This is a genomic window from Leucobacter sp. USHLN154, from assembly GCF_037145595.1.
Taxonomy (GTDB): Bacteria; Actinomycetota; Actinomycetes; order Actinomycetales; family Microbacteriaceae; genus Leucobacter; species Leucobacter alluvii.
This window is the reverse complement of sequence record NZ_JBBCXF010000001.1, coordinates 684501-742171: the sequence shown is the minus strand read 5'-3', so window position 1 is coordinate 742171 and position 57671 is coordinate 684501. Positions and strand designations below refer to the sequence as shown.

Here is a 57671-nt window from a genome sequence, read left to right as displayed (position 1 = left end):
GTAGTTCGCCGTGCGCTGCGCGAGGGCGTCGTCGACGAACCGCTCGTCGAGCGCGGCCGCGTCGAGGTCGTCGTCGCCCTCGTTCGCCGCCGCGGAGACCTGCTCGACGATGCGATGCAGTTGCGCTTCCGTGACGGGCACCGGCGCGATGGACGACGGCTGCGCCGTCGGCGTTTCTTCCACCGGCTTCGGGCCCATCTGCGGCCAGTACTCGGCGGAGCAACCCGACAGCCCGAGCACCGCGGCGATTCCCAGCACGGGGAGCAGGCGGCGCCCGTATCGTCGGTTCTGCCTCGATCGGGCGATCATGCCGTCCCGACCCGCTCGGTTCCGAATGTTCAGCGTCATGCGCTCTCCTCTCGGCGGAGCGTCTGCACGGGCATCGGCTCGCGGCGCAGCACTCCGACCGCGGCGCTCCGGTCGTGCGAACGCATTCCTCAGCCCTTGCAGCGGTCCTCGGCGTCCACGGCGAGGACCGAGGCCCCGACGATCATGGTCGACGGCGAGCAGGTACAGCACCGCGCCGACGATCGCGAGCACGCCTCCCGCTGCCAGCAACGGCCCGGCCCACGGCGTGCTGCGATCCTGCGCCCACACGAGGGACACCTCGCTCGGAATCGGGTCCGTCCCGTTGGTCGCGATCAGCACCGACTGGTCGACGGCGATGGACACTGGAACGCGGAGCGTCTCGGTCTCGGTCGATCCTCCGTTGCCGTCGATGAATCGGGAGTCGAGCCACAGGTCGCTCCCCCGAGGGTCGAGCCCGTCGCCCGCTGCGTCGGCCTCCGTCGTCACGGCTCCGGAACCGGTCTCCGACGCTTCCGCAGGGGCCCCGGGGATCAACGCCGTAAGGAGTCGCTGCTTCCGCTGGTCCACGGTGAGTTCGGCGTGCGGGAACGGGGCCAGCCAGGCATCGACGTCGCGTGTCATCGCGGTGGCGACGAACGCGTCGGCGCCCTGCACCACGACGTTCGCCTGGCCGGGGAGCTTCGCGAACTCGGTGCCGTCGACCACGGCGAAGGCCGCTTCCGACTGGGTGTCGACGGGCAAACTGATCTCTGCCGGACCGGCGAGGAATGTGCGCTGCCCGAGCCCGAGCAGCAGAAGCACTCCAGACAGCACGAGCACTGCGATCGCAAGCGCATGTCGCACGGGATCTCCTCTACTTTCGCGTCGGTCCGGGAGCGAGCGATGGAAGCCGCGGGGCCCGAACACGGATCTTCAGCCTCCAACGCTACCGGAGCTTCCCGGGTGTGACATGAGGACTTCGTTTCTGAGGTCTTCGCCGCGACCGTTCGGAGGGGCTCTGCTCCCCTGCCGTCCGCTGTCGGTTACGCTATCGTTGGGTGGCAATTGTGTTCTCGTCGCGACCCGGTCGGGCACGCGACGACATTCAGATTCCGGAGGGCCCGTGTCCGAACCAGCCCAGCAGTTCTCCCCCGCGTTCCGCGGTTACAACCGTGATGAGGTCGACGAACGCGTCGGCGCGCTGACCGGTCACATCGCGACCCTGCAATCGCACCTCGAATCCCTGCAGCAGGCGCACCGGCAGGCATCGCATGCCGGGGACGAGCAGCGGCAGCTGATCGCCGATCTGCAGGAGCAGGTAGCCGAACTCGGCGCCTCCGGGTACTCCGGGCTCGGGCTTCGCGTGGAGAAGAGCCTGCAGGTTGCCGAGGATCACGCCCAGCGACTGATGGCGCAGGCGGACCTCGACGCTGAGAAGCTGCGTCGCTCCTCCGAGGAGGAGAGCCGCCGGGTGCTCACCCAGGCGCAGCGACGCGCCGACGAACTGCTGACGTCGGCTTCGGAGCAGGCGGAGATCATTCTGACGGGTGCGCGCAACGACGTTGCGACGCAGAGCGCCGCTGCGAATTCCGAGCGCGAGCGGCTCCTCGATGAAGCGCGCAGGGAAGCCGAGCTGACCCGGAGCAGCGCCGAGCGAGAGGCGCTCTCGGAGCGCGAGACCGCGCATCGAGAGGCCCAAGCCGCGATCGCCGCGGCCGAAGCGCAGGCCGAGCGGATCACGACGGAATCCCGTGCCGCGGCCAACGAGCTCCGCGCCCGGACCGAGATCCAAGCCGAGGCGTTCGAGCGCCAGAAGGCGGAGAACGAGCGCGAGGCGGAACTCGAGCGTGCGCGCCTCGTGCAGGAGGGCGAGCGGGCCCGCGCGGAGTTCGAAGCGAGACGACAGCGCGAAGAAGCTGAGCTGGAGGAGCGCTACACCGAGCAGCAGCGCACCCTCGAGGCGGACATCGAAGCTCAGCGACGCGCGCTCACCACCGAGGTCGAAACGCTCCGCGGACGCATCGCGCAAGAGCGGGCCGAGCACGATGCAGCACTCAGCCAGGAGCGCGAGGTGCACGACCGTCGCCTGCGCGCCGAGGCTCAGACGCACGTCGACCGCATCGCTCAGGAGCGAGCGGAGCACGAGGCCGGCATCGTCCGAGAGCGCGAAGCGCTCGAGCAGGAGTTGACGAGCCGGGCCGCGCAGTCAGAACGAGAACGAGAGCGAGCCGACGCCTCGGCGGCCGAGGATCGCGCCGCGGCCGCTGCGAGCCTGGAGACGCGACTCGCAGCGCAGCGCGAGGATCACGACCGGCTCCTCGAGCGTGAAGCTGCAGCGCATCGAGCGGAGCTGTCGAACGAGCGCGATGCTCACGACGCAGCACTGGCGGCCGAACTGGCCGAGCATCGCGAACTGATCTCGCGCGAGCGAAACGAGCACGAGACCAGCATCAGCGCCGAGCGCTCGGAGCACGAGGCCGCCATTCGCGAGGAGCGCGCCGCGCACGATGCCGCCCTCAGCGACGAACGAGCGGCGCACGAGGCGCGCATCGCCGATGAGCAGCAGCGGCAGGAAGTGCGACTCTCGGATGAACTCGCCGCTCACGTATCGCGGCTCGCGCAGGAGCGGGACGCCCACGAGGCCGCCATCACTGAGGAGCGGACCGCTCACGACCGTGCCATCACGGAGGAGCGCTCCCAGCACGACGCGGATCTTCGATCCGAACGGGAGTCGCACGATACGGCGATCGCTTCGGAGCGAGCTGCCCACGAGCGGCGCATCGCTGAGGAATGGGATGCGCATCGCGCGACGATCGCGCATGAGCGCGAGGACCACGACGCATCTCTCGCGGCAGAACTGAGTGAGCACGAGACGCGGATCCAGGCGGAGCGCGCAGAGCACGAGGCTGCGCTGGCTGCCGGTCGTGCCGAGCTCGCGAGCGAGCAGGAGGCTGCGCGGACAGCGCTCGAACGGGAACTCACCGCGAAGCAGGAAGAACACGATGCCCGCCTGACAGCCGAGGTCGCGGCGCACGAAGACCGACTCGGCGCCGAGCTGGCAGCCCATCAGGATCGCGTGATCTCCGAATGGGACGAGCATCGCCAGCGCATTGCCGCGGAGCTCACCGCTCACGAGCGCGAAATGCTGGAGACGCGAGAAACCATCGCACGTCAGCAGGAGCGGGATCAGCAGGAGCACGCAGCGAGGATCGCCGACGAGACGACCATTCACGAAGAGCGCCTGGCATCGCAGTCCCGAGAGCACGAGCAGCGACTTGCCGATGAGCGCGCCGCCGAGGCGGAGCGGCTCCGGATCCAGCGTGACGAGGCGGCCGAGGCGCTCGGCCTCGAGCGGGAGAGCCTCGAACTCCAGATCGAGCGCGAGCGAGCACGCCTCGCCGATGATGTGTCGCGGGAGCGCGAGGAGCACGATCGCACGATCGCGGCGGCGGTCGCGCAGCACGAGGCGGACCTCGCGCGCGAGCGCGAGGAGCAGGCAGCCGCTATCGAACGCGAGGTCGCCGCGAAACGCGCAGCGGTGATCGAAGAGACCGATCTGCTGCGCGCAGACACTGTGGCAGAACTGGCCGAGCATCGCGCCGAAGAAGAAGCGCGCCTGGCGCGTGCGCGCGAAGAGACCGAGGACGCGGTGCGCCAGATGACGGAACGCATCGAGCGGGAGAGCGCGACCTTCAGCACCGGCATCGCGCAGCAGCGAGAGGACTTCGAGCGCGATCTCGCGGAGCGTCAGCGTCTCGCATCTGAGACGTCGCAACGGGAACTCGAAGCCACGCGATCCGAACTCTCCGAGCTCAAGTCCCAGTTGGAAGCCGCGCGCGAGGAATACGAGCGCCTGAGCACGGAAGCGACTCAGGATGCACGAAACGTGCGTGCAGCAGCGGAGCGCCATGCCGCCGAGATCGTCATGGAGGCGGAGCAGCGCACCCAGACGACGTTCGCCGCTGCTGAAGAGCGCGCGACCAAGGTGCTCGCGGCCGCTGAGGATCGGATGACGCAGTTGAAGGTCGAACGCGGTGCCGTAGCGCGCTACTTCGAGAGTCTCGGCGAGGTCATCACCAATGCGCAGAAGATGAGCACGGTCGCGGGCCGACTTGTGGCGCAGCCCATCGCTGAGGCGCTGCCAGCCGACGAGGTCGAGTCGACCGCAGCGGCTCGCTCCACCTCGGAAGACGCCCGTGCCGCCTCGGCAGACTCGTCGGAGCCGGGCGCCTCTGAAGCGCCAGGGACCGACACGTCTTCGACGACGCAGTGACGCGTTAGCGCTGCAGCCGCACTTCTTCGACGACGGTCGGAAGCGGAGCGGCTGCAGTGCCGACTGCTGAGACCACCTCGTCGAGCACCCGGCGCGTCTGCTTCTCCCCCACCCACAGGTGCCGACCGCCCTCGACCGGTATGAGCGTCATCCGCGGCACGCTCGCGAAGCGCTGCTCGGCCTCCGCCGGGCGCAGGTAGTCGTCGAACTCCGGGATCAGCGCAACGAGTTCTGGTGCGGCCTGCTGCCATGACGCGACGTCATCCGCTGTCGCACGGTGGAGCGGCGGAGACAGGAGGATCGCCCCCGCTATCGGATGCGCAAGGCCGTACTTCAAGGCGAGCTCCGTTCCGAACGACCACCCGAGCAGCCAGGGATTCGGCAGCCCTCGTTCCGCGACGAAGGCCATCGCCGCCGCTACGTCGTGCTCCTCGGACACCCCGTCGCCGAATTCTCCCTCGCTGGTGCCGCGGGGGGATGAGGTGCCGCGCGTATTGAATCGCAGCACCGCGAGGTCGGCCAGCTCGGGAAGCCGATTCGCGGCCTTCCGAATGATGTGGGATTCCATGAACCCGCCGGCCGTCGGGAGTGGGTGCAGGGTGACGAGTGTGGCTCGAGGCTCGCGGTCCGCAGGAAGCGCGAGCTCTCCGTAGAGTGTGAGCCCGTCGGCAGTATGCAGCTCCACATCCTCGCGACGCGCTCGCAAGACGGTATTGCTCGTAATCTCCACCATGCCGTTCACCCTTCACTCCAAGCTGATGCCACCAGCCTATCCAGGTCGGCGCCTGCGCTCTGGCAGGATAGAAGCCATGGCACTTACGGCAGCGGCAGACGGCTCGGCACTCGGAAACCCAGGCCCCGCCGGTTGGGCCTGGTACGTCGATGACGAGCAGTGGCGGGCAGGCGGCTGGCCGCGCGCCACGAACAACCAGGGCGAACTGATGGCGGTGCTCGACCTCCTCACTGCGACATCGGACCGCGCAGAAGAGCCCCTGCGCATCCTGTGCGACAGCCAGTACGCGATCAATTCCGTGACGCAGTGGATGGCCGGATGGAAGCGACGGGGCTGGCGGAAGGCAGACGGAAAACCCGTTCTCAATCGCGAGTTGCTGGAACGCCTCGACGCTGCGATGTCAGGACGTGACGTTTCGTTCGAGTGGGTCAAGGGTCATGCCGGGCACCCGCTCAACGAGGCCGCGGATCTCCGCGCCCGTGCCGCCGCGACGGCGTTCCAGGCGGGCCGCCAGCCGGATCATGGCCCGGGCCTTGCCTCACGGACTCCCGCGTCGCCCGTGGTCGATGCGCCGCAGACCGTCGCACCCCCGACCTTGTTCTAGTTCACTGAGATTGGCGAGGGCCGATGCTCGGTGTGCTCGGTCTCAAGTCAGTCGCCAGCAGTGCGCGTGATAATGGCGGCGATCCCGGACCGCGGCCTCGTCGCCGAAGAAATCGTCGGCCCGCCAGGCTACGACGTGGGATTGCCCCGGAGGGATCTCGATGCGGCATGACGGGCACACGTAAGGCTTCTCAGCGCGCTGGGACGGGATGTCGCGAACGAACCACTCGGTTCCGGCTCGGGATTCGGTCCTGGCACCTCCGTGAGCGAGACGCGTCACGTCAACCTGCGGGGCGAGCGCCGCGCGCTGGTACTTGTTCGGGCCCCGTCGCTTCGCCATGACGCCCGGTCACCACCAGTGGTTGGCGGTCCAGAACGCGTACGCCTGAGCCCATCCCCCGTAGCGATCAGCAGCGTAGCCCGAAGCCCACCGGAGATTGTCGACTGGATCGTATCCGTTGCCGGGAACCTTGCTGCACGGAAGGGCCTGAATCAGCCCGCATGCTCCGGAGCTCGCGTTCGTGGCATTCGGATTCCACGTGCTCTCACGTGAGGCGATGTAATCGACGTAGCCCCAGTCCGACTCCGGGATTCCCGCAGCCGCCATCCACTCCGCCGGTGAGCCGCCGCCCGTGTACTTCGGCGGAGCTCCGGGGGCATCCGAAGCTGGGGCGCCCCCTGCCTCGGCTTCGTCTTTCGCGGCTTCCTCCGCTTCCTTCGCGGCCTTCGCCGCGTCGGCAGCCCGCTTAGCCTCTTGCTTCTTCCGAACCTCCTCGGGATCCGGCAGCTCTACGACGCCGACCTCGGTGTAGACGAGATCCGCTTCAGCCGTGGTCGCCGGGATGAACTCCTGATGGATGCGCTCCTGGAACGCCAGCGTCTCCGCGTCGGCCGGCTCGCTCGGCATCGCGAACGGAGCGACGATCGCTGCACCCAGGAACCCGGATACCGCGAGCACCGCGACCGGAGCTCGAAGCTTCGACCAACGGGAGACGGGAGCAAACTTCACGATAGCCACAATGTAACGATTCTATCTCGGCAGCCTCGAATCGACAACCGGGAGGAGCGGATCGTCCCGAAACCTGTTGCCCGAGCGCTAGCGGGTGGCAAGGATCAACTCGACGACGGCGTCGAGCAGCGCGTCCACCTGTTCTTCGTCGTACCCGCGCCACTGCGAATGGAATACGACGTCGCGCACCTCTGGGGGCTGCAGGGCGAGCTCACGGCGCTCGAACATCTCCGACACGCGATCGAGGAAGGCATCGACCTGAGACCGGCGGTACCCCGTCGCGAACATCCCACGACGCCGAAACCGCTTGCCTCGCGGACGATTGATGCGTCCGCGCACTTCCGAAAGCAGTTGGCGGGTCTCATCCCACCAGGCGTCCTCGCCCGCCGCGCGTACCCGCGCACGCCGCTCCCGCTCGTAGAACACCTCTTCCAGGCGATCCATCGCCGCATCAACGTATCGCGCCGAATACCCGCCGCGCTTCACCGCGAACGCGCGGCTCCGCACCGCGGCGGAGGTCATCGCCTCGCCTTCCGTCGCACCTTCGTACGCGGAGCGGGCATCGTTCAGGAAGCGGTCGACCTGCTCCGGCTGATAGCCGAGCTGCGAGCCCGTCGCGAGCGGGAATGAGGTGTGCACCCGACCATTCTCCACGGGAGCCGTGTCCGCCGGCTGAGAGCGCCGCGCCATCACACGACACCCAGCGCGAGCGCGACGCCGTAGACGCCCACCGCGGACGGCAGCAGAGAATCGAGGCGATCGAGAAAACCGCCGTGACCAGGAATCCAGGAACTCATGTCTTTCACACCCAAATTGCGTTTGATGAGGGACTCGGTGAGGTCGCCGCCCGTCGCGGTGAAGAGCACCACGACGCCGATGATGATGCCGACCCACCAGGGCTGGCCGAGGGCGAGCACCGATACCAGGACGCCCGCTCCTGCCGCGACGATCGCAGCTCCTGCGAAGCCCTCCCAGGTCTTGTTCGGACTGATCCGGGGGGTCATCTTGTGCCTGCCGAACGTCACGCCCGCTGCATAAGCGCCCACGTCGACCGAGACGACGACCAGAACGAGCGCGAACACCCACCACTCGCCGTGCTCCGCGAGCACCAGCAGCACGGTGAACGATGCCAGGAATGCGACGTACACGAGCGTGAACCAGCCGGAGAAGACGTCACGCACGAGTGTCCGCGCCGGCGCCTCCCAACGCGGCACGAGGCCTTCGACCAGCCTCCAGAGAATGAGCAGAAGCGATCCGGCGAAGAGTCCCATGAGCATGCCCTCGGCGCCCCAGAATGCCGCACCGGCGACCACGACGAGGCCTGCGAGGACGACGCCCACCCGGGGCACGCGCCGGCCGGCCACCCGGAAAGCCGAAGCGAGTTCCACGAGCGCGATCCCGACCAGGATCGCCACGAGCACGATGAAGATCTGCTTCACCAGCAGCAGGCTCGCGAGGAACACCCCGCCGAGAATGACTCCCGAGGCGATGGCGAATGCGAGATTGCGGCCGGCTCGAGCCTCGATGCGAGCATTCGTCGCTTCGAGCTGCGCGCGAGTCGATTCGAGCGCGCTTCGAATCTCGTCGCGTTTCTCCGAGCCGGCCATCCGGATCAGACCTCCAGCAGCTCGGCTTCTTTGCGCTTGGACGCCTCATCGATCTGCTCGATGAACTGCTTGGTGACCGCCTCGAGCTCCTTCTCAGCGCGAGCGATCTCGTCCTCGCCGACCTCGCCCTTGAGGGCGTCCAGATCGTCCTTGCCGGAGCGACGCACGTTGCGCACCGCCACGCGAGCATCCTCGGCCTTGCCCTTGACGATCTTGACGAACTCCTTGCGGCGCTCAGTCGTCAGCTCGGGAAGCGACAAGCGGATGACCGTGCCGTCGTTGGACGGGTTCGCACCGAGGTTCGGCATATCGCGAATCGCCTGCTCGATGCCCTTCATCGCGCCCTTGTCGTAGGGGGTCACGAGCAGACTCCGAGCATCCTGGTTCTGCACCGAAGCGAGCTGCGACAGGGGCGTCGGGGTTCCGTAATAGTCGACCTGCACGTTCTGCAGCAGCGACGGGTTCGCACGCCCCGTGCGAACCGTGGCGAAGCTCTCCTTCGCGGATTCGACCACACGGCTCATGCGGTCCTTGACGTCGGCGAAGACTTCTTCGATCACGGTGTACTCCTTAGTGAAAACGCTCGGATTTCCAGCTTAGCGGGCACCGCCCGCAAGGCGGTGTCAGGCGTGGACGAGTGTGCCGAGTTCTGCGCCTCGCAGCGCAGCTGTCACGTTTCCGGCCGGCTCCATGCCGAAGACGCGCATCGGCATGCCGTTGTCCATGCAGAGGCTGAAGGATGTGGAGTCGACGACCTTGAGGCCGCGCACGAGAGCGTCGTTGTAGGTGATCTTCTCGATGAGGGTCGCATTCGGGTCCTGCCGCGGGTCGGCCGTGTAGACGCCGTCGACGCCGTTCTTCGCGACCAGCACCTCATCGGCCTGGATCTCGAGCGCGCGCTGCGCGGCAACGGTGTCGGTCGAGAAGTACGGAAGGCCGGCTCCCGCCCCGAAGATCACCACGCGCCCCTTCTCGAGATGTCGGATTGCGCGCAGCGGGATGTACGTCTCAGCGACCTGCGTCATCGTGATCGCCGACTGCACGCGCGTCTCGATCCCTGCTTGTTCGAGGAAGTCCTGCAGGGCGAGCGCGTTCATGACGGTTCCCAGCATGCCCATGTAATCGGCGCGCGCGCGATCCATGCCGCGCTGCGAGAGCTCAGCGCCGCGGAAAAAGTTCCCTCCCCCGACGACGACGGCGACCTCGGCCTCTTCCATCGCCGCGGCGATCTCGCGCGCGATCTGGCTCACCACGTCTGGGTTCACTCCCAGCGTTCCCCCTCCGAAGGCCTCCCCCGAGAGCTTCAGCAGTACGCGACGCTTACGATCGGCGGTCTTCGTCATGTGGGGTGTCTCCTTGTTTCGAACGTGGACGCTGGAAGCGTCGTCGGGCCCGGATCGCATCCGGAGCCCATATTAGTGCGGACACAGCACGGGACCCGAGCCGTCTGGCCCGGGTCCCGGTGTGTGTGGTTAGGCGCCGACCTTGCAGCGCGCGAAGCCGGTGACGGTGATGCCTGCGGCTTCAGCGACCTTCTTCACCTCGCGCTTGTCTGCGTCGAGCGCGTGAACCTGCTCGTTGAGTGCGACCTGCTTGAAGAACGCGGTCAGACGACCTTCCACGATCTTCGGCAGTGCAGCCTCGGGCTTGCCCTCGTTCTTGGAGATCTCCGTGACGAGTGCGCGCTCCTTCTCCACATCGGCCTCGGGCACATCCTCGCGGCTCAGGTAGAGCGGATCCGCGAATGAGATGTGACGCGCGATGCTGAGCGCAGCCTCGGCGTCGTCGCCCTCGTACCCCACGACCACGCCGATCTGCGGCGGCAGATCCTTCGAGGTCTGGTGCAGGTACACCGAGGTAGCTGGTGCTTCGACGCGCGACAGCTTGCGCACCTCGATGCGCTCGCCGATGATGGCGGCTTCCTCGGTGATGACGTCGGCGACGGTCTTGCCCTCGGCGGGGGCCGCGAGGGCCTCCTCGACGGTCGAGGCCTGCGCCGCGACGATCGCGTCGAGCACGCGCTCCGCCAGAGCGATGAACTTCTCGTTCTTCGCGACGAAGTCGGTCTCGCAGACGAGCTCGATCATCGTTGCGGCGCCCTCGGTCTGCCGAACGGCGACGAGGCCTTCGCTCGCCTCGCGGTCGCCGCGCTTGGCGACGCCCTTGAGGCCCTTGAGACGCAGGATCTCGATGGCCTTCTCGACGTCTCCGTCAGCCTCGATGAGCGCGTTCTTGCTGTCGAGCATGCCGGCGCCGAGGCGATCGCGCAGCTCTTTCACAGCGGCCATGCTTACTGCAGCCATGTGTGACTCCTTCAGTGGTCGTTCGGTGAACGGTCAGAGATTATTCTGCGGCCGGGGTCTCGGCAGCGGCCTCGGCCGGTGCCTCTTCCGCTGCGGGTGCCTCTGCAGCGGCAGGTGCCTCCTCGGCAGCAGGTGCCTCCTCGGCAGCGGCAGCGTCAGCGGCCGGCGCCTCTGCGGCGGGAGCGTCGGTGCCGAGCAGCTCGACCTCCCACTCGGCGAGCGGCTCAGCGGCCTGCTCGGAACCCTCCGACGGCTTCTGGTGGCGCTCCATGAGGCCCTCAGCAGCAGCATCGGCGATGACGCGGGTGAGCAGCGCGACCGAGCGGATCGCGTCGTCGTTGCCCGGAATCGGGTAGGTGACCTCGTCGGGATCGCAGTTGGTGTCGAGGATCGCGATCACGGGGATCCCGAGCTTCTTCGCCTCGTCGATCGCGAGGTGCTCCTTCTTGGTGTCGACCACCCAGAGAGCCGAGGGGGTCTTGCCCATGTGGCGGATTCCGCCGAGCGACTTCTGCAGCTTCTCGAGTTCGCGCTTCTTGAGGAGGAGCTCCTTCTTCGTGAAGCCGCTCGTCGTGCCCTCGAAGTCGAGCTGCTCGAGCTCCTTCATGCGCTCCAGTCGACCGGTGACCGTCTGGAAGTTGGTGAGGAGTCCGCCCAGCCAACGCTGGTTCACGTAGGGCTGGTTGACACGGGTCGCCTGCTCGGCGATGGCCTCCTGCGCCTGCTTCTTGGTGCCGACGAAGAGGATGTTGCCGCCACGGGCAACGGTCTGCTTCACGAACTCGTACGCAGCATCGATGTATCCGAGCGACTGCTGCAGATCGATGATGTAGATGCCCGAGCGCTCGGTGAAGATGAAGCGCTTCATCTTCGGGTTCCAACGGCGGGTCTGGTGTCCGAAGTGAACGCCGCTGTCGAGCAGCTGGCGCATGGTAACGACGGCCATTGCCGTCCTCCTGTTCTGCGCGCCCTCGCGGGCGCGCCTATTACGGTTGACATCGGTCGCGATTGCGACCAGATCCTGGTGCCCTCGGGATCAGCCGCCGCGCTCGATACGAGCACGGACCGTTGGCGTCACTCCGATGCATGGGCACGCGAAGTCACCTCTTGCAAGGTGCTGGTCCAGTGTACACCAGCGCAGTCACCGTTTGATTCGCTCACACCACTCAATTCTCGGACGACCCGCGCGACTTCCTCACAGCCGCGCTGGTACCGACCATCCGAAGCACGTGTTGGTCCACGATGTCTGCATGAACGCACGAATCGCACTGATGCCGCGGGGGCGCTGGCTCATGGTCGGTGCATCTCTCTGGCTCGCTCTGACCCACTCCACGGCAATGACGGGTGCTTCTGGCGAAGCGCGCTGGCTGCCACCACTGGAACTGCCCGGCTTCGTGATCCTCGAGACATTCCGCGCGCCGCCGCACGAGTACGGGCCTGGCCACCGGGGCATCGACATCGCTGCACCGACGGGCGCGGTGGTGCGGGCGCCCGCGGGCGGGACGGTCAGCTTCGCTGGCTCCGTCGTGGACCGACCCGTGATCTCTGTGCGCGTCGACGACCAGACGGTGTACTCGATGGAACCCGTGTCCAGCGACGTGCGGCAGGGAGACACCGTGGGCATCGGCTCCCCCATTGGCACCGTCGGCGAGGGCGGGCATTGCGGAGCGCGGTGCGTGCATCTCGGAGTGCGCATCGACGGATCGTATGTGCATCCGATGCGGTACTTCGTCAGCCGACCCGTGCTGCTGCCGTGGTGAGCGCTGGCGGTGCGGTTCTCACGCGCGGGGGTGCGCCTGCCGATAGCTCTGCGCCAGCCTCTCCGTCGAAACGTGCGTGTACACCTGCGTGCTCGCCAGACTCGAATGCCCCAGCATCTCCTGCACCACCCGCAAGTCAGCCCCACCGTTCAGCAGATGGGTCGCCGCCGTGTGGCGGAAGGTGTGCGGCCCCCTCGGGCCTCCTCCCGTCTCCTCCCCGAGCTCCCGTGCCACCATGCGGTACACCGCGTTCGGAGTCAATCGCCCCCCTCGGCTCCCCACGAACAGGGCTCCGTGATCGCTCGGGGGCGGAGCAGCGCGCTGCGACTGCGCAGCGCGGGCGAGCAGCGCGGGGCGAGCGAGCGTCGCGTACGAATCCACAGCGCGTGCGGCGGGGCCGCCGTACGGCACGACTCGCTCCTTCCCTCCTTTTCCCAGCACTCGGACGGTGCGGGCTTCCGTGTCGACGCCGCTCAGCGGCAGCGTGCACAGCTCGGAAACGCGCAGCGCGGCGGCGTACAGCAGCTCGAACACGGCATGGTCGCGGAGCGATTCGGGATGCTCGACGGTCGCACGTGCCTCGATGCGCGCGAGCAGTCGGCGCATCTGCTCATCGGCGAGGACTCGAGGAAGATCCCGCCCTGCTTTCGGCGCGCGCAGTCGGGATGCGGGGTTCCCAGGCACGAGTCGGGAACGCTCGAGCCAGACTCCGAACGACTTCAGTGTGGCGACGTTACGGGCGATGGTCGTCGCCGCGAGCCCTTGCTGCTGCCGCTGCCACAGCCACTCGCGCATGAGCTCGATGTCGCAGGAGGCGAGATCGTCGCGATCGGAAGCCGCAGCGAATGAGACGAACCAGGCGAGGTCCCGCTGGTAGGCGCGCACGGTGTGCTCCGAGTAGCCGTACTCCAGTTGCACCGCCGCGAGGAACCGCTCGACGGCTGTAGACAATCGCATGGTCTCATTCTCGTCGTTCGCGTACTCCGGGCCCCCCGCATCGGCGGAGTGTCCCCTCGCCTGCGGCGTCATGGGCGCGGGAGCAGGATCTGTCCCGTTTCGAGTCCCGTGTCACGACCGGCTCCCTGAGCACCGGGCGCATCCGCGTCTTCGCTCTGCGAGGGGTCCGACGGCCCGGCACCTGGTCGGCCGGTGAGGAATCCCTGGATCTCGTCGAAGCCTTCGAGCTTGAGGATCTCGCGCTGCTGTTCGGTTTCCACGCCTTCCACCAGCACTGTGGCCGTCAGGGCGTGGCCGAGGGCAAGAATCGCCCGAAGCACATCGCGGGTGCGAGACGGCTGCAGACTCTCGTACAGCACGGAGCGGTCGATCTTCACCCGGTCGAAACCGAACGAGAGCAGCGTGTCCAACGATGAGAAACCGGTCCCGAAGTCGTCGAGCGCGATGAGCACGCCGAGCCTCTGCAATTCCTCGAAGGTCGAGACGACCTCTTTCCGGTGCGAGATCAGCGTTGATTCGGTGATCTCCAGTTCGAGCCTGCCGGGTTCGAGCCCGCTCTCCTCGAGGGCGCGCGTCACCGACCCCAGAAACTGGTCGTCCGTGAGTTGCGCCGCTGAAACGTTGACCGCCACGCGGGAGCTGTTGCCCCAGCCCGCTGCATCTCGGCACGCGCGTCGCAGCACCCACTCTCCCAGCTGCACGATGGTGCCGTTGGCCTCGGCGATGGAGATGAACTCCCCCGGATGCAGCAGACCGAGAATGGGGTGCCTCCACCGGACGAGGGCCTCCCATCCCACGACGGCTGCATCCTTCAGCGACGACTGCGGCTGATAGAGCACGGTGAACTCATCGCGTGCGATGGCGCCCACAATCTGCCGTCCGAGGAATCGACGTGAGGCTGAATGCTCGAGCAGGCCCTCGCGGTAACGCATCGCGTCGTCGGCTCCGCGCTCCTTCGCGTCGTACATGGCGGCGTCAGCGCGCACGAGCAGCTCGGAGATGTCGCTCGCATCGGCCGGGAACCGAGCGATCCCGATACTGGCCGGCACTGTTCTCGTCTTCTCGTGGAAGCGCACCGGTGCGCGCATGGCATCGGTGACGCCGTCGACGAAGTCTTCGACCGATTGCGGGTCGGGCGTCAACGCGGCTGCGGCGAATTCGTCCCCGCCCAGTCTGGCGGTCACGATGCCGAGTTCTTCCCTGCGATGCAGGTTCTCGGCGGTGGCGCGCAGCAGCTCGTCGCCCGCCGCATGCCCGAGCGTGTCGTTGATTCGTTTGAAATCGTTGAGGTCGATGATCGCGACCGCGAACGGAGCCGCATCGGCGGACCACTGGGCGAGTTCCGAGAGGAACGCAGATCGATTCCACATCCCGGTGAGCGGGTCCGTGGAGGCTGCGCGGCGCAGCGCATTCGAAGCCTCGCGGGCAACGGTGACGTCTCGCGTGATCTTCGCGAAACCGATCACGACGTCGCGATCGTTCCGCACTGCATTCACCGTGACGTGGGCCCAGAACTGCGACCCGTCCTTGCGCACCCGCCAGCCCTCCGTCTCCATCCGGCCGTCACGGTTCGCAGATGCGAGGATGCGGGCGGGTAAGCCATCGGCCCGGTCTTCCCCGGTGAAGAACGTCTCGAAGGATTTTCCAACGATCTCGTCTCTCCGGTACCCCTTGATGCGCTCTGCGCCGGAATTCCAGGTCGTCACGAGCCCGCCAGGCGAGAGGAGATAGATCGAGTAGTCCTGCACCGCGTCCACGAGGTAGCGGAACATCTCGGCTTCGCCATCCATTGCGGCCTCTCCATCGATCATGCGGTCGCTCTCACGACCGTTCAACTTCATTTCGACCACGCGCGACGGCGACCGATGAATCTCCAGCGATTGTATGGCCTCTCCATATGCGGATCCTCGCCGATGATGATTCGCGGTCAGAACCGGGTTGCGGCCCCAGTTCCCGACGGGCTGTACGCGCCCAACCTCACCCATTCTCAATCGCTCAAATAGTTACTTTCTCAGTTGCTTAAATTATGTCATACTTCTTGTATGGGATACATACTGCACGGTGGCCGGGAATACGAGTTCGAAGACCGCACGCTCGCTCACCTGAAAACGGTGATCGGGATGAAGCTCGCGAAACGGGAGGGATTCTTCCTCAGCTGGGCGGTTGATGCGAGCCGGGGAAGCGGGCGACACGAGGTGTGGATCTCGGAGCACTCCCCGATCGCCTTCCGCTTCAGCGGGGGCAAGACGCCTCAGCTGAATCCCGCTTGGATCAAGGCACTCATGGCGATCTCGTACACCCCGCGCGGCCTCGTCGCCCTTCAGGAGAACGATGCCACCAAGTGGGCGCAACGCAACCCGCTCCTCGCCGCCTGAGCCCGCTGCGAACGCACGGCGCGGGCTCCACTACCGTCGCGGGTGGCCAGGTGAGGTCCCCTCGACGTCATTCACGACGCAGCAGGCGCCAGCGCTGCCCGCCTGGAGCATCCTCAGCGCGAGCAACGCATTCGAGCATCTCGAGCTCGGCGATGACTCCGCGGACTTCCTCGACGGTCAGCCCGGCGGCGAGCGCCACGTCTTCCGCGCTCCGGCTTCCGCGTAGCGGCAGCGCGTCGAGCACTCGGCGATGCACTGCCGATTGACGACCGGCGAGGGCGCTGAGAAGTTCACTCGCCGCGTCACCGAGACCGAGGAACTCTCGGAGCTCATGCGCGTTCGACACGAGTGTCGCGCCGTATTCGCGAATGAGCCGGTGACAGCCGGCTGACGTCGCACTGGTGACCGGCCCGGGCACCGCCCCGAGGCTCCGACCGAGTTCGGCCGCGTGCCCGGCCGTGTTGAGCGACCCTGAGCGCGTGCCCGCTTCCGTCACAAGCGTGGCCCCGGCGAGTGCGGCGATCGATCGGTTGCGCTGGAGAAAGCGCCATCGCGTGGGGGCGGCGCCCGGCACCATCTCAGAGCACACCGCTCCGCCATCCGCGATGCGGTCGAGCAGCGACGCGTGCGCCGCGGGGTAGGCTCGATCGGCACCGCCCGCGAGGATCGCGATGGTGGCAGAGCCCGTTGCGAGCGCGGCGCGATGAGCGACGGCATCGATCCCGTACGCCGCACCGGACACGATCGCCAGGCCGGCCGTTCCTGCCGCATCAGCGAGCTCGGCGGTCACGCTCGTCCCGTACCCGGTGCATGCGCGAGCTCCGACGACGGCGAGCGAGGGGTGGGCGAGCACTGTCGCGTCGCCGCGCATCCAGAGCAGCTGCGGGGCGTGCGCTCCCAGATCGTTCAGAGCGGAGGGCCACAGCGGCGACTCGGGGGCGACGAGGCGCAATCCCGCGGCCAGCGCCCGGTCGAGGTCGGTGAGCGTCGCGCCGCGGTCGAGTCGCGGACGCCAGCGCGCGACAGCCGCCGAGAGCGTTCGGGGAGGCAGGACGATCCCTGACTCGCGCATCGCCCGTCCGAGCTGTTGCTGCGCATCCGTCGCAGCGAGCATGTCCAGGGCCGACGGCGCTCCCAGCGCCCCGATGAGTGCGCCGGCTACCGCGTCACCGGGTTCGATGAGCCTGGACCACACGACCCGTGCGAACAGCACATCGGAGATCGCGACCGTTCCTCCGTCGGTCTCGGACGGTCGGTCACCGTTCAGGTCCTGATCCGGAGCGAGCCCGGCGAGCGCCGAGCGCTCCTCCACCCCGGCACGTACGGACGACTTCGACGCGTTCACGCGAGGTCACCTCCGCGCAGCACGAGCGCCTGAGCGACTTCCGTTCGACGCGGCCGATCAGCACCGGCAAGATCACTCACGGTCCATGCGACGCGCAGCACTCGGTCGTAGCCTCGCAGCGTCAACGCTCCGCGCGCCAGCGCGTGATCCAGCACCGCGGTGTCAGCCCGAGGGAGTCGCAGCCGCTGGCTCCGCAGCCAGCTTCCCGGCACCTCGGCGTTCACCGTCCACCCGGTACCCGACCAGCGCTCCGCGGCGATCGCCCGAGCTCTGACGACGCGCTCCCGCAGCTGCGAACTCGTCACCCGCTGCTCATGCGGGTCGTCGAGGAGCACCTTCGACACGCGGTGCAGCGTCAGGCGCAGGTCGATCCGATCTGCCAACGGCCCTGAAATGCGCTGCCGGTAGCTCATACGAGTCCGTGGCGTGCATGCACAGCTCACCGCGGTGTCCGGCGATCCGGCATTGCCGCAGGGACACGGGTTCGCGGCCAGTACGAGTTGCACGCGCGCGGGGAGCACCGTCCGGATGCGGGTGCGGTGGATCTCGATCCGCCCGGTCTCGAGGGGCTGCCGCAATGCGTCGAGCACCGTGCGCGGAAACTCGGGAGCCTCGTCGAGGAACAGGACGCCATGGCATGCGCGAGTGATCGCCCCGGGGCGTATCTCAATGCCCTGCCCGCCTCCGATGATCGACGCAGCCGACGCCGTATGGTGCGGGCTCTCGAACGGCGGTCGGCGCACGAGTTGGAGCAACGGCGAGCCTCCGAGTGACGCGATGCTGCTGGCTTCGAGCGCCGCATCATCGCCGAGTTCGGGGAGCAGCGTCGGCAGACGGGTGGCGAGCAGCGTCTTCCCCGCTCCCGGCGGCCCGAGCAGTGACACGTGATGCCGTCCGGCCGCCGCGATCACCATCGCTTCGACCGCTTCCGGCTGCCCAACGACGTCGGCGATATCCGCGCGGGCGTCATGAGTCTCGGCCTCCGCTGATGCCGTCGTCGGCGTTTCCGGGCTCACTGCGCGCCCGCGGCCTCGCTCCCCGCGATACCACGCGACGGCACTGGCGAGGTCGGGCACCGCAATGACTTCGATGCCGGGAACGAGCGCGGCCTCAGCGGCGCACGACTCGGGCACCATGGCTCGGAGGAATCCGAGATTCCGAGCAGCGGCCACCGAGGAGAGCAGCCCGGCCGGCCTGCGGAGTGCACCGTCGAGCGCCAGTTCGCCCAGATGGGCGACGTCGGCGAGACCGGTCGCCGGGAGGTGGCGTGATGCGGCGAGCGCGGCGAGCGCGATTGCGAGGTCGAATCCGGAGCCGTGCTTGGGGAGCGATGCCGGGGCGAGATTCACCGTGATGAACCGATCGGAAAGCGGCATACCCGCCTGCGAGGTCGCGGTGCGCACGCGCAGTTTCGCTTCCGCCAGCGATGCGTCGGGGAGCCCGATGATGGCGATCCCAGGGAGCTGCTGCGAGATGGCGGATTCGACCATCACGGTGGTGCCCTGGAGCCCAGTGAGTGCGATGGACGCTGCTCGGCACACGATCCCGCTCATGAGATCCCGCGCAGATGGTCGATGTGGGGTGCGGTGCCGGCGCGCAGAATGATGCCGACCGCGTCGATGCGAAGTCCGGAGGCGGGTTGCTGATGCACCCGAACCCAATCCAGGAGCAACCGGCGCAACCGCGCCGCCTTGCGCGCGGTGATGGCCTCCAGCGGGGTGCCGTAGCCGTCGCCGCTGCGGGTCTTCACCTCCACCGCGACGACGACGCCGTGATCAGTGACGACGAGGTCGAGCTCCCCGTGGCGGTTTCGCCAGTTGCGGTCGACGATCCGGCAGCCGAGCCCTTCGAGGTACTCGCCGGCGATCGCCTCGCCGCGAGCACCGAGCGTGCGGTTTCGGTGAGGCGTCTCCCCTCCGGGAACACCTCTCTGCGTGCCGTGCGTGCGTGCTGTTGTGCGCTCCATGATGCACCTCCTGGCATCTCAGCATGGGCGCGATGAGGAGGGCGTGGAGCGAGTGCGCCACGGCTTGTGGAGAAGTGAGAGGTTCGCACGCAATCAGTGCGATGTGAGCGGAGACCGCCGGCAGACGAGGCTATTCGTCGAGCGCGAGCTCCTGCGGCAAGGAGAACTCGCGAGCAGACAGCTCTTCGACATTGACGTCTTTGAACGTGAGCACGCGCACCGACTTCACGAAACGATCGGCGCGGTACACATCCCACACCCAGACATCGGTCATGGAGAGCTCGAAGTAGAAGTCGCTTCCCGCATCCTGTCGCTTCAGGTCGACATCGTTCGCAAGATAGAACCGCCGTTCGGTCTCGACGACGTAGCGAAACTGGCTCGCGATGTCGCGGTACTCGCGAAACAGCGACAGTTCGGCTTCGCGCTCGTAATCGTCTAGCTCGTCCTCGTTCATCCCGTCCATCCTACGCCGTCTGCAACGCAGGATTCGAGCCGTCGTTTCAGCGCGACGCGCCAGCGGTCACGAGATTGACTTATTCGAACATATGTTCGAATATACCTCCATGAACTCCCCCGCGACCGTCCGCTCGTTGCAGCAGCGCATCTCCGAGATGCAGCCGGTGCGACTCGACGCGCGCGTACTCCCCACACTGGAGGGCTTGCGTCCGCTGCTTCCAGGTGGATCATTGCGGATGGGGGCGAGCTACGCCGTGCGGGGGTCACGGCAACTGGCGCTCGCGATGCTCGCAGAGGCGTCGGCTTCTGGGGCATGGTGCGGCGTGATCGGCGACGCATCGTTCGGAGCGGAAGCCGCCGCTGCACTCGGCATCGCACTCGATCGGTGCGTCGTCATCCCGCATCCCGGCGAGGATGCGCTGGGACTCACCGGCGCGCTCGCCGAAGTGCTCACCGTCTTGCTCCTGACCCCGCCCTCCCGGCCGAGTCCCGGCGAAGCCGAACGCATCTCAGCACGGTTGCGCGAGCACGATGCGGCACTGGTGGTCTCGGGCGAGTGGCCGCGCCCGGAATCCACGCTGCACGTCACCGCTTCGCGGTGGAACGGACTGGGTCACGGTCACGGGATGCTCGCGAATCGCGAGCTGGTGGTGCAATCGCAGGATCGCCTCGGTGCGCGGCGGCACACCGTCCGATTCCAGCACGGGGCCGTCGTTGCTCCCGGCACCGCTCCCGTCAGGCGTCTGGGCGCACCATGATCGCGGATCGCACCCTCGTCTTCTGGGTTCCCGACTGGCCCGTGCACGCTCTCCTCCGCGACGACGGGGCCGATGGGCTGTCCCTGGATGCTCCGCTCGCACTCATCGCCAACCGCCTCGTGGTCGCCTGCTCCGCAGCCGCCCGCAGGGACGGCGTCCGCACCGGTCTCCGAGAACGCGAAGCGCAGACGCGCTGCCCCGAACTCGCCGTGTATCCGCATGACCCCGAGACCGATGAGCGACGGTTCGCCCCCATCGCAGCGGCGCTCGAACAGCTCGTACCGGGCGTCGAGGTGGTGCGGCCCGGTCTCTGCGCCATGCGGTCACGAGGGCCGTCTCGCTATTACGGCGGGGAGACCCCCGCCGGAGTCGCAGTGCTGCGGCTCGCCGAACAGCTGGGGCTTCCCGATGCTCGCGTCGGGATCGCGGACGGTCGATTCACCGCCGAGCAGGTCGCGCGCTCGGCGTCGACCGACCCGGGCATCTCTGCCCCGGCCGCGGGACTCCGCATCGTCGCGCCGGGCGCCTCACCCGCATTCCTCTCCCCGCTCCCGGTCTCCAGAGCTGCGGAGGCCGGTCTTGCCGAGACGCTGCAGGGGCTTGGCATCCGCACGCTCGGCGCGTTGGCCGCACTCCCCGAGGATGCGGTACGCCAGCGCTTCGGGCCGCAGGGTCTGGCTGCGCACCGGCGCGCGTCGGCCTCCGGCGCCGGCCACGGCGCCGAGGTGCGCCCGCGGCAACCGGTTCGCGAGCTCTCGGTGGAGCTGTCGTTCGACACTCCGATCGACGCTGCCGATCAACTGGCATTCGCGTGCAGCGCTCTGGCAGAACGGTTCATCGGCGGGCTGACGGAGGATCGTCTGGTGTGCACTGCGCTGCGCGTCGAGCTCACCGATGATGTCGGGGCGCAGCACGAGCGCGAATGGGCTCACCCCAGGCATTTCACGCCGGCCGATACCATCGGCCGCATCCGTTGGCAGGCTGCGTCAGCGGCCAAGCAGACTGAGCGCGGTGGTGCCGGAGTGACCAGGGTGCGCATCACACCGGTGCACACCGATCACGTCGCCGCCCACGAACCCGGTCTGTGGAGCACGGAGCCCGACGAGCGGGTGCATCACCATCTCAGTCGCGCACAGAGCCGTCTCGGGCACACCGGCGTCGGAACGATCGCGCTCGCGGGCGGGCGCCTCCTGGCGGATCGGCAGCGCTTCGTCCCCTGGAGCACCACGCGCGTCGAACGCCCTCATGCACGAGCCTCGGCATCCGGGCCCTGGCCCGGAGCACTCACCGGCCCCGCGCCCAGCCGCGTGTTTCCCGAATTGGTGCCGGCAGCACTCCTCGATTCGTCAGGCACGGCGGTCGGGATCGATGCGGACGATCTTCTGACGGCGGACCCCGTCCACCTGCGGGTTGCCGCAACCGAGTTCGACGCTCCCGTAGCGGCCTGGTCGCCGCCCTGGGCTGTACGGGAGCGGTGGTGGGAGGGGGCTCCCGCGCGCTTCCGCGTGCAAGTGCAGCTCGCCGATGGCGACGCCTGGTTGCTGGTCTTCAGCACTGGAACGTGGGCGGCCGAGGGCCGCTACGACTGATCCGCCGATGAGTGCGGCATCCCGAAACACTGTCCGATCCATCCGCGTCCGGAGGTCTCATGCGCTGGAGCAATTCCTCGCTCTCATGGAACGAGTTCGAGCGGCGGCTCTCGGGCCGCGCCCCTGACTCGGTCGGAGGCGACGAGGATGCGGGAGCGGACTCCGCCGAACCGACTGCCCCTGCTGCGCCGAGCACTGATTCGGTCGTGCCCTACGCCGAACTCCACGCTCACTCCCATTTCAGCTTTCTCGATGGAGCGTCCTCCCCCGAGCAGCTCATCGCCGAGGCAGCGCGCCTGCGGTTATCGGGCATCGCGCTCACCGACCATGACGGCTTCTACGGTGCCGCGTCGTTCGCCGACGCCGCCGACGCCGCCGACGCTCGTGCTCGGCAGTCCGGGGAGACGGCCCCGCTCACGGTCTACGGCGCCGAGCTCTCGCTCGGCCTCGACACCCCCCAGCTCGGGGTCGCCGATCCCATGGGCTCTCATCTGCTCGTGCTCGCCCGCGGCGCGAGCGGCTATCACCGGCTCGCCGCCGCCATCACCGAGGCTCAGCTCGGCGGCGGCGAGAAGGGGCGACCGGTCTACGATCTCGAGGCCCTCGCTGCTGCGGGCGGGAACGAATGGGTGATCCTGACGGGGTGCCGCAAGGGATCGGTGCGCCGCGCGCTCGACGGCGCAGCCACCCGCGCCGCTGGCGATGCCCAAGCGCTCATCGAGCTCGACCGGCTGACCGCGCTCTTCGGGCACGACAATGTGCACGTTGAACTCAGCCACCACGGGCATCCGGATGACGATTCACGAAACGACCGTCTCGCCGAACTCGCAGCCGCTCGCGGCCTTCCCACTCTCGTGACCGGAAACGTGCACTACGCCACCGCTGCCGATGCGCCGCTCGCCGAGTCGATGGCTGCGGTGCGCGCACGGCGGAGCCTCGCAGAACTCGACCCGCACCTCCCCGCCTCCGGTGCCGCCCATCTGCGCAGCGGCGCCGCGATGCTGCGACGCTTCGCCAGGCACCCCGATGCCATCGCGCGCACGGTCCCGCTCGCCGAGGAACTCGCCTTTCCGCTGCGCGCGGCTCGACCGCGCCTCCCGAAGCTCGACGTGCCGGACGGTCACACGCAGATGAGCTGGTTGCGATCCCTCGTCTGGGCCGGCGCCGAACGACGCTACGGCATCGCACTGCCCGAGAGCCATCGGTCTCGCATCGAGCGGGAGCTCGAAGTCATCGAGCAGAAGGACTTTCCCGGCTATTTCCTGATCGTGCACGATCTCGTTCGCGAAGCACGCAGCAGGGAGATTCTGTGCCAGGGGCGCGGATCGGCGGCGAACTCCGCAGTCTGCTTCGTGCTCGGCATCACGTCGGTCGATTCGATCTTCTACGGACTCCCGTTCGAGCGCTTCCTCTCGAGTCTGCGCGACGAGGAACCCGATATCGATGTGGACTTCGATTCAGAACGACGCGAGGAGATCATCCAGTACGTCTACGAGCGCTACGGGCGGCGCAATGCTGCGCAGGTCGCGAACGTGATCACCTATCAGCCGAAGGCGGCGATCCGCGACGCCGCGAAAGCCCTCGGATACAGCGCTGGCCAGCAACGCGCGTGGACGCGCGGTCTCGACCGCCATCGCACCATCGAGGAGGATCCGGAGAGCCCGATCCCGCTCTCCGTGCAACGACTCGCCCAGGCGTTCCAGAAGGCGCCGCGGCATCTCGGCATTCACTCCGGAGGCATGGTCCTCACGGAACGGCCGGTCGGTGAGGTGTGCCCCATCGAGCACGCACGCATGGAGCACCGCACCGTGCTGCAGTGGGACAAAGAGGGGTGCGAAACCATGGGTCTCGTGAAGTTCGACATGCTCGGACTCGGCATCCTCAGCGCACTGCGGCACACCTTCGACATCATCGCGCAGTCGACCGGCGAGCAGTGGACCTTCGACACCGTGCCGAAAGAGGAGGCCGGGGTGTACGACATGCTCTGCCGGGCCGACGCTATCGGCGTCTTCCAAGTCGAGAGCCGTGCGCAGCTGAACACGCTCCCCCGGCTGCTTCCGCGCAAGTTCTACGACCTCGTCATCGAAATCGCTCTGATCAGGCCCGGCCCCATTCAGGGCGGCGCAGTGCATCCGTATCTCCGACGCAAGAACGGCCAGGAGGATGTCGTCTACCCGCACCCGAAACTGGTGCCGGTGCTCGAACGCACGCTCGGCGTGCCGCTCTTCCAGGAGCAGCTCATGCAGATGGCGATGACCGTGGGCGGGTGCAGCGGCGAAGACGCGGATCTGCTGCGCCGATCCATGGGCTCGAAACGCGGCCAGGAACGCATCGACAGCCTCAAGGCCAAGCTCTTCGACGGCATGGCCGACAACGGCATCACGGGCGACGAGGCGACGCGGATGTACGAGCAGATCGAGGCGTTCGCCGGATTCGGATTCGCCGAAAGTCACTCGATCAGCTTCGCACTGATCGTCTACGTCAGCTCTTGGTGCAAGCTGCACTACCCGGCCGCGTTCCTCGCAGGTCTGCTGCGCGCGCAGCCCATGGGTTTCTACAATGCGCGCTCCCTCACCGAGGACGCCCGCAGGCACGGCGTCGAGGTGCGCCCACCTGACGTGCAGCGTTCCGAAGCGCTCTCGAGCCTCGAGCCGCTCGACCCAGGCCGATCACCCGAACCGTCCGCATCGGAGGCCGACGCCGCACATGATCGTCGCCCGCCGACCGGCTCCGACGACTGCCTGGCGCCGCATCACCCGGAACCTGGCCCGTTCGTCCGCGACGCTCCAGACACGAGCGCCCTGCACCGCAGGGACGGCGCGTTCGCGGTACGGCTCGGGCTCACCGAGATCCGCGGCATCGAGCGCGAGACCGCGGAGCGCATCGCGCGCGCCCGCGCCGAAGCGCCGTTCCAGGACCTCGCCGATCTCGCCCGCCGGGCGGACCTCGATCGCACCCGGCTGGAGGCGCTCGCAGCATCCGGGGCGTGCGAGAGCCTCGGCCTCGACCGCCGCGAGGCGCTGTGGGCGGCAGCTCCCGCCTCAGACAACCGCGAACGATTTCTTCCGGGCATCGCGGTGCACGTGCAACCCCCACTGCTGCCCGTGCTCAACACCGCCGAGCAGACTGCGCTCGACCTGTGGACGACCGGTGTCGCCACCGGAACGCATCCGCTCGCCCTGCTGCGCGACGGGCTCGATGCGCGCGGAATCATCCGGTCGGATCGCACCAGGCACACCCCGCCCGGGTCCGTCATCGAGGTCGCGGGCCTCGTCACGCACCGGCAGCGACCTGGCACCGCGAGCGGCATCACCTTCCTGACGCTCGAAGACGAGTCGGGTACGGTCAACATCGTCACCTGGGCGCAGGTCTGGGCGCGCAATCGGCTCGTCGCCCGCGCTTCACCCGCGCTCATCATCCGCGGGGTGCTCGAACGGTCACCCGAGGGCGTGGTCAATGTGATCGCGCAGACATTCGAACCGCTCGCCGCTCCGATCGGCGTGAACTCCCGCGACTTCCGGTGATCCACGATCGCCCGCGCCGCCGATGGCCGACCGGCTAAGCTGACTGCGTGCATACCTCGACGGCGCTGCTCACCGATCACTACGAGCTGACCATGGTCGATGCGGCGCTGCAAGCCGGCACCGCTCACCGGCGCAGCGTGTTCGAACTCTTCGCGAGACGGCTCTCCGGAGCGCGACGCTACGGAGTCGTCGCCGGCACCGGGCGCCTCCTCGAAGCCATCGAGCGCTTCCGATTCACCGACCAGGAGCTCTCGTTCCTGAACGAGCAGCAGGTCGTCAGCGCACGAACGCTCGACTGGCTCGCCGATTTCCGGTTCACCGGCAACATCTGGGGGTATCCCGAGGGGGAGGTCTTCTTCCCTGGCTCCCCGCTGCTCACCGTCGAGTCCAGCTTCGTCGAGGGCGTGCTCCTCGAGACGCTCTCCCTGAGCATCCTGAACGCCGACTCCGCCGTGGCGACCGCCGCCTCCCGCATGGTGCACGCCGCTGCCGGAAAACCGCTTGCCGAGATGGGGTCGCGACGAACCGGCGAGTACAGCGCCATCGCCGCTGCGCGCGCCGCCTACATCGCCGGGTTCACGGCAACGTCGAATCTCGAAGCCGGACGCAGCTACGGCATTCCCACGATGGGCACCGCGGCTCACAGCTTCACTCTGCTGCACGAGACCGAGCGCGACGCATTCGCTGCCCAGATCGCGGCGCTCGGCACCGGGACGACACTGCTGGTCGATACGTACGACATCGAACAGGGCGTCCGCACGGCGATCGAGGTCGCGGGTACCGAGCTCGGCGCCGTGCGCATCGATTCCGGAGACCTTCCCGTCGTCGTCCGGCGCGTGCGACACCTCCTCGACGAACTCGGCGCCACTCGTACGCGCATCACCGTGACGAACGACCTCGACGAGCACACCGTCGCAGCCCTCGCTGCCGCCCCGGTCGACAGCTTCGGCGTCGGCACCTCGGTCGTCGTGGGCTCCGGCACCCCGACGATGGGCATGGTCTACAAGCTGGTCGCCCACGAGGATGCATCGGGTGCGTGGGTGTCGGTTGCGAAGAAATCGGCGGAGAAGGCGTCAGTCGGCGGCCGCAAGAGCGTGCGCCGTGCACGTACGGCTGCAGGCGTTGCCACGAAGGAGCTCATTCTGCTCGGCGACGGACCCGGAGGAACGAGCGAGGGGCAGGACTCGGACGGGCGAACCGTGCTCGAACCACTCATCGTCGGCGGAACCGTCCAGCCGGGATTCACGGGGCGGGACGGCATCGCTGCGGCGCGCGAACGGCATCGCACCAGCGTGGCGGAGCTCCCCCCGGTCGCGATGAGCCTGACGCGGGGCGACCCCGCGATCCCCACCGAGTACCGCTGAGCGGAGACGCGCTACTTGCGCATCCGCTCGTAGACCCGCTTGCAGTCGGGGCAGACCGGAAACTTCTCCGGATCGCGCGACGGCGTCCACTTCTTACCGCAGAGCGCGCGGACCGGCTTCCCGGTCACCGCCGACTCCATGATCTTCTCTTTCGGGACGTAGTGCGAGAAGCGTTCGTGGTCTCCGTCCTCGATCTGCGAATCCTCGAGCAGCTTCTCGAGTTCGCGGTCGAGCACATCTGTGCCACCGCCGGTGTCGGAATCGTCGCGTGTGAAGATACCCATGCGCTCAGTCTACTCCGCCGTGGGCGAGCTCAATCGAAGATCTGGGTGACGGCGATCAGCTCGGGTCCGCTGCGATCGAACAGCCATCCGCCGATCAGAACGCCGAGCACCAGCACCACGAGGCCGTACCCGATTCCGAAGGCGAGTGCCCACATGTTCTCCGTGAACTCGACGTCGACCAGCGCGTTGACGGCGAACCAGACCGGAGGCACCGCGAGTACCAGCGCGAGGATCATCGCGATCGTCTGAGCCAGGCCCGAACCGGTACCCGCCCCTTGCGGCTGCACGAAGGGGCTGTCGCCGGGACGCGTCGCCGGGTAGGGCGTCAGCACGGAAAACACGCACGAGACGGCGCACGCGACGAGCAGCACCCCGATGTTCATTCCGACGACGGCCGGAAGGATGCGCCAATCGCCGACGATCGTCACGGTGATGCTCGAGCCGATGACCGCGAGCGGTAGGCCGATCATCAGCACGGGTGCGAGGCGGCCGGCACGATCCGCTCGTCCGCGCGTGCCGCTTGCGACGTGCTCCCAGATCGCCGTCGAGTCCATGGCGATGTCATTGTGCTGCGACCACCCGAGCAGAAGCAGCATGACCGGAAGCGGCACGAGCGCGAGCGTCGTGAGCGGGGCTCCCGCCACCCAGAACGCGAGCATCATGAACACAGGCGCCAGAGGGATCGCGAACAGTGCGACTCGATAGCGCGGATCACGGGCCCAGTAGGTCAGCTGACGGGCAGCGATCACCTGTGCCGGCCGTGCCGAGAACCGTTCGAACCAGCCGAGACCACTGCGGGCGACACCGGGTGAGAGCGGGCGTTCAACGCGCCGGTTCGAGGCGGCGACGAGCGCGAACCAGAGGGCAAGCAGCACGACGATCGCTGCAGCGACGATCGCCAGATACATGCCTGCAGCGTCGAGATCGCCGGCACCAGCCGCTTCGACGGCAGCGAAGGGCGCGCCGAACGGGGTCCAGGCGAGCTTCTCCGCGACCTGGTCGACGGCGTCGAACCCGCCGGGAGCGAACACGGTCGCACCCGCGAAGACCGCGAGCGGCAGGAGTGCGACGATGAGCACGACGCCTGTCGTGCGCAGCGCCCCGGCGAACCGCTGCCCGGCGATCAGACGGGACAGGAGCGACATGACCCGTGCGCTCGCCACCGCGAAGAGCGCGGCAAGAATGAAGGCCACGGGAGCCGCCCATGCTGGCTCCTGCCAGGCGGGACGCGTGGCAGTGAGCGCCACGAGCCAGACGATCAGCAGGAAGAACGGCCAGGTGATCACCGACGAGAGGAGCAGTCCGCCAGCGATCGCGCCTGGTCCGGCCGGATACTGGACGAACTGTCTCGGTTCCAGCATTCTGCGGTTCTCGAAGAACGGCACGAGGAACACGCCGAGCAGCACCGCGCCGCCGATGAGAAGATCGACCGCGGATCGTTGCTGCGGGTCGTCGATGAGCACCGTCGGTGCGATCGCCAGGAGTACCGCGGCTGCGGCGAGTATCGCGTAGAGCAGCGTGGTGCGCAGTGCCTTTCCGAACGAACCGCGGAAGCCGCCGCCGAGCAGCGCTACTCGGAGTCGGAAGAGCCGGAAAGCCACTCGAGCCCCTTCCTCGCGTCGCTCGCTCCGGTGAGCTGCACGAAGCGCTCTTCGAGGCTCAGTCCATCGCGTACGGCGTCGACGGTTCCCTGAGCGATGACGCTGCCGTCGACGATGATCGAGACATGATCGCAGACGCGCTGAATGAGATCGAGGCTGTGGCTCGACATCACCACGCTGCCGCCGCCCGCGACGTACTTCTCGAGGATGTCCGTCACATTCGCCGCTGACACGGGATCGATGGCCTCGAAGGGCTCGTCGAGCACCAGCACCTCCGGCGCGTGAATCATGGAGCAGGCCAGAGCGATCTTCTTCTGCATCCCGGCGGAGTAGTCCGAGACCAGGCGACCGAGCGCCGACTCGAGCCCGAACGCCTCGGCGAGCTCCGCCGAGCGCGTCGCAACGGCCGCCTCCGGAACGCCGTGCAGCACCCCGCTGTAGTAGAGCAGCTGGGCGCCGGTCAACCGGTCGAACAACCGCAAGCGGTCGGGCAGGGTGCCGATAAGGCGTTTCGCTGCGGGCCCGTCCGTCCAGACGTCGACTCCGCTCACGGTGACGCGACCCGAGGTGGGACGGAGCAGACCGCTGATCATCGACAACGTGGTCGTCTTGCCGGCGCCGTTCGGCCCGACGAACCCGGTGAAGGATCCGGCGTGCACATCGATCGATACGTCGCCAGCTGCGACCAGCGACCCATAGGTCTTCGTCAGCATTTCGGTGCGCAGAACGACGGGATTCTGCTCGGCGATGCGGCCGCGCTCCCGTGCGCGCACGACCGAGGGAACCGGCACCTCGATGCGGCCGGTCCGGGGAGCCCTGGCCGAGGAACGCGGCGCCGTCTCAGCGGCGGGCTCGTTCTCCGGCGCTTGGGCATCGGCGGAGGACGGTTCCGGAGTCGGCTCGGGTGCGGATTCGCCGGCCCCCTCCATCGGTGCGGACGCCGGTGCGCCACCGGCCGTTCGACTGGGGCGCAATCGCGATCCCCCGCTCGTCCCACTCGACATCTCGCCGATCACCGTCTCTTCACTTGGCATCGACCCCCTCTGGGGTTCGGGCTCGGGCAGGGCAGACGGGGTTACGGGCGGCACGGGTTCTAATTTAGCAAAGGTTCGGGGTCGGTTCGTGTGGCCTCGCCGACCGCCGGAAGACGGCAGAATAGCAATGTGACTCTTTCACCTCGTTCTCGGACCCGGCGCACCAGCGCGTGGTCGTCGCTGTGGCTGCTGACGCGGCGCGATCTCAAGGTCCGCTACGCGACGTCACTGCTCGGGTATCTCTGGTCCATCCTCGATCCGCTGCTGATGAGCCTCATCTACTGGTTCGTCTTCACCCAGGTCTTCCAGCGAACGGTCGGCGAGCAGCCGTACATCGTCTTCCTCCTCACCGCGCTGCTGCCGTGGGTCTGGGTCAACGGCGCGATCTCAGACTCCACCCGGGCATTCCTGCGCGATGTGAAACTCGTGCGTTCAGTCGCATTGCCGCATTGGATCTGGGTCGGCCGAATCGTCTGCTCGAAGGGCATCGAGTTCCTGTTGAGCCTGCCGGTGCTCATCGCGTTCGCGATCCTCAGCGGAGCGCCGGTCGGCTGGGGCATCCTGCTGATGCCGGTCGCCGTGCTCCTGCTCGCAGCGCTCACGCTCGGCGTCGGTTTGATCGTGGCGCCCCTCGTCGTCTTCTTCCGCGACCTGGAGCGAGCCACGAAACTCATCCTCCGAGTCCTGTTCTACGCTTCGCCCATCATCTACGGTGCCGCTGATCTGCCCGAGTTCGCCCGGCCGCTGGCATGGCTCAACCCGCTCTCCGGCATCTTCGCGCTGTTCCGCGCCGGATTCTTCCCCGATCAGCTCGACTGGCCGCTCATCGCCGCATCCACCGCCATGACGGTTCTCTTCCTGGGAATCGGGATCCTCGTTTTCCGCCGCGCCATCGGCGGCGTGTTGAAGGAGCTGTAACGTGACCGCATCGCATCTGGGCGCCCCGGCAGCCGCTCCGGCGGCCGATCGAATCATCGCCGTCGACGATCTGGGAGTGCGGTTCCGCCGCAATCGCGGCTCGCGACGAAGTTTCAAAGATCTGTTCTCCGGTCGTGCGCGGCGCGGGCGGCCGGGTGACTTCTGGGCGCTGCGCAATGTCTCGTTCGACGTGCGCGCGGGCGAAGCCATCGGCGTGGTCGGGCGCAACGGTCAAGGTAAGTCGACGCTTCTGAAGCTGGTCGCCGGCGTGCTCTTCCCGGATGAGGGCCGCGTCGACGTGAGTGCCGGCGTCGCGCCGCTCATCGAGATCACCGGCGGCTTCGTCGGTGATCTGACCGTGCGCGACAACGTCTGGCTCACGGCCGGTCTGCACGGCCTGAGCAAGCGCACCATCTCCGAGCGCTTCGACTCCATCATCGAGTTCGCCGGTGCGGAGGATGTGATCGACACGCCCTTCAAGCACCTGTCGAGCGGCATGAAGGTGCGCGTGGCGTTTTCGGTCATCTCGCAGCTCGATGAACCAGTGCTCCTCGTCGACGAGGTGCTCGCCGTCGGCGATAAGTCATTCCGGGCGAAGTGCTATGCCCGCATCGAGCAGATCCTCGCCGAGGGGAAGACGCTCTTCCTCGTCTCCCACAATGAGCGCGACCTCAGGCGCTTCTGCTCTCGCGGGTTGTACCTCGATCGCGGTCGGCTCGTGCTCGACGGCGACATCGAAGCCGTGCTCGACCGCTACAACGCCGACCACCCGGTTTGAACTCCGCGCCCCGTGGTCCGCTTCCCCGCCCGCACCGAGCACGGGCGGGGAACCCGCTCAGCCGAGTCCGCGCTGCGCCCGTTCGGCATCGGCGCGCGTGAGCAGCTCGGCGATCGCGGCGTGGAACCTCTGCGTGGGGGCGCCCGGCGTCGTATCGCCGAAGTAATGCGCTGACCAGGTTCCCAGCCGCTCACGCGCGGCCTCGTCGCCGATCACCCGGTCGAGCACCGCAGCGATATCAGGCGTATCAGCGGCCGCGAGCCACTCGCACACGCTCAGATACCCGGTTGCGTCGACTGCCGCCTCCGGAGAGGCCGGCCGCGTCACCATGAGCGGCCGCCCGGTCGCGAGGCGGTCGTAGACCATGGCCGAGATGTCGCAGATCGCGACATCGGGCAGGCTGAGCTGCCATCCGAGACGCGAGCTCGTGTCGTAGACGTGGTGAGCGGTGGGGTCTGCGCGGTTCGCAGCATCGATCATGGCGATGATCCGCGCATTCGCGGCGCCGAATTCGCTGTCGACGACCCCGCTCCTCGGATGAGGGCGGTACACGACGCGGTGCCGTCCGGTCGCGATCAGGGCCCGGACGAGTGCTTCGCCGTGCGAGGCCACCGATCCGTAGCTCGCGGCCGGCCTGTCGCCCTCCCACGTCGGCGCGTACAGCACGACGGTTCGCTCGTCGGGAGTGAAGGGCGGGGCCCCCTCCAGGTGATCCGTCTGCGGCCGCCCGATCGACATCGTTCGCGCCTCGACATCGTAATTCCAGAGCGCCCGGCTGAGTCGTTCGCGCGCGGCGTCTCCGGCTACGAACGCGAAATCGTAGGTCTGGTACTGGTTGCTCGTCATGTACATCTTGTCGCTCTCACCGTGATTGACGAAGACATGCCAGCGCTGCCCGTACCGCATCATCTGGAAATTGCGCGTGTTCTGGTTGACGTACAGGATCACGTCGAGGCGCTGCTCCTCGAGCACTCGCTCGATCTCGGTCACGCGCTGCACGAACTCGACCGCGAGTCCGCTCTCGCGCATCAGTTGACGCGCGCCCGACGCGTTCCGCGCGAGCACGAGCACCGGCCAACGCTCCGACAGTTTCTGGAGCGGCGCGTACCACTGCCGCATCTGGTAGATGTTCACATCGCTATCGGCGAAGTACACGCCGATGGTGAAGTGCTGCTCGGGTATGGGCCCTCGCTCCTCGATCAGCTGACGCAACTGAAAGTACGCCTGACGCCCTTTGAGCACGCGCTTGCCGAGCCGAAGCGCGCGCTTCACATCTTTCGCCAACTGCATCCTGCAAGCCTAACCGGGTGCGGCGCCGAAGCGCCTGAACCAGCGGGCGCAGGCGTGGAATATGGGAGGATCGACGGGTGCATCTCCCCGCCCTCCCCCGTCTCCCGGCCGTGAGCTACGTCATGCCCGTGCTGAACGAGGAGGGATTCCTGGAACGGGCGGTCCGCACGATCCTCGATCAGGACTACGCGGGCGAGAAGGAGATCGTGCTCGCGCTGGGCCCGTCGACCGACCGGAGCAACGCGATCGCGCTGTCGCTCGCGGCGGAGGACGGGCGAGTCCGCCTGGTGGAGAATCCGGAGCGCGACATTCCAGCGGGGCTCAATCGTGCGATCGCGGCGAGCCGGTACCCGATCATCGTCCGCGTCGACGCCCACTCGGAACTCACCCCCGATTACACGCGCCTCGGGGTCGAGATACTCGGAAGCCGGCACGCCGCGAATGTGGGCGGCATCATGCGTGCGGCGGGCGCGAGCGACGTGCAGCGCGCCATTGCTCGCGGCTACAACAGCCCCTACGGGCTCGGAGGCGGCGCGTACCACGGCGATGGGGCGGCCGGGGAGGCGGAGTCGGCGTATCTCGGAATCTTCCGCCGCGAGGCCATCGATGCAGTGGGCGGGTATGACCGCGAGATACTGAGAGGAGAGGACTGGGAGCTGAATCTCAGGATCCGCAGGGCCGGCGGTCTGGTCTGGTTCTCCCCCGCGCTCGGTGTGACCTACTGGCCGCGCGCGAGCTTCGCCGACCTGGCGAGGCAGTTCTTCGCCACTGGAACGTGGCGCGCGGTGCTCGTGCGAAAGTACGGTCGCGCGAACCCGTGGCGATTCTTCGCCCCGGGCGCTCTCGTGCTCGGACTGACTGCAAGTACGGGCGCCCTCGTCCTGCTGACCATCGGCGTCCTGCCGTGGGCATCCGCCTGGACGGTGCTGCTGGTGCCCATGGCCGCCTACCTGGCCGGGATCGGCGTCGCCGTTTTCCGCATCCCCGATCAGCGCGGCATCCGCGATCGGCTGCTCACCGCGACGACGCTCGTCACGATGCATCTCAGCTGGGGCGCGGGCTTCCTGCGCGGCATCGTCTTCGGCGGCGGACGCATCTTCGGTCGTGGCCGCGTCGTGGACCGGTCGCGCGTCTAGAGCGAGGATCGCGCGACGAGAGCGTCCACCACTCGAGATGCAGCGCGGCCGTCGTCGTACGGAGTGAAGCGCTCCCGCCATGCTGCGGCAGCCGGCTCGTACTGCCGCAGCCATTCGGCGTCCGGTCCGTCTTCCGCGAGGGCGCGCGCATGCGAGACGATCTCTTCGCGGGCGGCGAGGAGCGGCCCCGGAGCATCGCGCTCGAAGTCGAAGGTGAAGCCTCGCTCGCGGTCGCGGTACGCGGCGAGATCGGGCACGAAGAAGAGCATCGGCGTTCGCGACACGGCGGCATCGAACATGATGGACGAGTAATCGGTGACGAGCACGTCGGCCGCGAGGATGACGGTGGCGGCGTCGGGATGCCGGGAGGCATCGATCACGCGCGCGTCCGCTCCCCCGTACCTCCCGAAGTCGTGGGTTCGCGTGTGCCCTCTGGCAACGACCACCCACTCATCGCCGAGTTCTTCGGCGAGGCTTCGTACGTCGAGTTCATCGACGAGGGTGACGCCTCGGTCGCGCCAGGTGGGCGCGTACACGAGCACGCGAGCGTCGGGCGGTACGCCGAGCTCGGCGCGGGCGAGACGAACCGCCACCGGATTCACCGTGTGGCCGGCGAGCGCCTGGGCGAGACTGTCGTCCCGCGGGTACCCGGTCTCGAGAATGTCGCCCCGGAAGGCGTAGCTCGTGCGGAACTGCTCGGTGGAGTGCGAGTTCTGGGAGAGCATCAGACTCCATCTGCGGCTCTCACGGAGCACGGCGATGCGTGTGCGCAGTCCCACGTCCGGACGCCCGAGCGCCAGATGCTTGAGCATCGTGCCGTGCCAGGTCTGCAGCACGGTCTGTCCGCGCCGGCGGCGGAAGCCGTAGCGCAACCAATCGTTGACGATCAGGAGCCGCGCGTACCGGCGAGCCGCGAACCATTCCCTGCCGCCGACCAGCACGGGCACCGCACCCTCCGGCACATGCTGACGCTCGCTGACCACGCTCCAGTACCGAGGCCGATCCGGAAACCGTCGAGCGATCTCGCGATCGAGCGCGAGCGGGTTGCAACCGATCTGGCGTCCGTAGAAGCTCTCGAAGAACACGCCCTCGGGATCGATGAGTTCCGCCGCCGGAGCGCGAAGTCGGGTGATCTCGCCGAGCACCCGCTGTGCCGAGCATCCATCGCGGTACGTGTGGAAGCGTTCGGCGAGCGCACGCGCTTCGCCGATGAGCGCTCGGCGCTCTCCTGGGGCCGCGAGGGCGTCCCAGGTGCGCAGCACCTCCGCCCAATCCCGCGCGACGCGTCCCGACGCGGTCACCTCGAGCGGCTCATACAGGCCACGGGTGCTGCCGTAGCGCTCAAGATCCGGAGCGAACCAGATGATGGGGCGCTCGAGCAGGGCGAAATCCAGCGCGAGCGACGAGTAGTCGGTGATCACGGCATCGAACGCTCCGAGCATCGGCGTGATGTCGCGCAGCAGTTCTGCACCGAGGGCGTGCACGCGGTCGCCGAGGAGCGCGTCGTACGCTCCTCCGCCGAGCGGGTGCGAGCGCACGACGAGATGCGCCCCGGTGCGCGCGCACGCCTCGCGGATGGCCCGCGCCTCCGCGTCATTCGGAATACCGGGGTCGGGATCGCCGTCCCGCCACGTCGGCGCGTAGAGCACCAGCGCATCCGACTCGGCGATGCGAGCGCCCGCCTGTTCAAGAATCGACCGCACGGCTACGCGAGCCTGGGCTCCGCCATCGGTCTCTGAGGCTTGCCGTGCGAGCGCGTCGTCGCGCGGATCCCCCAGCACGCGCACCTTGCCGGGAGCCACTCGAAAGGCCGAGCGAAGGCGTTCGGCCGCGAGGGGCGATCCCGCGACGTAGAGGTCCACCTGCCGGGATCCGGCGCGGTACATCCGTCGCAGCAGCGCGCGGATCAGCGGCGGACCGGCTACCTTCGTGGTGACGGGCGAATCGAAGTGGAGGCGTTTGAGCGGGGCTCCGTGCCACAGCTGCACGATGAAGCCTCCGGTGACACCGAAGCGGTTCACATCGCCCATCCCGTGGGTGACGACGATGTGACCGGCCCGCAGCGTCGCCCAGAAGCCTGCCCGGCCGCGCCGCTCCACCGCCGTGAACCCCTCGGCGCGCGCACGATCCGCTTCATCCGCGTCGGCGACGAGCCAGGCGATCTCGGCGTCCGGCTGCTCGATGCGCAGCCGACGCGCGACGGCGAGCGCACCCTCCCCGACTCCGGCCCCGCTGCCGAATGCCCAGCGGGAACGGACGCGAGGGACGAACCACGAGAGGACCAACGACAGCAGGTACTTCGGGAGGGCGAGGAGCTTCGAGAGGTTGCCGCTCGCGAAGTCGAATCCGGCGGTACTCATCGGTATTACTGTAGGGCATTCCCGCTGGGCGAACCGGAATCTGCAGCGGCTCCGCATGCACGTCGAAGTGCCGCGAACGTTCTGCGGGGAACGTTCGCGGCACTCATCGTGCGACGCAGGTCGGGTGTCGGACGATCACCATTCGAGGGTGCCGAGCGTCACCTCGGTCTCGGCTGCCTTGCCGTTGCGCATGTACTCGATCCGCACCGAGCTGTCGCCGGCGTGCATCCGGATCAGCGCGGATACCGAGGTGCCATCGACCGCTGAGACGCCGTCGACTGCGGTGATCACATCGCCGGGCTTGAGACCCGCTTTCGCTGCCGCCCCGTCCGGAACGACCTCGACGAGCAGTCCGCCCGCGAAGTCCGCGTCCGCATCGGTGTCCTGCGATGAATCGGCGACTGACGCTCCGAGGAGTCCGTGCGACGGCTGCTCCCCCGCGATGATCGAGTCGGCGACGCGGGAGGCGAGATTCGACGGGATCGCGAATCCGAGACCCACGCTTCCTGCGGTGCCTCCGGTCGTCGACGTCGACGCGATCGCGACGTTGATGCCGATGAGCTCGCCCTTGCCGTTCAGCAGCGCGCCGCCCGAGTTCCCCGGGTTGATCGACGCATCGGTCTGAATCACGGGGAGCGTCACGCTTCCCGAAGATGTCGACGGCTGCTGCTCCTGTTGCTGGCCCTCCTCGTCGGGGAGGCCGAAGCGGAAGTCCCAGGGCAGTCCTCCGCCGCCGGAGCCATCGTCGCCGCTGCCGTCATCCGGCGTCGGCTGCTCCTCGATCAAGGGGCTTCCGACTGAGATACCGCGATTCAGGGCGCTCACGACGCCGCTCGTGACCGTGTTCGCCAGATTCAAGGGTGCGCCGATCGCGACGGTGAGATCCCCCACATCGAGCTTGTCGGAGTCTGCGACTGCTACGGCGGGAAGATCGGTGGCATCGACCTTGACCACTGCGAGATCCGCATACGGGTCCACGCCGACGAGGCTTCCATCGAAGATGCGCCCATCGCTCAGCTTCACGCGAATCGCGGCGTCGCTCATGGCCGCGCCGTCGAGCGTCACCACATGCGCGTTGGTGATGATGTAGCCGTCATCGGAGTAGATCACACCGGAGCCCGAACCGCTCGAGTTGCCTCCCGCGACCTCGAGTGTGACGACACTGGGAGTGGCGACCGCTGCGACTCCGGAGATCGCGGTCGCGTTCTCCGCGTTGTTCAACGTGATCGCGCTGCTCCCCGACGCACCGGTCGTAGCCGACTGCGGCGCGTTCGCCGACACGACCGCAGCGACGCCGCCCCCCACGACGCCGCCGAGGAGTGCGCCGACCGCGAGTCCGGCGAGGAGCATGCCCGAGCGGTTCTTCGCGTCTTTCGACTTTCCCGTATCGTCAGCACCGCGGTGGTCGTTCGGCCCGCCGGGTGCGCCTCCGCCGAGGTCGCCCGGAGCGTGGGATCCGACCGGCATCGCCCCGTATCCGAACGCGCTCGCGTGCTGATCTGCCGGAGCCGTCGGATGCGTCGGTGCGTGCGCAGTCGGTGCGCCGAGGTTCGGCGATCCGTGCGGAGCGTGCGGCTGCGAAGCGGCGCTCTCGGGCAGGAACCGGTCGCCCGGGAGCTGCTGCGTCGGGGCATCCGACTGGGGCACTGGAGTCGACGATGGCTCGCCAGTGCTCGCGTTCTGCGCGGAGGAGGAGATGAGGCGACCGTCTGGGCCGTACTCGGGTGTGGTGCTCATGGGGGCTCCCTTCGTGTAGGTCTAGCTTGACCTCCCTTCCTATGAATTTCGCTTGGAGTACCTGCAGAGCATCTGCACGCCGCGGTCCCGTGTGCACTTCGTACGCTCCGGTTGGCACGAGTCGTGCCGACGCCCGGCCCTTCCGAGCATTCACCTCGCTGGAAGGGCCGACCGCCGGCACGATTGCCGGCCTTCCCTCACTCTCCCGAGGATGCCATATCGCGGCACTCCCGGAAGACGATCGGGCCGCGCCGGTGTCGGCGTACGCCCCAGGCCAGCGCGGCCACGCCGAGGAGCAGGAGCGCGCCTCCCCCGGCGATCCACGCGGCCGCGGCTCCCTCTCCCGTCGTAGCGAGTGCGGGCGCCGCACCCACCGGGCGGACCTCGAAGTCCTCGCTCGGAGCACCGCAGGCGCCCTTCGCCACCACGTGCTCCTTCCCGGCCTCGATCATGACGAGGGTCTCGACGTAGCCGCCGAGTCCGACATGCTCGGGACGGGTGAGCACACTCCTCGATCGGTACGTTCCCGGGCCGTCGACCACGACGCCCGCAGCGTCGCCGAGTTCGGCGAGTTCGTGCTCCGGCGAGCATACGAGCGCACCGTGCGCATCTCGCCCGTACGCGCTGAAACGCACCCGGAATTCGATGCCATCGCGCTGCACGATGGGGCCGCCGACGAACGCCCGGTCGAACATCGGCTGCCCGACCTCCACCGAGCCGGCCGAAACCGTGCGCACGGTCGGCGCCTGCACCGTGGTCGTCTCCTCTGGCATCCCGCATGCTCCGCGGTGCAGCTCTCGCTCCGCCCCGTTCTCCCACTGCGACAGCGTCTCCACCCACCAGATGGTGTCGCCATATTCGGGGAGCGCCGTGATCTCCGGCGAACGAACCGTGCCGGGCTCGGTGACGCTGACTGGATCGAGCGTGAAGAGGAGGTTGTCGTCCGTGCAGTGCGCCGCGTCCGTTCCCGTGGCCGACGCCTCGCCCCGATACCCGCGGAAGACGACGCGGTGCTCCACGCCTGCACGCTCTGCGAGGACACCGGTGATCGTCGCCTCATCGCTGATGAGGTCGCCGATCGCGGAGAACGCCGCCGCGTTCGTGGTCACCTCCGGTGTCGTGATGTTCGTCGTCTCGCTGGCGATGCCGCACTCGCCCGTGTGCATTGCCACTCGAGCGTCGCCCTGGATGAGCCACAGCGTTTCGACCCACCAGACCGCGCCGACCCAGTCCAACTGTGCGACGACGCTCGGGGAGACGATCTCGCCCGGGCCCGTCACCGGCACGGCCGATGTCTCGAACAGGAGATTCTCTCGTGTGCACACGGCTCGCCCGCCCCCTTCGTCCGGAGCCGGCTCCTTCGCTACCCCGTCACCCGCGTCTCGCGGTGCGGTCCCCGCGCCGTATCCGGCGAACGTCAGTTCCCACCGAGCGCCGGCGTTCTCCGCGAGCGCCCCCGATACCACCGCGGTGTCGGATATCTCGGCGCCGACGGGAGCGGTTTCCGTCGCCAGGGTCTCGACCGACGGGCGCCCGATCGTCGTGGTCTCATTGGCAAGACCGCATTCGCCGCGGTGCAGCGTGCGGGGCCCATCCGGTGTCTCGAGGTACAGCGTCTCGATCCACCAGACCGTCGTGCCATGCTCGGGTCGCGCGGTGAAGCCGGGCGAACGCAGGTCGCCGGTCCCGGTGACGGGAATCTTCTCGGAACGAAAGATGATGTTCTCGGCGCTGCAGCTCGGTTCGACTGCCGTGCGCACCTCCGGGGTGTCCTCGATCGCGCCTTCCGGAGCGCGGTAGGCCTCGAAGCGCATCGAGTACGTCGCGCGTTCCGCAAGAGCGCCGGACACCGTGGCCACGTCGTAGAGCTCGTCGCCGAGCGCCGCTTCCGAGAGCGCCTGCGTGACGACGGCCGGCTGATCGATCCTGGTCGTCTCATTGCTCAGCCCGCACTCGCCCTCGTGCACGGTCTTGCCGTGCGACACGACGCGCTCGACCCAGTGGATCGTGCCTCCGGATCGCACCTGCGTCTCGGGCGACGCGTACGCTCCCAGCCCGGGAACGGCAATGCCGGATGCGCGGTGGACGGGTTGCGCGAGACAGCGTTCCTCCGCGGAGAGCGATTCGAGTTCGGCTTCGCTCCATGTCTGCGGATCGCGCCGTTGCTCCAGCACGGGGTCGCGACCGCGCAGAGGCACGGGCGCCCCCGAGCTGTCGCGCACCGGAGTGCCGTCCTCCGCCAGCTCGAGCACGGGGTATGGAGTGCCGTCTGCGGCAACACCCGCCGTCGACGCACCATTCTCGTCGGCCACGGGAATGCGGTTCCCCGCTTCATCAAGCAGCGGTTCTCCTGCGGCATCCGCCCACCACTCCTCCCAGAGCAGCGCGCCGGTTGCAGGGTCTTCCGCTTGCGCCTCATACGGATCGCCCAGTACCGGCTCCCAGTGCTCGTCGAACTTCTGCGCCCCGGCGCTCGGCTCCAGGTACGCCGTGAAGTCGGCGACCGCGTCCGGCCACATCTCCAGGGTGCTGTCCGGTGTCTCTCGAACGATCAGTCGATCCAGCATGGTGCCCCCTACCGTGGCGTCCGGCTGCGCCTGAGAGGACGCGATCGGTGGGGCCGGGGGCGCAGGAACGTCGTGAAGCACGTTGGGAAAGCGACCTCCCAGGTCCGCCGATTTCGAACTGCCCGTGGCGACTGCGATTCGCTGCCCGCTGGCTCCCGAGGCGGTCGCGGTGTCGTGGACGTCGAGCACCGCATCCCACCCGGCCGTGCCTCTGGCCTCCCAGGAGCCCCCGAGCGTGATGCGACGCGCACCGGGGTCTGCCTGGACGTAGCGCGCCGAAGCCTCGGTACTCGGAACTTGGAGCGTCGCAGCATCATTGCGCACGAACGTGCCGCCAGTGACGCTGAGCGTCGTGGTGCCCTTCGGGTACGCGACCCGGTAGCGGCCCTGCTTTCCGCCGGGGTCAGGAGTCACCTGTAACTCCCCCGTGACGGGCTTCGCAGCCACCGGCGGTTTCGCATTCGCCTTCGCGTCCGCATAGAGCCGGTCGGATTCCGCGACGAGGTCCCGGCCACGGGCTGAGCTCAGCAGCACACCGATCTTCTGGTCGAGGGCCGGATTGCCCGCGGCGAAGTTCTCGCGCATGCGCCAGATCGTCAGCTGCACCGCAGCAGCGGTCCACGCATCCCCAGTCTGACCGTGACGGTCCATGAGGTAGTTCATCTGCCTCATGCCGTGTTCGTCATCCCACGCCGGGAACATCCCGGCGATACCCGGCAGATACGGGAGTCGCCCGAGTGAGGCGATGTACCCCGACGGCTCGTGGCGACCGACCTCGATGCAGTACGCGCGAGTACCGTTCGGCATGACGAAGTTCGAGATCGTCAATCCACCGGCGAACGAGACTTCTTCTCCTCGTGATAGCGCCTGAGCGGGAGTCGGCGGCGCGAAAAGGGCGGAGCTGAGCGCGAGGGCGGCGACGACGAGACCTGCGAGCGCCATCCCGGGCACCGATCGCACCACTCGTACCGTCTGCATCTTTCGCACGGTGTGCGAATCCCGAGCGCGTCTCCTTCGCCACCCTCCGTTCAGCCAGTTCACCTTGGTCATGCCCAACTCCTTTCGACACCGCGATCACATGCGGACGACTCGTGAAACGGAGCGTCCTGCAGCGATCGTGGCCTGGAGAGCAGGTACGGCTCGTGAGCTCTCCACACCCACTGGGCTCGCGAGAATTGCGCCTGATTCCGCGACGTGCTAGAGTTGGGTCTCGTGCCGCGGGGTGGAGCAGTTCGGTAGCTCGCCGGGCTCATAACCCGGAGGTCGTGGGTTCAAATCCCGCCCCCGCAACGAAGAAAAGCCCTTGATCTGGAGTTCTCTCCCGACCAAGGGCTTTTTGCTGTGCTTCAGGAGTGCACTGCTGGAGTGCGCACCGCCTCACTTCCGCGCATGTGAGCGAACGCTGCGCCCGAGATCGACTGTTCGGTCGCGCGCGCCTCAGCCATGTGAGCGACGACAACGAAACGCGCACGCGTTGCGGGCGATCGAAGTACGCGCGGCAGCCCGCACGCTGAAACGCAGACCGGACCGGATCTACTCGCGTCGTCCCGGTCCGGTCTGCTCCTGAGGCTGAGCGCTACTCCGCTTCGAGCGCCGCCTCGATCGCCTGCTGCAGACGCTCGTCGGCTTCGCCGTAGGCGGCCCAATCGCCCTTCTGCATGGCAGCATCGCGTGCCTCGAGAGCCTCCTGCATTTCCGTCAGAGTCTCTCGGAGGGTGCCGGTCGCACCCGAACCCGCGTCACCGGCACCGGTGTCACCCGAGTCGGGATCCTCCGCCGCCGGGTCCCCCGTCGTGGGGGTCGTGCCCGTATCACCGGCATCGGCGCCGGAGTTGCCTCCGAAGAGTGCATCCAGTGCCTCGTCCAGCGTGTCCTCGAAGGCGATCTGGTCGCCGAAGGCGACGAGCACCTTCTGCAGGATCGGGAAGCTCGTGCCGGACTTCGCTTGCACGTAGACGGGCTGCACGTAGAGCAATCCGCCGCCGACCGGCAGCGTCAGCAGGTTGCCGCTGATGACCTGGCTCTCGCCCTGGCGGAGGATGTTGAGCAGATTGGAGACGTTCGAGTCGGTGGTGAAGCTGTTCTGCACCTGCCCCGGCCCGGGAATCGGGTCGCCCTTCGGCAGCGTCAGCAACTTCAGCTTTCCGTAGTCCTCCGAGACCGTTCCGTCTTCAGAGCCGGCGTTCGAGTTCGCTGCGAGATACCCGGTGAGGATGTCTCGGGACCCCTCACCCGATTGATCCGGAATGTACGTCGAATAGATCGAGTAGTTCGGATCGGCATCGGCCCCGGCCGCGAGCGTCAGATAATACGGAGGCTGAGCGAGCTTCGCCGCACCCGCGGTCGCGGTCGACACCGGATCATCGGGCGTGCGCCACTTGTCCTCTGCCGAGTAGAAGGCGTCCGCGTTCGTGACGTGGTACTCGCCGAGCATCGCGCGCTGCACCTTGAACAGGTCGCTGGGGTAGCGAACGTGGCTGAGCAGGTCGCCGCTCATCTCCGAGACGTCTTTCAGCGTGCCGGGGAAGATCTTGCCCCACGACTTCAGCAGCGGATCCTCGGTATCCCACGCGTAGAGGGACACGGAGCCGTCATACGCATCCACGGTCGCCTTCACGGAGTTGCGGATGTAGTTGATCGGCTTGCCGAGCGGATCGCGCTCGGAGGCGTCAGCGTCCACCGTGAGCTCGTTCATGTCCGAGGATTCGGAGTAGGGGTAATCGTCGGAGGTGGTGTAGCCGTCGACGATCCAGACGACGCGCCCGTCGACCACCGAGGCGTAGGGCGCCTTGTCGACGGTCAGGTACGGGGCCACCTTCTGCACGCGGTCGACCGGGTTGCGATCGTACAGGATCTGCGAGCCGTCGACGACCGCGCCGGAGAGGAGCACCTCCATGTCCTGGAACTTGAGGGCGTAGATGAGCTTCGTGAAGATGTTGTCGAGCACGGGGCCGCCGTCGCCCGAGAAGGTGGTCATGTTCTGACGTCCACCGTCTTCACCGGCCTCCTCCGCTTCGACGCTCTGCTCGGTCGCAGGATCTTCAGCACCCGGCTCGGCCGGCTCGGCGTCTGCGGCCTCCTCGGCGGAGGCTTCGGCGTTGCTCTCGGCATCGGCGGGGAAGTCGAGCTCGATCGCCTTTGAGCGCTCTCCACCCACGATGGAGTACTCCGGGGAATCCATGCCGAAGTAGATGCGCGGTTCGAAGGTGCCCAGCTTGCCGCTCGTCGGAATACCGTTCTCCAGGAAGACCGGCTCGCCCCCGGGCGATCGCTGGTTGCCGAATGCCGCCACGAGCCCGTACCCGTGGGTGTAGACGAGCGTCCGGTTGTACCAACCGGTCTGCTCTTCGATGTTGATGTCGCGTACCGCCGACACGGTGTCCTCCACCTGGCCGTCGATCTCGTAGCGATCGACGTTCAGCGATCCGGGGAACTGGTAGTACTGACGGATCTGCTCGAGCTGAGCGAAGGTGGGAGAGACGATCTCGGGGTCGATGATGCGAATGTTCGCGGTCGTCGTCGCGTCGTTGCGCAGCGCGCCAGGCTCGGCGTCGGTGACCGCGTCGTACCGTTCCTTCTCGACGTCCTCGATGCCGTACGCGGCACGGGTGGCCGCGATATTGCGCTCGATGTACTCGGACTCGAGGCTCTTCTCGTCGGGCCCGACCTGGAACTGCTGCACGGCCCAGGGGTAGCCGACGCCCAGCACGAGGCTGGACGCGATCAGCAGCGCCGTGCCGATGACCGGCAGACGCCACTTGCCGGTGAAGGCCGTCACGATGAACAGGATCGCGACGATGATGGCGATTCCCGCGAGGATCTGCTTCCCCGGGATCACCGCGTTGACGTCCGAGAACATCGCACCGGTGCGGATGCCGGAGCTCCCCGTCAGCGTGCGGTACTGATCGAGCCAGAGGCTCGCGGCCTGCAGCACGAGGTACAGGGTCGCGAGCACCGCGGCTTGAATGCGCGTCGACTTGGAGACGCGAACGTCACGACCGGAGAACGCGATGCCGCCGTAGAGGTAGCTGGTCGCGATGCCGGCGATCAGCGCCAGCAGCGTTGCGGCCGAGGCGAACGCGACGATCCCCTGCAGCATGGGCAGATCGAAGAGGAAGAACGAGATGTCGAGACCGAACTGAGCATCGGTCTCCCCCGTGTTCTCGCCGTTGAACCAGAGCAGCACGCTCTGCCACTGCGCGGCGGTGCTGAATCCCCCGAACAGGCCGACGACGGCGGGCAGACCCCACTTGACGAGGCGACGGAGCGGTTCGAAGAGCTCCTGGTACCGGTCGAGCTGGGCAGTCAGTCGCGCGTAGACGGGGCGCTTGCGGTACGCGATGTCGATCGCGAAGAACACGGGCACCGCGATGCCGAGGAACCCGATCAGGAACATCGCTCCGGCGGCGAGCCATTGCGTGGTGAGCACCGGCAGGTAGCCGGTCTGTCGATACCACATCACTTCAGCGAGCACCGCGGCCACCGCGAGGAAGCCGAGAATCAGGATCACCACCAGCACGACGGTGATCGCAAGCGGCGAGAGCCGGCGCTGACGGGTGGCCTGAGCCGGGGGGTTCGGGTCGGTCACGTCTTCGTTCACTTTCCTGTCCAGTGCGCACGCGATGGTGCTGGGCGGGGTGGGTCACTTCACCCTACCGGGCTGCGCTGGTAAAACCCGGGGGCGGTATCGGCATCTACGACGATTGAGACCGAGCTGAAATCTCGGCTCCGCAGCGCTCCAACCCGGCGGGGGTGTCGCCTGAAGCGGCGGTTTCGATCGCGTCGATCGCCTCGGTGAGGGTCGCGACTGGCGCGACCCGCAATCCGTCGGGAATCCGCTCGGGAACATCGGCGCAGTTGCCGAGGGGCATGAGAAAGAGGTCGCTCTCCGCTCGAGCCGCCGCCCACATCTTCTGCTCGAGCCCGCCGATGGGCCCGACCTCTCCGGTATCGGCCATCGTCCCTGTGCCGCTGACGGTCATCCCGTCGAGCATCTCCCCCGGGGTCAGCCGATCGTACATGGCGAGCGAGAAGGCCATGCCGGCGCTCGGGCCGCCGATGTCCTCGAGCTGGATCTCCACCTCGCTCGGGAGCTCGAAATCCGTTGCGACGGTGGCCCCGATCAGCGGTTCCGTCGCCCCGTCCGGGATGGTCGGGGTGAGCTCGACATCGACCGGTTCCCCGTCGCGCTCGATGCCGACCCGCAGCGGCTCGTCGCCTCCGGTTGCGATGGTTCGTTCGCGAAGCATCGCGAAACTCTCGATGGGCTCGCCGTCGAGCGCGACGAGACGGTCTCCCGGCTCGAGCACGCCGTCCGCCGCGCTGCCGCCCGCGACCTCTGCGACGCTGAGCACGACGTCGACGTCGTCGCCGACCTCGCGGAAAGCCGCCGCGGCGGCGAGCGTCTGCGAGCTCGCCATGAGCGCCGTGTTCTGCGCATCGCGATCATCGGAGGTCTCTCCGTCGCGGAAGAAGTCGCTGAGCGGCGCGATGCGCTGCGACGGGTCGACGACCGCGGGCAGGAGCGAGAGCCAGCTGCGTCGCCGGTCAGGGTCTCCGAGGATCTGCACGGTGAGCAGGTTCAGCGTGCCGCTCGTCGGATACGTCTGAGCGTCGGGGAACGAGACGACGGGCTCCGTGGCATCGTCCACGGTGACATCGCCGAGCGTGTCGACCACGGGGCCGGGCCGCTCGATGACGTACGGCGAGGGGATCGCTCCTGCGAGCAGCACCGGGATCGCGAGTGCGCCGACGATCCAGAGGCCGCGACGCCGCCCTAGGCCCGCGTCCGCCTCGTACTCGACGTCCGAACGTGTCCTGCCGATGTGCTGACCCAATGCTCTCCTCGTGCACCCCGCGCCTGTTCGCAGTCGGCGCAATGGGAATCGCCGAGCGTCGGTCAATCTAGCAGGCGCATCTGAGCACCGTGCCGTAGCGTTATTCGTGAAGCAACGACGAAGGAGCGGCAATGAGCGCGAACGACCACGACGGCGCTGAGCGCCCCGATTCCGGTGGCGATTTCGAAGAGCTGCAACGCATTCTGCGCGACATGCTGTCGGGCACCGGCGGTGCGCCGGCGAACGGGTTCGATCCCGAGCAGTTCGCGAAGGCGGCGGGCATCAACGTCGACCCCCAGGCCCTCCAGGGCCTGTTCGGCACGCTTCAGGGCGCCATGCAGAATCCCTCGGCCGAGATCGACTGGTCGGTCGCGCGGAAGACCGCGATCGAGGTCGCCTCTGGCGACAGCGGTTCGGCTGATCCTGCAGCTGCCCTCAGGGCGTTTCCCGTCGCGGCACTCTGGCTGGACGAGGCGACCGAGCTGGGGCCGACTCCCGACGCGCCGAAGACGTTGTCTCGCATCGAGTGGGTGCAGCAGTCGATCGACACCTGGGTCGGGCTGGCCGAGCCGGTGGCCGAGTCGATCACGCGCGCCCTGATGAGCGCGCTCGAGAGCCAGATGCCGGAGGAGCTCGGGACGGCACTGCAGGGAGCCACCCCGATGCTGCGCAGCGTGGGCGGCGCGCTCTTCGCCGTGCAGCTCGGAACGATCGTCGGTCGTCTCTCCGGTGAGGTCGTGTCAGCTGGAGACATCGGGATCCCGCTGCTGTCCGGTGCGGGGCGCGAGGGCGGGGCGCTGCTCCCGGCAGGGGTTGCTGCGTTCGCCGAGGGCCTCGATCAGGATCCCGAGACGGTGACGCTCTACCTCGCGATCAGGGAGCTCGCCCACGCCCGGCTCTTCCGCCACTCGAAGTGGCTGAGGCTGCATCTCCTCACCGCGATCGGCGATTACGCTCGCGGCATCAGCATCGATACCGGACGCATCGAGGAGCTCGCCCGGGATATCGACCCGCAGCACCCCGAGCAGATCCAGGAGATCATCTCGAACGGCGCGCTGATACCGCCGAAGACGGAGGCGCAGGAGGCCGCGCACGCACGGCTCGAGACGATGCTCGCGCTGATCGAGGGCTGGGTGGACGTGGTGACGGCGGACGCCGCCAAGCGGATCCCAGGGGCCGACGCGGTGGCGGAGATGGTGCGCCGCCGCCGCGCCACCGGCGGACCGGCGGAGCACGCGTTCGCTGCGCTCGCCGGGCTCGAGCTCCGCCCGCGTCGGTTGCGCGAGGCAGCGGCGCTGTGGCGGCTCGTCGGCGAGCGGAGCGATGTCGCAACCCGCGACGGGCTCTGGGCGCATCCCGATCTGCTGCCCTCGTCAGAAGAACTGGACCATCCGGCTCGGCTGCTCGAACGCCTCGGCCTGGCCGGTGCGACGCCCGACGCCGAAGCCGATGAATTCGACGCAGCGCTCGCTCAGCTGCTCGACGGCGAGTTGCCCCCGCACGAGGGCGACGCGGGAGATCGTCAGGACTGAACGGGCAACCACGATGCAACGCCGCTCACAGGTGTGAGTGAAACGGCATCGGCGCGCTCGAGCGGATGAGCCTGTGGATATCGCACGAACGGGGATTCGAGCGCGCACACTGCTCCCATGGATCCCCTGCTGACACGACTCGACCCCTCGCTCCCGATCTGCTGGGAGGACCCGGACACCCTCAGGGTGGGTTTCGAGCACGCCATCGCACGCGTGCGACGCCCGACGGCTGGAGTGCAGCGCTTCATCGGCGTACTGCGTCGTGGAGTGGATGCGGACCGCCTGCCAGACGAGGCGCGCCGAGCCGGAGTGACACTCGGTGAGGCGCGAGCCGCCGTCGCACAGCTCGGGCCCGCATTGCTCGCGCAGCGCGCCGCGAATGCGACTGAGGCCGCGGTGCCGTTGACCGCGCAGATGTGCGACGGCGGACGCCCGGTGGCGGCGCTGCGCGAAGCCCTCCTCGAGAGCGGGGTGTGTCGGTTCCCAGCTCGCGATGAGTCGTCTGCATCCGGAGACATCGATCTCGTCGTGTTCGTGGAGCGCTACTGGGAGCCGCTCGAGCGCGCGCAGCGCTGGCTGATGGAGGGGGTTCCGCACTTGCTCATCAGGTTTACCGATGGGGCGGTGCACGTCGGACCGATCATCGATGCCGACGGCCGGCCCTGCCACACCTGCATATCGCTCGCGCGAGTCGAACGCGATGCCGCGACCGCGGCCCTGGCGGCACAGCTCGCCGGAGCAGCAGTCGCAAGCGAACGACGCGACGCCGCCGTGCTCGCCGGAGCGTACGCCGCCGGCCTCATCCGCGCCTGGAGCGCCGGCGACGCGGCCGCGCATCGCACCCGCATCGTCCTGCCGGTTTCACGAGCGCTCTCGATCCCCGTGCCGCGAGTGGAGCAGGTCGAACCGCACCTCGACTGCGCCTGCGGGCCGCCGTCACTCGATGACGACGGCTCACGTGCCGGCGGCGATCATCCCCGCCTCGCTGATGAAGCGTGAGGGCTGCCGCGCGGTACGCCCCCCGCCCGCAACCCCGGAGAGCCGGAGCGTGTCTTTCGCGCGGGTGAACGCCACGTAGCAGAGCCGGCGCTCCTCGTCGATCGCAGCCTCGTCGGTGGCGTGCGTGATCGGCAGCAGCCCCTCACTGAGCCCGACGACGTGCACCATCGACCATTCGAGCCCCTTCGCGGCGTGGATCGCGCTGAGGGTCACCGCGTCGAGGGTCGGCTCGTGCTGCGTGCGCTGCCGCGCGAGCAACTCCTCGCTGAACTCACGGATGCCGGTTCCGGGCGGCATCTCGTCGACGAGGCCGAGGAGCGCGCCGAGCGCTTCCCATTTCTCGCGCTGCGCCGCGCCCTCCGGCGCCTTCGCCGACCATCCCCCGGCACGCAGCACGTCGCTGACGATCTGAAACAGGGGGCGCGTGTCCGCGACCTTCGCCTCGCCGCGGATGAGCATCACGGCTTGCCGTACATCGGCGCGCTCGAAGAACCGCTGCGCGCCGTGCACGCGAGCGCTCAGCCCGCGCTGCCTGAGCGCCTCCTCGAAGCGCGCCGACTGCGCGTTGGTGCGGTACAGGATCGCGACCTCGGACGCCGGGGTTCCCGCGCGCACCGCCGCCGCGATGGAGTCCGCAACGGCCGCGGCTTCGTCGTGATCCGAGGCGAACCACTCGAACGTGGGCGCTGCCGCCGAAGCGGCAGTCGCGTCCGCGCGTGCTGCCCGGAGCGTGAGGGCGCCGGGCCGATCCCGCATCAGCCTGTTGGAGATGCGGACGACGGGTTCGGTGGAGCGGTAGTTGCGCTCGAGTCGGATCTCGCGCGCCCGCGGATACTCCGCACCGAATCGCAGCAGGTACGAGCTCGAGGCCCCCGCGAAGGAGTAGATGGTCTGGCTCGCATCACCGACGACGCAGAGATCGTCCCGATCCCCGAGCCACATGCGCAACAGCGAGTGCTGCAGCGGCGAGACATCCTGGTACTCGTCGACGGTGAAGAACCGATAGCGTTCCCGCACTTGGAGGGCCGCGAGGGGCTCGGTCTCGAGCATGCCGGTCATCAGCACGAGGACGTCTTCGAAGTCGATCTGCCTCCGCTCCTCGAGCAGCGCGGTGTACGCCCGCTGCAGGTCCACGAGGCGCTCCGGCGTGAGCCCCTGCGGGATGGGTCGACGCTCGACCTGATCCGCGTAGGCGTCGATGCTCAGCATGCGGGTCTTGCGCCATTCGATCTCCGCTGCGGCGTCGCGCAGCGCCTCGCCTCCGAGCCTGAGCCCGAGCGACTCGACCGCCTGCGAGATCGCCGCCACCTTGCCAGGGAGCATCTTCGGCGCGGCACCGCCGACGAGCTGCGGCCAGAAGTGGTTCAACTGCGCGAGCGCGGCCCCGTGGAACGTCTGCGCGCGCACGCCGTCAGCACCCAGCGCCCGCAGGCGGCCCTGCAGTTCTCCCGCAGCCTTCCGCGTGAACGTCACGGCGAGTACCCGTTCCGGGTCGTACACCCCGGTGCGCACCCCGTACGCGATGCGGTGGGTGATGGCGCGCGTCTTCCCCGTTCCCGCACCGGCGAGCACGGCCACGGGACCGCGCAGGCTCTCCGCGATCTCGCGCTGCTCGGGATCGAGAGCCGACAGAATCGCCTCGGCGTCTGAGCTCACGATGCCGTGGCTGAATCGACCGGTTCGACCGCGTCCTCGGCGACGTCCTCGGCGACCCATCGGTCGATCATCCACCGCGCGATCGAAAGCGGCATCGGCAGCGTGAGATCCTCGGCGGGCTCGCGGAGCTCGTCGCGCGTGAACCACCGCAGTTCCGATATCTCCGTCGGATCGGGAACCAGCGCTTCCGGATCGACCCCCGCCGCTAGCCGCGCCCGGAACCCGAGCATCAGCGAACGCGGGAACGGCCACGGCTGAGACGTCACGTAGGCGATGTCGCCCAGCCGCACGCCGGACTCCTCGAAGACCTCGCGCTGGACGGCCTGCTCGAGCGATTCACCGGCTTCGACGAAACCCGCGAGCAGCGAGAAGCGACCCGGTTCCCAGAGCGCATTCGAACCGAGGAGCACGCGGTTCTCATGCTCGATCAGCACGATCACCGCCGGGTCGGTTCGAGGGAAGTGCTCTCCGCCTCGCGCGTCGAGACGGGCCCACCCGCCCTGAGTCGCTGCAGTGCGATCGCCGTCTCGCGGCGAGTAGCTTGCGCTCTCGTGCCACCTCAGCAGTGCCGAGGCGACGCCGACCGCTTCTCGTTCGGCCTCGGTGAGGCGAGCACCGACTTGGAAGGGGTGGACCCAGAGCTCACCGCCCGGCTCGGCCTCTGAGCCGGCTGCCTCGTTCTCCACGGTGCGCGCATCGGTGCCCGGATCCTCGCCCCCGACAGGTATCGCCCTCGCGAACACGGGGGCGCCGTCGATGCGCCCCAGGAACACGTCCGTCACCCCGCGCGCATCGAGGCTCGACTGCGACGGATCTGCGGCGCTCGCGCCTTCCGGATCTTCGACCACCGCCGCGCGCGGCTCGCCGGTCGTCGGCTGCCACGCGAGCCGAGTCGCAGCGCCCTCGACGCGCACCGGGATCTCCACGCCACGGATGCGGAGCATCTTGGCCGAGGGGTCTCGCCACGCTTCGCCCAGGAGTTCCTGGCTCATGCGGGTCGCCGCGTCGCGATCGAGCGCGCCGCCCGCGAGTGGTGGCCTGGCCGGGTTCGAGGTCATGTGTTCCCCTGTTCAATCGCGCCGAGGCTGACGCCCGGACGCGTCGCTGCTTGGAGTTGCCGGCGGGCTGTCGCTCAGTGCGCGTGGCGAATCGACCGAGTCGACGCGCATGCATACCCTGAGTACATGGCCAGCATCCCTTTCACCTTAGCCGCGCTCTCGACCTCCGCGGTGCCGGGCCTCGTCGTGTTCGGAGTGCGCGAACACGAGAGCGACGATGCATTCGTCTCCGCGATCATCGCCACGGAGGATGACGAACTGCTCGTGCGCGTGCCGCGCACCCATCAGGCCGAGGTGCAGCAATCGGCGGAACTGCTGGGGCTCGCCGCGCTCACGGAGGGTCCGAGGAGCCGTCTCCCCTTCGCCGTGCCGACGGCTCTCGGGATGACTCGCGCCGGAGAGACTCGCGCGGTCGTGACGTCGTTCCTGGACGGGGCGCGTTTCGAGGCGGACGATCTGACGCACGACGCGATCCTGCTCCAGCCGCTGGCCGAGGCGATCGCCGCCATCCACGAACTCCCGCTCACCGTCGCACAGCACGGCGGCCTCCCGGTTCGTTCTGCGCAGGATCTGCGCGTGCTGGCGACTCGTCTCGTCGACCGGGCAGATGCGACCCGCCTCCTCCCCGAGACGGTGCGGCGGCGGTGGACGCACGTGCTCGAGACGTCGGACCTGTGGGATTTCTCCCCCACGATGGTGCACGGCTCGCTCGACGCCGAGCTGATCAGAGTCGACGAGGGCGCGATCACCGCCATTCTGGGGTGGTCGGAATGCTCGGTCGGCGACCCGGCAGCAGATCTCGCCTGGCTCCTCGCCGCGGGCCCTGACGTGCTGGACGGGATGATCGCTCGTTACGCTCGGGCGCGCAACAGCGAGTCGCTCTCGCATCTGCGGGCTCGTGCCGCTCTCTATCACGAGCTGGAGGTGGCGCGGTGGCTGCTCCACGGCACCGAGACGCACGATCAGACCATCATCGACGACGCGGTCACGATGCTCGATCGCATGGTCGGCAGCGGCGGCGCGCTCGGCGCAGCCTTCACGGCCGCAGTCGCTGCGGCCCCGCTCAGCTCGGAGGAAGTGATCGCGCTGCTCGATCAGACTCCGGAGATCACCGACGCCCAGTCGGACACCGCCGCGTTCGAGGGGCTCGACGAGGATCGCATGTTCGGCGTCGACACCGATTTCATCGAGCCGCTCGACGCGGATTCGGATGGAGCCCAGGACGGTTCGTCGGAGGCGGACTCGTCGGAGACCCCCGATGCGGAGGAAACCGATGTGATCGATCCGCTCGATGTCTCAGGCGATGCTCCTCGGCCGGATTTGGCAGACCGGCCGAGTGCGCGACCGGCGTCGGACGGAGGAGAGCAGCTCACGGAGCCCCTCTCGGACGACGATCTGCCTCGCGGCTCTGCCCGCTGAGTCTCCCTGCCGCCTCCTGCCAGATCTCCTCGAGTGCACGCAGGCTTCGCGGCTCGCGTCCGGTGAGTTCCACTTCCTCCGCCACGTAGAACAGCGATACGTCGACGCGATCGGCATCGATGCCCGCCCACTGCGCGTATGCATGCCGGTACAGGTCGAGTTGGAAGAAGCGCGATTCGCGTTCCGCATCGTTCTTCGGCGCTCGCCCCGATTTCCAGTCGACGATCTCGAATCGGTCGTCATCGAGTCGGTATACGGCGTCGAGTTTGCACACCAGCGTTCGTCCGGCGAACGGGAGCGTCACCTCCTGCTCGACGGCGATCGGCTGCAGATCCGCCCACCGCGACCGCTCGAAGCGCTCGATCAGCGGCGCCAATTCGGCCGCCTCCGCGGTCGGCTCGGCTTCGTACCCGGCTTCAGCCGGTGCTGGATCTCCCACCCAGTCGATGTCGGCAAGCCCTGCGAGCGGCAGCTCGGTACCGCGAGCGGTGGTCGCGCGCCGTTCCACCCATTCGTGGAACCGGTTACCGACGCGCGTGCGGCGGTACGGGCGCTGCGGCACGGGCCGGAGCCGAGACCGTTCGGCGGCGACGGGATCTTCGACGAACTCATGAAACGTCGACGCGGTGAGCCGTTCGGGCAGGTCAGCGTCTGACGCGATCACCGCATCCGTTCCCGCCGTGCCGTTCGCGAGCGCGCTGCGCTCTGCGAGCAGCAGGCGCACGGCTTCGTCCAGCGGCTCCTCAGCGTCTCCCTCGGCCACGCCGCGATCGGCCGCATCGGTGATCGCCCTCCGCACGACCTCTGCCGCGTGCAGCACGGTGCTCGATCGCGCCCCCAGCGGGTCGAGGGGCCAGTCGAGCGTCAGTTCGTCCCGCTCCGATGGGTCGGCGTCGAAGGCGCTCGCTTCGGGGAGCCCCCCGATGACGCCCGCATCCTGCAGCTCCACGAGATAGGCCGAAGGTGAGCGAGGACGACGCTGACCGCCCCAGAACGAGCCGCTCAGCAGTACGCGACCGGCCGCTCGCGTGACGGCCACGTACGCCAGGCGCCGTTCTTCCTCCTGATGGCGGGCTTGCAGTGCTGAGCGATACTCGGCGATGCGGTCGCGGAGCTCCTGCTGCGTGGCCGCGATCCGCCAGTTCAGGGCTGGACGCGACGCCGCATCGCCGCGGAGCTCGTCCGGCAGCTGGCCCGTGCGCAACCATCCGGCTCCCGCCCGCGCCTGCCCCGGGAATTCTCCTGCCACGAGACGTGGGACGACCACCAGGTCCCACTCGAGACCCTTCGAACCATGGGCCGTGATCAGCTGCACGGTCCCCGGCGCGGGCTCGGCGACGTGCTCCGCGGCTTCATCGGCCTCGAGAGCACGCTCGATCCATTCGAGGAGCGATGGCAGCGACCCCTCTGTATCCACGGCGAGATAGCCTTCGACGAGATCGGTGAAGGCGTCGAGGTTCGCGTGGGCGGCTGAGCTTCCGGCGAGGTCCCTCGCCTCGTTGGCGTCGAGTTCGATATCGATGCGCAGCGACTGCACGACGGCGCCGATGAGCTCGGGAATGCTCCCGCCCACCCCTTGTCGCAGGCCGGCCAGCATGCGCCCGGCCTCGCGAAGTCGTTCCCGGCCGACATCTGAGATGTTCGCCAGCGCACGATGCTGGAGGTCGCGCATTCCGGCGATCTGATCGAGCGCATCGATCAACGTGTACTGCCGGTCTGGATCGGGCAGCACCCGGTCGGGCGCCCGGTCCTCCGGCGAGAGCGGGCGCTGGGCGATGTCGCGCTCGCCGAACCATCGCGCGGCATCTCGCAGACCTGAGACATCGGCGACGCCGATGCGAAACCGCGGTCCGGTGAGCAGCCGGATCAGGTCTCCGCCGGCATCCGCGTACCAGAGGCACCGGAGCGCGCTGACGACGTCGGTCACCTCAGGAGTGGTGAGGAGCCCGCCCAGACCGATGATGCGGGCTGGAACCCCAGCGTCGGCGAGGGCGGCCCCGAACGCGGCCATCTGGCTTCGCGTGCGGAAGATCACCGCTGCTGTCGGCAGCTCGCCGTGCTCCTCGAGATGCTGCTCTCGGGCGGATCGCACCCACTCTGCGACAGCGAGGCGTTCTTCATGCACGGTCTCCGGGTAACACCACTCGACGCTTCCGGTGCGGGCGCCTGGCCGGGGGGCGAGCCGGGGTACATCGACGGCCGACTCGGCGGCGAGGGGTGCGGCGATGGCATTCGCCGCGCCCAGCACGCTGACCGGATTGCGCCAGCTCGTCGAGAGCGTCAGTGTGGCTGGCTGCGTCCAGGCTGCGCCTGCATCGGCGGCGGCCGGGTCTGGCGCCGCGGACCCGTCCGAGGGTTCGCGCCGACCCGAGAAATCCGAGTGGAACGACTGCAGGCCCTCGGCCGAAGCACCTCTCCAGCCGTAGATCGATTGATGCGGGTCACCCACGGCCATCACCGAACCGCCCGCGAAGATGCGGGAGAGGAATCGGGTTTGCCCCACCGACGTGTCTTGGACCTCGTCGAGCAGCACGACTCGGTGGCGTTGGCGGAGCACCCGGCGCGCTGCGGGCGACGCGTCGAGCGCGGCTGTTGCGAGCGCGAGCTGGTCGGGGAACTCGATCACCCCGCGCCGCTGCTTCTCCTGCGCGTATTCGCGCGCGAGTCGGGTGATGAGCGGCGTCTCGGCGAGACTCGCCACGGCGTCGCGCACCGGCGCGTACTGCTTGCCGCTCGGCGCTCGGCCGATCTCCTTCTCGTTGTAGGGCAGATGCTGGACCCGCGAGAATTCCTCGACGATGCGATCGACGCGGTCGAGTGAGGTCAGGTTGTCGGAAACGGCGTGGTCGAGTGCGAGCATATGCCGGATCAGCTCGGGAACGCGCAGTTCGCTCTCGACCAGACCGGGGTCGCTGCTCGACAGGAGGACCTCTCGGGCGATGCGCCAGGCGGTCGCCGTGTCGATCACGGCGGCTCCGGGAACGACCCCGGCGGCGATGCCGAATTCCTGCAGCACGCCGGCGGCGAACGCGTTGTAGGTGCTGACGTCGGGGATCTCGAGACCGTCGGCGAGCAGCTCGTGGAGCTCTCGTGAGCGCTCGCGCTCCTCCGCAGTGAGCACGCCGCGCTCTGCGGCGTCGCCGAGCCGCTCGGCGAAAGTGAACAGGCGCCCGGAGATGCGCTCGCGCAGCTCACCGGCCGCTTTCCGGGTGAAGGTGAGTCCCAGCACCTCATCGGGCGCCGCGAGTCCGTTGGCGACGAGCCACACCACTCGGTTCGCCATCGTCTCGGTCTTCCCGCTTCCGGCGCCGGCGACGACGAGCGTCGTGCCCCCGAGCGGGTGCTCGATCACCGAACGCTGCTCCGGCGTGGGAGTGAGCGGCACCGCCGGTGGGACGGCGAGAATCTCCGCGATGCGAGCGGCTGAGAAGAGCGCGCGCGTCATCCGCGGATCGCGGTTCGACTCGCTCATGCGCGGCTCACCGCAGGAATCACGTGCAACCGGCAATTGCCCGGCTGATGCGGGTCGGAGCAGTGGTGCTCCACCCGAGCGGTAAATGCTCCGGCCGCCATGACGCGGGCCACGTCCGAGACTCGTTGGGCGAATGCTTCGCGCGCTTCGTCTGACAGGGGCTGCTGCACTCGTTCGATGAATCCCGCTCCTTTCACGGCGTCGGGATGCACGTAGAGCAGGCGCGCACCTCCGCTGATCTGCCCGGGCGCGGACGCCTCCGACTCCTGATCGCTCGAAGCCGGCGCGTCAGCGTTGAGGGCCGGACCCTCGAATGCGCCGAGCGCGACGCCCACCTGATACGCCTGCAGCTGCGCGTGCTCTTCGGCGGCGGCCTGGCTCGGGGGGACACGCCCTGTCTTCAGATCGAGCACGGTGATCTCACGGTCGCCGTCGCGATTCGTTCGCTGTTCGAGCCGATCGGCGACGCCTCGAAGAACAGCGCGGTCGATCGTCGCTGTGAACATCGCTTCCCGGCCGATGAGCGTCCGGTCAGAACCTTCGAACTCGCGCAGGTACTCGGCGAGGCCTGCGCTCATCGCGCGCGCGAGCTTCCGGGTCCGCTCCGCTTCCCACTCTGCGGCGAAGGGCAACTTGCTCCATTCTTCGCTCACGATCGCGAAGAGCTGCTCGGGATCGGAGTCGGTCGCCGTTTCGAACGCGTGGTGCAGCAGGGTCCCGAGACTCGCCTGGACGCTGCCCGAGCCGCCTCCGAGGCTCGACACCACCCAGTCGAGCGGGCAGTTCTCAGCGCGCTCGAGTTGCGATGGGCTCACGCTGACCCGGGCCTCTGGGTCAGCGTCGAGATCGACGAGCGGATCCGACGTGCTCGGCGGCAAGACCCCGTACCAGTCGTCGGGGTCGGCCCCGGGCACCTGCGCGCCAGCGAGTGCGACGAGTGCCCGCACCGCCTCGGTGTCATGGGGGTCGCGAACCACCCGGCGGCGCATCGCGGCGACTTGACCGCGCAGCGTCAGTCTGGCACTCGGCAACGAGTCGACGGCGTATTCTCGGCCGAGGCCGAAGAAGGCGCTGGGGTGCTGA

Annotated in this window: 43 protein-coding genes and 1 tRNA gene (2 of these 44 cut by a window edge); 15 read left to right on the top strand and 29 right to left on the bottom strand. The window is 68.2% G+C overall.

Annotated elements, in window-relative coordinates:
- On the bottom strand, positions 1–1152 hold the 5' portion of the coding sequence (locus tag WFH23_RS03470) for a glycosyltransferase (RefSeq protein ID WP_336661581.1). The gene continues 870 nt to the left of window position 1, outside the view; the window shows 1152 of its 2022 coding nt (coding positions 1–1152); it begins with the start codon at positions 1150–1152; its stop codon lies off the left edge, out of view.
- A 259-nt stretch (positions 1153–1411) separates the two neighbouring features.
- Between WFH23_RS03470 and WFH23_RS03465 the strand changes: the two genes are divergently transcribed.
- Positions 1412–4561, top strand: coding sequence for a hypothetical protein (locus WFH23_RS03465; protein WP_336661580.1), 3150 nt, complete (start codon positions 1412–1414; stop codon positions 4559–4561).
- 4 nt (positions 4562–4565) lie between these two features.
- On the opposite strand, the gene WFH23_RS03460 is transcribed toward WFH23_RS03465, so the two are convergent.
- Positions 4566–5294 (bottom strand): alpha/beta hydrolase, encoded by a 729-nt coding sequence (locus WFH23_RS03460; RefSeq protein ID WP_336661579.1) that lies wholly within the window; start codon positions 5292–5294, stop codon positions 4566–4568.
- A 76-nt stretch (positions 5295–5370) separates the two neighbouring features.
- Between WFH23_RS03460 and WFH23_RS03455 the strand changes: the two genes are divergently transcribed.
- The gene (locus WFH23_RS03455; protein WP_336661578.1) at positions 5371–5898 is read left to right on the top strand and encodes a ribonuclease H family protein; all 528 of its coding nucleotides are present in this window, start codon (positions 5371–5373) and stop codon (positions 5896–5898) included.
- Positions 5899–5940: 42 nt separating this feature from the next.
- On the opposite strand, the gene WFH23_RS03450 is transcribed toward WFH23_RS03455, so the two are convergent.
- The 8 genes from WFH23_RS03450 to rpsB form a co-directional block, all read right to left on the bottom strand.
- Entirely contained in the window at positions 5941–6237 is a 297-nt protein-coding gene (locus tag WFH23_RS03450; RefSeq protein ID WP_336661577.1) for an ATP/GTP-binding protein, read from the bottom strand.
- Positions 6238–6246: 9 nt separating this feature from the next.
- Positions 6247–6915: a transglycosylase SLT domain-containing protein gene (locus tag WFH23_RS03445; protein WP_090148261.1), complete on the bottom strand. Its 669-nt coding sequence runs from the start codon at positions 6913–6915 to the stop codon at positions 6247–6249.
- A gap of 78 nt (positions 6916–6993) precedes the next feature.
- A complete protein-coding gene (locus WFH23_RS03440) occupies positions 6994–7545 on the bottom strand; it encodes a DivIVA domain-containing protein (RefSeq protein ID WP_336661576.1) in 552 nt (183 codons plus the stop codon).
- Between the two features lie 50 nt (positions 7546–7595).
- Positions 7596–8513 carry a phosphatidate cytidylyltransferase gene (locus WFH23_RS03435; RefSeq protein WP_090148256.1) on the bottom strand — a complete coding sequence of 306 codons (918 nt, stop codon included), beginning with the start codon at positions 8511–8513 and terminating at the stop codon, positions 7596–7598.
- Between the two features lie 5 nt (positions 8514–8518).
- Positions 8519–9073: a ribosome recycling factor gene (frr, locus tag WFH23_RS03430; protein ID WP_090148253.1), complete on the bottom strand. Its 555-nt coding sequence runs from the start codon at positions 9071–9073 to the stop codon at positions 8519–8521.
- 63 nt (positions 9074–9136) lie between these two features.
- The gene (pyrH, locus tag WFH23_RS03425; protein WP_090148250.1) at positions 9137–9856 is read right to left on the bottom strand and encodes a UMP kinase; all 720 of its coding nucleotides are present in this window, start codon (positions 9854–9856) and stop codon (positions 9137–9139) included.
- Positions 9857–9985: 129 nt separating this feature from the next.
- Positions 9986–10816: a translation elongation factor Ts gene (gene tsf / locus WFH23_RS03420; RefSeq protein WP_090148248.1), complete on the bottom strand. Its 831-nt coding sequence runs from the start codon at positions 10814–10816 to the stop codon at positions 9986–9988.
- Positions 10817–10856: 40 nt separating this feature from the next.
- A complete protein-coding gene (gene rpsB, locus WFH23_RS03415; protein WP_200329293.1) occupies positions 10857–11762 on the bottom strand; it encodes a 30S ribosomal protein S2 in 906 nt (301 codons plus the stop codon).
- Between the two features lie 304 nt (positions 11763–12066).
- Here rpsB and WFH23_RS03410 point away from each other — a divergent pair, with 304 nt between their 5' ends.
- A complete protein-coding gene (locus WFH23_RS03410) occupies positions 12067–12576 on the top strand; it encodes a murein hydrolase activator EnvC family protein (RefSeq protein ID WP_200329295.1) in 510 nt (169 codons plus the stop codon).
- 18 nt (positions 12577–12594) lie between these two features.
- Here WFH23_RS03410 and WFH23_RS03405 read toward each other — a convergent pair whose 3' ends face one another.
- Both WFH23_RS03405 and WFH23_RS03400 read right to left on the bottom strand, forming a co-directional pair.
- Positions 12595–13533 carry a tyrosine recombinase XerC gene (locus tag WFH23_RS03405; protein ID WP_336661575.1) on the bottom strand — a complete coding sequence of 313 codons (939 nt, stop codon included), beginning with the start codon at positions 13531–13533 and terminating at the stop codon, positions 12595–12597.
- 68 nt (positions 13534–13601) lie between these two features.
- Positions 13602–15374 (bottom strand): EAL domain-containing protein, encoded by a 1773-nt coding sequence (locus tag WFH23_RS03400; protein WP_176698312.1) that lies wholly within the window; start codon positions 15372–15374, stop codon positions 13602–13604.
- Between the two features lie 201 nt (positions 15375–15575).
- On the opposite strand from WFH23_RS03400, the gene WFH23_RS03395 reads away from it, so the two are divergent.
- Positions 15576–15908 (top strand): DUF7882 family protein, encoded by a 333-nt coding sequence (locus WFH23_RS03395; RefSeq protein ID WP_090148237.1) that lies wholly within the window; start codon positions 15576–15578, stop codon positions 15906–15908.
- A 67-nt stretch (positions 15909–15975) separates the two neighbouring features.
- On the opposite strand, the gene dprA is transcribed toward WFH23_RS03395, so the two are convergent.
- The 4 genes from dprA to WFH23_RS03375 all read right to left on the bottom strand — a co-directional run bounded on the left by dprA (position 15976) and on the right by WFH23_RS03375 (position 19673).
- Complete coding sequence (dprA, locus tag WFH23_RS03390; protein ID WP_336661574.1) at positions 15976–17253, bottom strand: DNA-processing protein DprA; 1278 nt, start codon at positions 17251–17253, stop codon at positions 15976–15978.
- Positions 17250–18806 (bottom strand): YifB family Mg chelatase-like AAA ATPase, encoded by a 1557-nt coding sequence (locus WFH23_RS03385; RefSeq protein ID WP_336661573.1) that lies wholly within the window; start codon positions 18804–18806, stop codon positions 17250–17252. Before WFH23_RS03385 ends, dprA begins: the two co-directional genes overlap by 4 nt.
- Complete coding sequence (locus WFH23_RS03380; protein ID WP_336661572.1) at positions 18803–19219, bottom strand: YraN family protein; 417 nt, start codon at positions 19217–19219, stop codon at positions 18803–18805. The genes WFH23_RS03385 and WFH23_RS03380 overlap by 4 nt, the downstream gene beginning before the upstream one ends.
- Before the next feature lie 130 nt (positions 19220–19349).
- Positions 19350–19673, bottom strand: a complete 324-nt coding sequence (locus WFH23_RS03375) for a DUF2469 domain-containing protein (RefSeq protein ID WP_090148195.1) — start codon at positions 19671–19673, stop codon at positions 19350–19352.
- A gap of 109 nt (positions 19674–19782) precedes the next feature.
- On the opposite strand from WFH23_RS03375, the gene WFH23_RS03370 reads away from it, so the two are divergent.
- From WFH23_RS03370 to WFH23_RS03355, 4 genes are read left to right on the top strand one after another with little or no spacing between them, the layout of a single operon-like run.
- Positions 19783–20433, top strand: a complete 651-nt coding sequence (locus WFH23_RS03370; protein ID WP_090149651.1) for a hypothetical protein — start codon at positions 19783–19785, stop codon at positions 20431–20433.
- Complete coding sequence (locus tag WFH23_RS03365; protein WP_200329307.1) at positions 20430–22022, top strand: DNA polymerase Y family protein; 1593 nt, start codon at positions 20430–20432, stop codon at positions 22020–22022. The genes WFH23_RS03370 and WFH23_RS03365 overlap by 4 nt, the downstream gene beginning before the upstream one ends.
- A gap of 59 nt (positions 22023–22081) precedes the next feature.
- Positions 22082–25546: an error-prone DNA polymerase gene (locus WFH23_RS03360; protein ID WP_336661571.1), complete on the top strand. Its 3465-nt coding sequence runs from the start codon at positions 22082–22084 to the stop codon at positions 25544–25546.
- Positions 25547–25593: 47 nt separating this feature from the next.
- Positions 25594–26910: a nicotinate phosphoribosyltransferase gene (locus WFH23_RS03355; protein WP_336661570.1), complete on the top strand. Its 1317-nt coding sequence runs from the start codon at positions 25594–25596 to the stop codon at positions 26908–26910.
- 11 nt (positions 26911–26921) lie between these two features.
- On the opposite strand, the gene WFH23_RS03350 is transcribed toward WFH23_RS03355, so the two are convergent.
- From WFH23_RS03350 to WFH23_RS03340, 3 genes are read right to left on the bottom strand one after another with little or no spacing between them, the layout of a single operon-like run.
- The gene (locus WFH23_RS03350) at positions 26922–27194 is read right to left on the bottom strand and encodes a DUF3039 domain-containing protein (protein ID WP_090148186.1); all 273 of its coding nucleotides are present in this window, start codon (positions 27192–27194) and stop codon (positions 26922–26924) included.
- 29 nt (positions 27195–27223) lie between these two features.
- Complete coding sequence (locus tag WFH23_RS03345; RefSeq protein WP_336661569.1) at positions 27224–28795, bottom strand: hypothetical protein; 1572 nt, start codon at positions 28793–28795, stop codon at positions 27224–27226.
- On the bottom strand, positions 28765–29829 hold the full coding sequence (locus WFH23_RS03340; protein WP_336661568.1) for an ABC transporter ATP-binding protein: 1065 nt from the start codon (positions 29827–29829) through the stop codon (positions 28765–28767). The genes WFH23_RS03345 and WFH23_RS03340 overlap by 31 nt, the downstream gene beginning before the upstream one ends.
- 129 nt (positions 29830–29958) lie before the next feature.
- Between WFH23_RS03340 and WFH23_RS03335 the strand changes: the two genes are divergently transcribed.
- Complete coding sequence (locus tag WFH23_RS03335; protein WP_090148177.1) at positions 29959–30747, top strand: ABC transporter permease; 789 nt, start codon at positions 29959–29961, stop codon at positions 30745–30747.
- Position 30748: 1 nt separating this feature from the next.
- Complete coding sequence (locus WFH23_RS03330) at positions 30749–31525, top strand: ABC transporter ATP-binding protein (protein WP_336661567.1); 777 nt, start codon at positions 30749–30751, stop codon at positions 31523–31525.
- Between the two features lie 57 nt (positions 31526–31582).
- Here the strand turns inward: WFH23_RS03330 and WFH23_RS03325 are convergent, their stop codons facing one another.
- Positions 31583–32815, bottom strand: a complete 1233-nt coding sequence (locus tag WFH23_RS03325) for a CDP-glycerol glycerophosphotransferase family protein (RefSeq protein WP_336661566.1) — start codon at positions 32813–32815, stop codon at positions 31583–31585.
- Between the two features lie 77 nt (positions 32816–32892).
- On the opposite strand from WFH23_RS03325, the gene WFH23_RS03320 reads away from it, so the two are divergent.
- Positions 32893–33951 carry a glycosyltransferase family 2 protein gene (locus WFH23_RS03320; RefSeq protein ID WP_336661565.1) on the top strand — a complete coding sequence of 353 codons (1059 nt, stop codon included), beginning with the start codon at positions 32893–32895 and terminating at the stop codon, positions 33949–33951.
- On the opposite strand, the gene WFH23_RS03315 is transcribed toward WFH23_RS03320, so the two are convergent.
- The 3 genes from WFH23_RS03315 to WFH23_RS03305 form a co-directional block, all read right to left on the bottom strand.
- A complete protein-coding gene (locus tag WFH23_RS03315; RefSeq protein ID WP_336661564.1) occupies positions 33948–36311 on the bottom strand; it encodes a CDP-glycerol glycerophosphotransferase family protein in 2364 nt (787 codons plus the stop codon). The two genes, WFH23_RS03320 and WFH23_RS03315, sit on opposite strands and share 4 nt — an antisense overlap.
- 135 nt (positions 36312–36446) lie before the next feature.
- Positions 36447–38048, bottom strand: a complete 1602-nt coding sequence (locus WFH23_RS03310; protein WP_336661563.1) for a S1C family serine protease — start codon at positions 38046–38048, stop codon at positions 36447–36449.
- A gap of 197 nt (positions 38049–38245) precedes the next feature.
- Positions 38246–41665, bottom strand: coding sequence for a hypothetical protein (locus WFH23_RS03305; protein WP_336661562.1), 3420 nt, complete (start codon positions 41663–41665; stop codon positions 38246–38248).
- Between the two features lie 166 nt (positions 41666–41831).
- Between WFH23_RS03305 and WFH23_RS03300 the strand changes: the two genes are divergently transcribed.
- Positions 41832–41905, top strand: a tRNA-Met gene (locus tag WFH23_RS03300).
- A 286-nt stretch (positions 41906–42191) separates the two neighbouring features.
- On the opposite strand, the gene WFH23_RS03295 is transcribed toward WFH23_RS03300, so the two are convergent.
- A complete protein-coding gene (locus tag WFH23_RS03295; protein ID WP_336661561.1) occupies positions 42192–45203 on the bottom strand; it encodes a UPF0182 family membrane protein in 3012 nt (1003 codons plus the stop codon).
- A 106-nt stretch (positions 45204–45309) separates the two neighbouring features.
- Positions 45310–46452, bottom strand: a complete 1143-nt coding sequence (locus WFH23_RS03290) for a YlbL family protein (RefSeq protein WP_336661560.1) — start codon at positions 46450–46452, stop codon at positions 45310–45312.
- Positions 46453–46583: 131 nt separating this feature from the next.
- Between WFH23_RS03290 and WFH23_RS03285 the strand changes: the two genes are divergently transcribed.
- Positions 46584–47984 (top strand): zinc-dependent metalloprotease, encoded by a 1401-nt coding sequence (locus tag WFH23_RS03285; protein WP_200329325.1) that lies wholly within the window; start codon positions 46584–46586, stop codon positions 47982–47984.
- A gap of 117 nt (positions 47985–48101) precedes the next feature.
- The gene (locus tag WFH23_RS03280; RefSeq protein WP_336661559.1) at positions 48102–48983 is read left to right on the top strand and encodes a hypothetical protein; all 882 of its coding nucleotides are present in this window, start codon (positions 48102–48104) and stop codon (positions 48981–48983) included.
- On the opposite strand, the gene WFH23_RS03275 is transcribed toward WFH23_RS03280, so the two are convergent.
- Complete coding sequence (locus WFH23_RS03275) at positions 48939–50639, bottom strand: ATP-dependent helicase (protein ID WP_336661558.1); 1701 nt, start codon at positions 50637–50639, stop codon at positions 48939–48941. The genes WFH23_RS03280 and WFH23_RS03275 overlap by 45 nt on opposite strands.
- Positions 50636–51697: an NAD(+) diphosphatase gene (gene nudC / locus WFH23_RS03270; RefSeq protein WP_336661557.1), complete on the bottom strand. Its 1062-nt coding sequence runs from the start codon at positions 51695–51697 to the stop codon at positions 50636–50638. The genes WFH23_RS03275 and nudC overlap by 4 nt, the downstream gene beginning before the upstream one ends.
- 126 nt (positions 51698–51823) lie before the next feature.
- Between nudC and WFH23_RS03265 the strand changes: the two genes are divergently transcribed.
- Entirely contained in the window at positions 51824–53116 is a 1293-nt protein-coding gene (locus WFH23_RS03265; RefSeq protein WP_336661556.1) for a phosphotransferase, read from the top strand.
- On the opposite strand, the gene WFH23_RS03260 is transcribed toward WFH23_RS03265, so the two are convergent.
- Positions 53067–56588 (bottom strand): ATP-dependent DNA helicase, encoded by a 3522-nt coding sequence (locus WFH23_RS03260; protein ID WP_336661555.1) that lies wholly within the window; start codon positions 56586–56588, stop codon positions 53067–53069. The two genes, WFH23_RS03265 and WFH23_RS03260, sit on opposite strands and share 50 nt — an antisense overlap.
- On the bottom strand, positions 56585–57671 hold the end of the coding sequence (locus tag WFH23_RS03255) for a PD-(D/E)XK nuclease family protein (RefSeq protein WP_336661554.1). 2189 nt of this gene lie beyond the right edge of the window; the window shows 1087 of its 3276 coding nt (coding positions 2190–3276); its start codon lies off the right edge, out of view; the stop codon is at positions 56585–56587. The genes WFH23_RS03260 and WFH23_RS03255 overlap by 4 nt, the downstream gene beginning before the upstream one ends.

What these genes read in the sequence shown, in the direction of transcription:
- WFH23_RS03260 (WP_336661555.1), bottom strand. Translation starts at nt 56,588, where the DNA reads ATGAGCGAGTCGAACCGCGATCCGCGGATGACGCGCGCGCTCTTCTCA.
- WFH23_RS03460 (WP_336661579.1), bottom strand. Translation starts at nt 5,294, where the DNA reads ATGGTGGAGATTACGAGCAATACCGTCTTGCGAGCGCGTCGCGAGGAT.
- WFH23_RS03395 (WP_090148237.1), top strand. Translation starts at nt 15,576, where the DNA reads ATGGGATACATACTGCACGGTGGCCGGGAATACGAGTTCGAAGACCGC.
- WFH23_RS03305 (WP_336661562.1), bottom strand. Translation starts at nt 41,665, where the DNA reads ATGACCAAGGTGAACTGGCTGAACGGAGGGTGGCGAAGGAGACGCGCT.
- WFH23_RS03310 (WP_336661563.1), bottom strand. Translation starts at nt 38,048, where the DNA reads ATGAGCACCACACCCGAGTACGGCCCAGACGGTCGCCTCATCTCCTCC.
- WFH23_RS03385 (WP_336661573.1), bottom strand. Translation starts at nt 18,806, where the DNA reads ATGAGCGGGATCGTGTGCCGAGCAGCGTCCATCGCACTCACTGGGCTC.
- WFH23_RS03325 (WP_336661566.1), bottom strand. Translation starts at nt 32,815, where the DNA reads ATGCAGTTGGCGAAAGATGTGAAGCGCGCGCTTCGGCTCGGCAAGCGC.
- WFH23_RS03380 (WP_336661572.1), bottom strand. Translation starts at nt 19,219, where the DNA reads ATGGAGCGCACAACAGCACGCACGCACGGCACGCAGAGAGGTGTTCCC.
- WFH23_RS03450 (WP_336661577.1), bottom strand. Translation starts at nt 6,237, where the DNA reads ATGGCGAAGCGACGGGGCCCGAACAAGTACCAGCGCGCGGCGCTCGCC.
- WFH23_RS03360 (WP_336661571.1), top strand. Translation starts at nt 22,082, where the DNA reads ATGCGCTGGAGCAATTCCTCGCTCTCATGGAACGAGTTCGAGCGGCGG.
- rpsB (WP_200329293.1), bottom strand. Translation starts at nt 11,762, where the DNA reads ATGGCCGTCGTTACCATGCGCCAGCTGCTCGACAGCGGCGTTCACTTC.
- WFH23_RS03285 (WP_200329325.1), top strand. Translation starts at nt 46,584, where the DNA reads ATGAGCGCGAACGACCACGACGGCGCTGAGCGCCCCGATTCCGGTGGC.
- WFH23_RS03365 (WP_200329307.1), top strand. Translation starts at nt 20,430, where the DNA reads ATGATCGCGGATCGCACCCTCGTCTTCTGGGTTCCCGACTGGCCCGTG.
- WFH23_RS03265 (WP_336661556.1), top strand. Translation starts at nt 51,824, where the DNA reads ATGGCCAGCATCCCTTTCACCTTAGCCGCGCTCTCGACCTCCGCGGTG.
- WFH23_RS03400 (WP_176698312.1), bottom strand. Translation starts at nt 15,374, where the DNA reads ATGAAGTTGAACGGTCGTGAGAGCGACCGCATGATCGATGGAGAGGCC.
- WFH23_RS03405 (WP_336661575.1), bottom strand. Translation starts at nt 13,533, where the DNA reads ATGCGATTGTCTACAGCCGTCGAGCGGTTCCTCGCGGCGGTGCAACTG.
- WFH23_RS03435 (WP_090148256.1), bottom strand. Translation starts at nt 8,513, where the DNA reads ATGGCCGGCTCGGAGAAACGCGACGAGATTCGAAGCGCGCTCGAATCG.
- tsf (WP_090148248.1), bottom strand. Translation starts at nt 10,816, where the DNA reads ATGGCTGCAGTAAGCATGGCCGCTGTGAAAGAGCTGCGCGATCGCCTC.
- WFH23_RS03350 (WP_090148186.1), bottom strand. Translation starts at nt 27,194, where the DNA reads ATGGGTATCTTCACACGCGACGATTCCGACACCGGCGGTGGCACAGAT.
- WFH23_RS03375 (WP_090148195.1), bottom strand. Translation starts at nt 19,673, where the DNA reads ATGAACGAGGACGAGCTAGACGATTACGAGCGCGAAGCCGAACTGTCG.
- nudC (WP_336661557.1), bottom strand. Translation starts at nt 51,697, where the DNA reads ATGACCTCGAACCCGGCCAGGCCACCACTCGCGGGCGGCGCGCTCGAT.
- WFH23_RS03410 (WP_200329295.1), top strand. Translation starts at nt 12,067, where the DNA reads ATGAACGCACGAATCGCACTGATGCCGCGGGGGCGCTGGCTCATGGTC.
- WFH23_RS03370 (WP_090149651.1), top strand. Translation starts at nt 19,783, where the DNA reads ATGAACTCCCCCGCGACCGTCCGCTCGTTGCAGCAGCGCATCTCCGAG.
- WFH23_RS03315 (WP_336661564.1), bottom strand. Translation starts at nt 36,311, where the DNA reads ATGAGTACCGCCGGATTCGACTTCGCGAGCGGCAACCTCTCGAAGCTC.
- WFH23_RS03455 (WP_336661578.1), top strand. Translation starts at nt 5,371, where the DNA reads ATGGCACTTACGGCAGCGGCAGACGGCTCGGCACTCGGAAACCCAGGC.
- WFH23_RS03340 (WP_336661568.1), bottom strand. Translation starts at nt 29,829, where the DNA reads ATGCCAAGTGAAGAGACGGTGATCGGCGAGATGTCGAGTGGGACGAGC.
- pyrH (WP_090148250.1), bottom strand. Translation starts at nt 9,856, where the DNA reads ATGACGAAGACCGCCGATCGTAAGCGTCGCGTACTGCTGAAGCTCTCG.
- WFH23_RS03280 (WP_336661559.1), top strand. Translation starts at nt 48,102, where the DNA reads ATGGATCCCCTGCTGACACGACTCGACCCCTCGCTCCCGATCTGCTGG.